This window comes from Shewanella sp. CG12_big_fil_rev_8_21_14_0_65_47_15 (genome assembly GCF_002783505.1).
GTDB lineage: Bacteria > Pseudomonadota > Gammaproteobacteria > Enterobacterales > Shewanellaceae > Shewanella.
In genome coordinates this window covers 1-57,671 of sequence record NZ_PFGL01000022.1, presented here as the reverse complement: position 1 = coordinate 57,671, position 57,671 = coordinate 1, and the positions used below count along the sequence as shown (strand labels likewise).

Here is a 57,671-nt window from a genome sequence, read left to right as displayed (position 1 = left end):
CAGTTTCGATTAAGGTTAGATCGAAGGGGCCGAACCTATCACCAATCTTTTTAAAGCCATCAAAATAACCTGAGTCCCCGCTGAAAAACACTTTTACCTCCGGCGATTGAATGACCCAAGATGCCCACAGAGTGTGGTTTTTATCCCTAAGACCTCGGCCAGAGAAGTGTTGCGCCGGGGTGGCGATAAAGCGTATACCACCCTGTTGCGTTTCCTGCCACCAATCGAGTGCAATTATCTTATTTGCCGGAATACTCCATTCGATCAAATGGTTATCAACACCTAGTGGGACGATAAATACTTGGGTGCGTTCGGCTAGGGCCAAAATACTGGATTTATCTAAGTGATCGTAATGATCGTGGGACAGAATAATACCCGCCAACGCGGGGATTTCATCGAGTTCAATCGGCAATTGATGGAATCGCTTTGGACCAAACGCTTGGCTCGGTGACGCGCGTTTTGAAAATACCGGATCGGTTAACCAATACTGGCCATTGAGTTGTAATAACAGGGTCGAGTGGCTGATTTTATATAACATAGGCGTGCCATCGGCCGTGGGATTAAGGCGCATTTTACGAATGGGTAAGGCGGTGCTCGGGCTTTTATCCGGAATGTGCTCGGTGAGGTAACGCCATAAAATAGTAGGTAAATTACCTTCACCACTGCGCGTATTTGGAGCTTCGTTTCGAAAGCGTTTGCCCTTAGTCTGGGCGTTTATATGAGTGTCGGTATAAATGGCCATCGCAAAGCTCCCGAGTAGCAGTAAGGTTAAGGGGTTTTCAGTCGCATTAAGTTTGCCAAAAGTAAACTACACAGTGTAGTTTACATATGATTATGTAAAAGTAAACTGGATAGTGTAAAATGTCGGCAAATAATGTTATGGCGTAAAGAATATGGCGGACAAACCCGTAAAATTGACGAATTCACAACAGAAGCGTGCGGCAATCCTCAGTGCTTCACGGGAGGAATTTATGGTCAATGGTTTTGTTGGCGCTAGCATGGATAGAATTGCACTACGTGCAAATGTCTCTAAGCGAACGGTTTATAATCATTTTCCGAGCAAGGAAGTGCTGTTCGATACCACAACGACAGAGTTATGGTCCCGCACTAAAGAGGCGGCAACCTTAGCCTTTAATCCCGATGTCAGCCTCGAAGATCAATTACAGCAAATCGCCCGCCGATGCTGGACCTTATATCAGCAGCCTGAGTTTCTCGATGTGGCGCGGGTGGTGATGGCTGAATTTATTCGCTCACCCATCCAAGCGACCGAAGCCATGGAAAAGCTCGCTAAGCAAGAGGGTGGGCTCGAGGCTTGGCTAGCCGGCGCTGTAGCACATAAGGCACTAAAAATAGAGGATATTGCTATTGCTTCAACTCAGTTCTGGGGCATGTTTAAGGCATTTGCCTTCTGGCCAAAACTCTTCCATATGAAAAATTATGACGATCATCAGCAAGCCATTATCGACGCGAATATTAAGCTGTTTTTAGCCATGTATCGGGCTTAATTCGTTTAAAGAGAAAGGCCGAATATTCGGCCTTTTATCTGCTAAGTCAATGCTAGAGTAAGGTTGTCGCCAACAGATAACCTAGGGTCGATGCCGTACCGACGCCGATAAATCCTGGCATGATAAAGCTGTGATTAATGATGAACTTACCTATCTTAGTCGTACCCGAACGGTCGAAGCCAATACAGGCTAAATCGCTGGGATAAGTCGGCAGCACAAAGTAGCCATAGCTCGCGGGAAGGAAGGCGATCAAGAGTTTGGGATCGACACCTAATGCAAGCCCCATAGGTGCTATGGCCGTGAGTGCCGCCGCTTGGCTATTGACCAATTTAGAGATTAAAAACAGCACTAGCGCATAGGTCCAAGGTTGATTTTGCACTACATGTGACAGGTTTTCCTTCAGTACTTCCATATGGCTGATGAAGAAAGTATCACTCATCCACGCCACACCAAAGACGGAAAAAATGGCTACCATGCCCGCTTTAAATACTGGGCCATTGGCTATCTCGGTCGGTTTGACTTTGCAGCTCATCAGAATAAATGCCCCGGCAATCAGCATCATCATCTGGATCACTAAGTTCATCGATAGGAGCGTGTTTTTACCTTTAACCTCAAAGGCGGGGCGTAACTCGCTAAAGGAACCTAATAACACCACTGCGGCAATGGCGGTAAAGAATATCCCCGTGGCCCAATAGGCCTCCTTAGGGAAACTCCGGTTGAGCAGGGTTTCGCTCTTGTCGTAGATAAAGGCTCTTTGTGTTGGATCTTTAATACGTTCCTGGAATTCCTCATCCTTATCTAAATCTTTACCGCGGCGCAGGCTCCAAAGTGCGGCTGCCATTACGCCGCCAAGTGAAGCTGGAACCGAAACCATTAAAATTTCCAGCATGGTATAGGCATGACCAACCCCTTGCTGCGCTGCGAGTATGGACACCATGGAAACCACAGCCACTGAAACCGGTGAAGCACAAATGGCCATTTGGGATGCCACAGAGGCAACTGCCATCGGGCGTTCTGGGCGAATATTTTTCTTCAGTGCGATATCGGAAATGATGGGGAACATGGTATAGACCACATGGCCCGTGCCGCAGAGAAAGGTCAATGTCCAAGTCGTTAAGGGCGCCAGAATCGTAATATATTGCGGGTGACGACGCAGTAAACGCTCGGCAAATTGCATCATCACATTGAGGCCACCTGCAGTTTGCAATACGGCGGCGCAGCCAATCACGGCGAGTATGGTCAGCATCACTTGCACCGGAGGTTGCCCCGGCGCTAAACCAAACACAAAGGTGAGTAAAAATAAGCCGATACCGCTGATAAGCCCAAGCCCCATACCGCCGTAGCGGGTACCTAGCAGTAAGCAGCCTAGGACCACCATAAATTCCATCAAAATCATTTGAGTTACCCCTGTATCGCTTGCCGTTATGGATATCTTGAAAACCGTTTGCGGGTATTTTGCTTGGGGATGGGGTTGGATAATTTGCGCTGGCTCAAGGTGTAAATAAAAAGTGGCATTAGAATTTTCACAAATTTGACCTAAGGCTAGAATCGCAGCGCAATAAGTAGCATTCTTGTTAACTCGGGCCTGATAAATACGCCTACGGTCGGCATACATCGCGCCCTTTAGAAAGTGCACCTACTAAAATAATGATAACAACAACCAAGGATGCCCAAGTGAAACCTGCAACCTTTAATACCCAAGCCTTCGATGAGTGGATCCGCACTCGTTTCGTCGAGCTAAACTCCGAGCTTGAACGGCTTTATTACCAACAAACGGATCGGGCCAATGTGCTCAATATCGGCGATGAAGCGAAACAGAGGCTGGAGTGTGAAGGGCGAGAACTGATAAAAACCTTGCTCGATGAAGGCAATACCGATGAGGGCTTCGACAGTGCCTTCGATTTACTCGGTAACGTAGGGTTGTATATGGCCGCCTGCCGACGCCATGAAATTACCGAACCCTCGCGGGAAACCACCTCGCCACTGGCAGAAGCATCGGCATTGGCGATGCACATCGGCGCCTCTATTGGGGTTACGCCGCGCTTTGCCACCGCGCATCTGACAACCCATAACCGCGCCCATAGGGGCATTTACAAGCGTTTTACCGATTTGCCCGATGAAAAGCTGTTTGTGGATTACAACACTAAGGGGATCTTGGCCTATAAACGTGCCGCAGATGCCTTGTTAAAAATTCAGCCCTTAGGTATTTCTCACCCTATTAGCCACGATTTACTGCGGGTTGCCAAGCAAGCATTACAGGATGTTATCGATTCAAATACGCAGTTATTCAATCGGTTAGATACTGATCGTTTCTTTTATTGTGTGCGTCCATACTATAAACCCTATCGGGTTGGCTCAGTGGTTTACCGTGGTGCCAATGCCGGCGACTTTGCGGGTATCAATGTTATCGATCTCACCTTAGGCTTATGTTTTGCCAACGAATCGGCTTATTCGCAGATGCTAGTGGATAAGTTTTTATACATGATGCCGGAGGATCAGCAGATCCTGCGGGAATGTATGCGTCGGCCTAACTTGATGGATGATTTTTTACAGTCAATGGAGCATTCCAGCCACGAATGGTATCAAACGAATCTACAACTCTTTATCGAAGTCTGTGAATTACATGGCGAGACTGCGATTCAGCACCATAATGAGTTAGTGACTAAATATATTGCCGAGCCTTCGACAAGCATGGAGCAGCAGCATTTAGCTAAAGTGACCGCGAGCGGCCCGCCGTTACATGTATTGCTAGCCTCCCTAGAAAAGTTGCGTGATAGACGGGCTGCGGCCCAGCGTGCGGATATTCGCACTCGATACGATGATCTTAAAAAACTCAAAGAGAGTTTAAGGTAATACGATGTTTAGCGATTTTAAAAAGGATTTTTGCCTCGCAGGCCCAGGGTATCTGTTAAATCACTCCGTTGGTCGGCCGCTTAAATCGACAGAACAAGTCTTTAAGGAGGCATTTTTTGCACCTTGGCAGGACTCAGGGCGTGAACCTTGGGGTCAATGGCTGGCTGTAATTGATGATTTTACCTTTGCCCTATCTAAACTGTTTAATGGTCAACAGAAGGATTTTTGCCCCCAGGTCAATCTCTCTAGTGCGCTGACCAAGATAGTGATGTCCCTCGACCGATTAAATCGCGAACACGCGGTTGTGCTGATGAGTGAGCAAGATTTTCCGAGCATGGGATTTGCCCTTAAAAAAGCGTTGCCAAGCAGTTGTGAGCTGCGCTTTATCCCTAAGGGGTTAGATATTACCGACCCTAATGTGTGGGACAGCCATATGAGTGCCGATGTGGATCTGGTGTTTGTCAGCCATGCCTATTCCAATACGGGGCAACAGGCGCCACTGGCAGAAATATTCACGCTGGCACGGGAGCGAGGTTGTTTAAGTTTGGTGGATGTGGCGCAATCGGCGGGGATCATTCCATTAAATTTGGCCAAATTACAGCCTGATTTCTTAATCGGCTCGAGTGTCAAATGGCTCTGTGCGGGTCCTGGCGCCGCCTATCTGTGGGTTAATCCCAACATATTACCGAGTTGTCAGCCTAAGGATGTAGGCTGGTTTAGCCATGAAAATCCCTTTGAGTTCGATATCCACGATTTTCGTTACCATCCAACGGCACTGCGCTTTTGGGGCGGGACGCCTTCTATCGCGCCCTATGCCATTGCCGCCCACAGCATTCATTATTTTGCCGATATCGGCTCAGAGCAATTGCGCAAGTGCAACCAGTTACTGCTTGATGTAATTATGGATGAGTTAGATCAAGAGATAGTGTCACCTCGGGAAGCGGATAAACGCAGTGGTACTTTGGTATTGCAGTTTGGCGAACAGCAGGCGCAAGTGCTGGCGGCCCTGGCTAAGGCGAACATCAGCGTCGATGCCCGCAGTCTGGGGATCCGGGTATCGCCCCATCTCTATAACGATAAGGCCGATATTCAACAGTTATTGGCGGTGATAAAAGCCAATCGATAATGTTGGATGATAAAATGCCCAAACCCTAGTCTGGGCATTTTTATCAGTAGACAAAGCATTAAAGCCGTTTGCGGTTTAGCCGTTCGACTATCTGGCAGGCGTTGAGATCGTGTACTACGTTGATCACGGTTGAAGGCGCATCGGTAATCGCCCCTATCACCACTAAAATGGGGATAGTCTCCATAGGTAAACCTAAGGTCGTGACGATAAAAATCTCCCCGAGGAAGGCACCGCCCGGTACTCCACCAATAATAAAGGCCGACAAAACCGAAATCAAAATGGTCACCATAAACACATCCACGGTGAAATCTAATCCCAATAGCGAGTAGATAAATACGATTTTTAAGGCCGTGATGATTGAGGCGCCGCCCTTATTTAAATTGACCAACAATGGCAGGCTGATATCGGCAATTTCGGGCTTAATACCCATCTTTAGCGCGGTTCTTAGGGTGACGGGTAAGGTGGCCAGTGAGGAGGTGGTGCCGAGTGCCGTCACTGCGGGTTCGAGGGCGAAGCGCCAAAATTGTTTGATGCCGTGCACACCGCCACCAAGCCAAGCGTAAAAGGTGGAACCCACAGTGAGATAGATAAAGCAGGCGATCATAAATAGGCCAATGGCGCGGGCAAAGGTGACCACAAGTTGAGGATCTTGGCTCGCCATCGTTGCGGCAAAATAGGCACCCAGTCCCACGGGGGCCGCCACCATAATGATCGACACTATCTTCATGATAACGGTATTAAAACTGTCGAGTAATGCCGAGACTTTTCTGCCATCCTCCCCCGATTGACCAATCGCGATCCCCGCAATCACTGACATAATGATCAGAGCTAAGATATTGGATTTTGACAATAAACCTGAAAAATCATTGGTGGTTAGCAGGCCAACGAAATCCATAGTCCCTGCGGTATCGCCTATGGTTTGCTTAAGATCTAGGGTGACACCTTGGGCGGGATCGAAAAACAAGGCGAGCCCAATAATCCCAACCGCGGGGATAATCGCCATCACTATCGATACCGCCATGATTGACACTAACAGGGCACCGAGCTTCTTGAGATCTGTCATACGGGCGATGGAGGAGGTCACACTAATCGCCACTAAGGGCACGATAATCATAAACAGTAAATTGAGGAATATTTGCCCTAACGGTTTGAGCTTGAGTGCCACTTCTGGCCAGCCGACACCGAGCACGCCGCCGAGTAATAATGCACTGAGCAGCACGATTGAATCTTTGTAGGGTTTGAGTTTTTGCCACATAGGTAAGCGCCTATTGTTATTTTTATCATGAATTTGTTTAGCAATAAGGTACGCCCAAATGATGAGAATTCACCGTGCTGCAGGGACATGCTCAAGCTAGCGAGTCGTTCGCCATAGCGCAAGAAATGATTGTCATTTTTGAGGATAGAGTTCCGAAAACGGCGAGTACGCTACTATCGAATGGCTATCATAGTATTTTTAACCGACGGGTAGCCAATATGGACACAAACTTCAAAATAAAAGCGCTAGAGCGGGGTCAATTTTCTGGATTGATGGGGTTAAGTGATCGAGCACTAGAACAGGCCAATGCGAGATGGGTGGTTGCCGATACTAAACCTGGTTACCCTTGCCGGGTCTCTCTGAAGGAGGCTGAGATCGGCGAGAGAGTGCTACTAGTACCTTTCAGATATCACGATGTCAATTCGCCTTATCGCGCTTCTGGCCCCATTTATATTCGAGAAAATGCTGAACAAGCCGAGTTGGATGTGAATGAGATCCCAGAGATATTGACGGCAAGATTACTATCCATCAGAGCTTATAATTGCAATCACGCTATGGTGCACGCCGAGACTTTACAGGGTACGGGATTAGCAAATGCGGTTCGTCAGCAGTTTTTAAATGCTGAAGTGAGCTATATCCAAATTCACAATGCCAATCCTGGTTGTTTTAGTTGTAGCGTGTACCGAGCTTAAAACTACCTCTAGTGATATCTGATAAGTAAAAAGCCCCAATAATTAGGGGCATTATGTTATTGATTTACTATGGATGGCCTGATTTAGCACTTGATTTAGCACAGCCTGATATAACAGTCTGGGTTGAGTATGAGCAAAGTGAAATTAAACTGGGTTATTCCAATTACAGCATCGTAATTCGTATTCTTTTAGTCGCGTACTTAGGTTATTTGGCGTATGAAAAGTGGCAATAATATAAAAATAAGGGTAGGTCGGCACTGCGTTAGCTGAAATTTCCTGAAAACGTAGCGAGGGAGTCGAACCCTCTCTACGTTTTCTAAGAAGCTGATTTACGGTAGTTTTTGGTCAAAAGAAACAAAGTCTTGTTACACCTTACTGTATTTCTTTAGTAAGAGGAAATCTCGGAGCGTTCCAACCTCAAGCGCTGTTTAGACACACAGGTATAATGTGAAATTTATAAACTGGCTTCAAATCGAAACTAAAGGTATCGTTTTTTGCTTGGTGCTTATGCAATTAACTGAAATTATTACTCTTTCACTTTGCCTAATACTATTTACCGAGCTAAAACGCTTCTCGGTAAATAAGGTCTCGATTTTTCTGGATGAAAAATGTTGATAGACCACTGATGCTGATGTTAACTTATTGGCATAATTACATTATTTACTCATTTATTCCCATGTCTAACTCTATTCTGGTTGGGTTTTATTAGAAGAGCGGGTAATACACTGTTAAAGGTTACGATGGATACGTCTGAACACTGCAAAGAAGTCTACGCATACTTTGGCCTCGCAATGTACCGAGCACAATGTGTTGAGCAATCAATAGTTCAGTTACTTATTGTCTTTGATTTTTTTAAGGAAAACGTGCCTAAGTTTGAAAGTCGTGAAAAATGGGAAGCAGATTTTGACCGATTTGATGACGCATTGTCGAAGAAAACTATGGGCCGCCTGCTGGGTGCAATAAAAGAAATTAGTGTACTCGATAGCGATATTGAAATTGCTCTCTCACTGGCATTGCAAAAAAGAAACTGGTTGGCTCATGCCTATTTTTTCGACCGTGCTTTAGATTTTATAAACGAAGCTGGCAGAAACAAGATGATAAGTGAACTTGAAGATGCTATTAAGTTATTTAATTCAGTTGAAGACATTTTAAATCCGATTTCTAGATCTGCTGCAATTAAGTACGGTTTAACTGACGAGGTCTTGGAAAAGCTTAACAATGAAATGTATGAGGCTGCTAAAGGTGACCTTTAACAAGGCCAGTCAGCATCGCTCCCTTTGGACGCTCCACTTGCAACACGTTGCTCAAGTTTGTGGCGAGCGTTAGGTTCACGGAGGCTCGAGTTTGAATCATCAAATACCAAATTCGGTTATCGGAGCAGTAGCTTTTGTAATCGCTGATCATTATCACAGTCACTCCAAGCTTGATACGCTCTTTATGGAAAGTGGAGCGCCGGGGGAAGTTCCTGAGGGTAATTGCGAAAAGAAGTGCAGTAACTGGCTAAAGCGCTGCAACGAAGATCCTAAAACTGATGCGCTAGAAGTTCTAGGCGCTGTGATTCAGGAGTACATGGATCAGGAGCCTTCCTCTTCACTTTTTGGTGGGCCAATATCAACCAAGGTGACCGAAGGCCAAGCGAGAATTAATGCCGCATTAGCGAAAAATCAGCTGGTCTATCGAACCAATGGGTACGTGACGAAAGCTGGCTCAACGCCAATTACTAAAACTCTGGAAGACTATCTGAGATCAGGTGATTTCTCATCCATTGAAAAGGAATTTGAAAGAGCAATTGAGCATATCCAAAGTGATCCTCACACATCAGTAACCGCATCCTGTTCAATTATCGAAGCCACGCTAAAGTTCTACATCGAAAGCTTCGATGAGCTAGCTATGCCAAGTAAACTTAATGTGATGCCACTGTGGGGCATCGTTCAGCCACACCTTGCACTGAATACCGATGTCACTCTGGCTGCTGATCAGCACAAAGTGCTCAAAGGTATTTCTTCAATCATTGATGGTGTAGGAGCCTTTCGGTCTCACATTGGCTCTGCTCATGGTCGCGGGTCTAACCCACCAAGTATTGTGGTTGCAGAGGCACGGCTTGTTGTAAACGCTGCACACACTTTGGTGGTCTTTATTATGGAGGTGCTACATGCCAAAAAAGTCTAACAATCACAGGGACGGCGACGACTTTTTCGTTGCGGTTACGCCTCTACTACAAAGCCGCGCGCACTGCGGGCGTTATAGCTGAAGAGTTATGGATTACTTATCATTATTCAGGATGCCAACCCCGATGAAAATCACGGGAAGATCGTCAAGCATCACCAATTCATTTATAAACTCAATTATTCCGATAATTGTTCCGACAAATGAGCAAGTGAAAAACGCCCTTGATATTCTTGGCATGGATCACGATAGTTTCCAATGTGCATACTGTGGGGCTACTGCTTCGGAGTGGGATCATTTGCGGCCTTTAGTGCTTAACAAAAAGCCAACGGGCTATATTTCCGAAATTCATAATTTGGTTCCTGCTTGCGGTAAGTGCAATCAATCAAAGGGCAATAAGCCTTGGCATGCTTGGATTACAAGCTCTGCAAAGTTGTCACCAAAATCTAGAGGCGTACCAGATCTTAAGCAGCGCATCGAAAAACTGCAAAAATATGAGACGTGGCTAGAACCAACAAAAGTTGATTTTGAATCGGTGGTTGGCAAAGAAAAATGGGAACAGCACTGGGCTAATTGGGAGTCGGTACAACGTACTATGCGTCAGGCTCAAACGTTGGCAACTGAAATCAATCAAACAATAGCAAGAGAATATGCAAAGCTATAACAAAGCAATTTACAACGCGCCCGCGGCGCCGGACGCTCGTTCCTTGCGGCGGTAGAACTATTGACTCACTTAGGCATTGGCTTCAATCAATGCCATTAAACCTTAATATAGACAGCTTATATATGAACACTTAACACGGTCACCATGTATGCTTCAATAAATACCGTGGATATAGCACTAGGAGTGCGGCTCATAGAGCCAAATAAATACACTTCAATTGTATTGGATGCGATACCAGATTCTAAATACACTTAACTTTAAACTTTAGGATCCTAGCCTACCTCTGAGACCCATTATGGACGCTTTTGAGGGCGGTATTCTGATAAACAAACGCATTAAAAGCTTTGTTTGACTAAGACACGCCATTCCCAGCTATTCACCGAATCTCCCCCGGTATAGGGGATGGAAAAGTCAATATGGGCGACGTTGCCGTAGCTGGAGCGTGAAGAGTAAATGCGGGCTCCTATCCCAACACTGCCGAGTGGGCCACTGACTTCGTTATTTTCGGCCAGTGGTCCACCCGAGGCTTGACCGAGATCGGTAAAAACGGCCCAACCAAGCTCTGCCAACTGATACAGATTAATATTGGGGTAATTGCGTATTTCGGCGGTCAGTAACCATTGGTTGTCACCCAGTTGGTAATCGTTGGGATAACCGCGCACGCCGGTTTCATCCCCCAGCCCCGTTGTGAGATCCAGATAAGTATTGTCAGAGATGCTGCCCCATGCCTTACCATAGGCTGTCCATTTGGGGTTGATTTGGTAGAAGTACTCGGCTTGGGCATTGAGTTGATAGGTGTCTGCTTGAGTCGTCCCTAACGTACTGGAACCGCCCATTTCGAATAACCACAGCTGATCGTCAAACTTGTAGCCCGCGCTACTTTGCCACTTAAGGTGGTAGCCGAGGGGGCTGTTATCCTCTATATCTTTGGTTTCTATGCCAAATTGCAGATAGTGATACCAGCCTAAATTAAAGTCCTCGTTATTCGTGATCAGATGGACATTGTTCAGTACATGAAAATCATCTTGGATAAACTCATAGGCCACCCAAGGGTACATAAAGTCCCTGTCCTGCGGAAGATCAGAGTTGGGGTAGGTGTCTAAGTTGGCAAATTCATGTTTATCTTGGGTAAAGCCTGTGATGACGCGGGAAAGATTGTCAGTATTTTTATCAATTAACCAACCGTACTGCAGGTTGAGGTAGTCGACATTGTGTGCAAACTCATTCAGATCTTGGCCGTTCTGCCGCAGGGTATCGATACGACTATCGTCCAAAAACTCCGCCGAGTACATGGTTTGTGTATCAAGGGCGTAGAAGGGTTTGCTCACATACACATGCTTGGCTTGACCATCACTGTTATCGTAAAACTCGGCGGCGACTATGCCATGTTCGATAATGCTGATCGGGGCTTCAAAGGCAAATTTGTAACCCGTGCGCGACTCATCGGACTGGTACTTTAAGCGTGTGCGTATTCCAGTGCCGAGCAGGTTATCTTCCTTTATCCCGAAGGAGTATCGAGTATCGCCTCCCGAACTGCTAAAACTCGCCGTGGGCAATAATGACCAGTTATCCCAAGTCTCGATGACGATGGATTCATCCTCTGGGGTGATGTCGGCTTGCGGATCTTTTTCGGCAATATAAATCTTAGCGTCACGTATATAGGGTTCGGCGCGTAGCAGGCGCTGGGATTCGTCGAGATCTTTTTGAGTGACTTGGTCATTTTCACCGAAGGTAAGCCTATCTCGAACGACATATTCTTTGGTGTTGATATGCAGGTAGTTTGCCCAGCGGTGAATAAAAAAGGCATCGGGAGCGGATTCATCAAAGATAGGATTACTCACGACCACTATCTTGCTGACGTTTTTAGCCTCTTGGTTTTTTGGGGGGGCAGTGTCAGCGGCATCATCTGCTCTAGCGGCATTCACTAGGCTGCCAATGCAACAAGATAGGATGGATGCATACTGGATGAATTTCTGCATAAAAGCTCACTCCCATGGAATTGACGACTGCAGCGGTATGGTACTCACTCTGCAATTCACAATTTAATAACACACAGGAAGTGGCAATTAGTCAAGGAAACATTTTAATAAGATGATGATTTTACTTAAGGTTAACTTAAGAATGAGGCTGGGCATGGGCTCCAGCCAGGATCATATTATTCTATAATGTTCGTCTGGGAGGGACGACTACGTTAGCGAAGATAAGCCCAGCGACCAGCGACATAAAGATTAAAAAAATCTGCGAGCCAATATGGGATTGGTTGAGCATAGTCTCGCCCGAAATAAGCGCATTGAGACCGATATAGGTTTTGCTGCCGGGCACTAAGATAACTATCCCCTGCAGCAGGGCGATAGAGGCGGGTGCCTTCATCCAACGGGCGAATAGATTAGAGTAAATCCCCACCGCGAGGGCGCCAAAGAAAATCCCCACAGAGTCACCAAAAAAATGCCCGCCCAGCATGGCGGAGAAAAAGGCGACAATCCCCGCGAGCACACCCCAAGGGGAATCCTGCATGCGAGCCTTGAAGATAAATACCAGTGCCATGGATAAAATGGGCACCGCCGACCAAATTGCCCAGCGGGGCAACCCCTCAGGCTCGATATGAATGGCTTCGCCAAAGAAGGCTTTACCAATTGCCATTCCCAATACAGCACCAAAGTACAGCTTAAACAACAGCATACTAGCATCCATAATCCGCGCCGTGCCCGAGATTAAATCCCGTGCGGCCAGTTCTGCTAGGCCTAAGGTTAAGGCTAAACCGGGAATAAAGATGATGATCGAGGAGAGGATCACCACGGGAATATTGATATTAGGGTCGATGCGGGCAATGGCGCAGGCGGCAATGGCACAGGTGATAGTGGCAAAGGGCTCAAGCACTTCGGTCATGCGGGCCGAACGTTCGGCACGGTAAACAAAGCCGTAAACGAGCAGGCCCAATAGGCCCGACCAAAACACATCGTTCCAACCTGTGCCCATCAACATGGCGAAGGCCGCTGCCGAGGTGCCAAAGGAAAAACAGGTTAATGCTGGGCCATAGGGGTTGGGCTTATTGGCGATTTCTTCGAGCCTGTCTAAGGCTTCGGCTAGGGTGCGTTTGCCCGAGGTGAGTTCATCGACTAACTCATCGGTGCGGGCGAGTGAGCCTAAATCGAGTTCGCCGGGTTTAACCCTAGCCACATGGTTATATTCTTGATCTGTATCGTGCTGTAATACAAAGGTCATCGACGTTGGCGAGATCAGAAAATACCCTTCGATACCTAAGGTGCGCGCTACGGTTTGTAGATGGGTCTCAAGGCGGTAAGCGGGTGTGCCAAATTTATGTAAAGCCTTACCTAGCTTTATGATAAATTTACGCTTTTCGATAAACTCTTCGTTATCCAATCGGGGTATTCACTGTTTCTAAAGTTGTTAGGGAGCACGGGCGCATATTAACCTATCTTGTCGCTAAAAGGTTAATGGCTTTTAACCTTAATACAAATAAATTGCTGAAATTTTGCGGTTCGGGCTATAGTCGATTTTTTTCGACGAGGAAATGGAACATGCCTTTGATGGTTACTGGTTTGTACGCCAGCTTGACGGGTTTATTGATAGTTGCTTTGGCCTATCGGGTGGTGAAATTAAGACGAAGCCAAAAAATTGGTTTGGGTGATGGCGGCAATAGCGTTCTAGTGTTGGCGGGGCGTGTCCATGCTAATTTGATTGAAAATGCACCTATCGCATTGATCCTAATGATGCTCGCGGAAATGGGGGGTTTAGCCGCATTCTATTTGCACTGTTTTGGTACTGTGTGGATTGTGGCGCGGTTACTCCATGCTATTGGCCTTACTCAAGGCAAGGGCGGTTATCATTTTGGTCGTTTCTGGGGAGTGTTACTGACCTGGGTCGTGATCATTGCGCTGGCTTTGGTGAACCTAGTGCATTTTGCACAGAGCCTATAGGCGCCATGGCATAGCTCCCTCGCCCCTAAGCCATATCCATAGCCGATTTAAGGGTATTGCTGCCTAGGCGGAAATACCCTGAAAAACACCTTGATTGGTGTTTTTTTAATCGCACTTAACCACTTTTGCCTGCTATACTCCGCGTCCCTAAATAGGCGCGGCGTTTTTTTCGCTGTGCCTTTGTTTGACATTACGCTTTCGGGTCAAAATCGATGCAAGTTGAATCCACACTGTTTAGTCATCCCAAATATTGGGCAGAGTGCTATGGCACTGCGCCTTTCTTACCTATGTCCCGCAGGGAGATGGATAAGCTCGGCTGGGATAGCTGCGACATTATTATTGTCACAGGTGACGCTTATGTGGATCACCCCAGCTTTGGTATGGCGGTCATCGGCCGTATGCTAGAGGCCCAGGGTTATCGCGTGGGAATTATTTCCCAGCCCGATTGGTCGAGCAAAGATGCCTTTATGCAACTAGGTCGCCCGAATCTGTTTTTTGGTGTCACCGCCGGCAATATGGATTCGATGATCAACCGCTACACCGCCGATCGCCGGATCCGCAGTGATGATGCTTATACTCCGGGTGATGTGGGCGGTAAGCGCCCCGACCGCGCGGTCACTGTGTATACCCAGCGTTGTAAAGAAGCCTTTAAAGATGTGCCCGTGGTTATCGGTGGCATAGAGGCGAGTCTGCGCCGTATTGCTCACTATGATTATTGGTCGGACAAAGTGCGTCGCAGCGTGATTTTCGATGCCAAGGCCGACATTTTGATGTACGGCAATGCCGAGCGCCCACTGGCCGAAGTGGCGCGCCGTTTAGCGGCGGGTGAGTCGATTAACGATCTGCACGATGTGCGAGGTACCGCGGTTATTCGCCGCGAACCTATGCCCGAATGGCGCGGCATGGATTCCCGCAAGATCGATCAGTTACATAAAATTGATCCTATCCCGAATCCCTATGGTGCCGACGATGTCGGTTGTGCCAATTTATCTGGCCCTTCGGATGTGAAGATCTTCGATAACGAGGCGCCAAAACCTATCAGCGTGCAGCCTGCACGACCTAAGCCATGGGATAAAACCTATGTGCTTTTGCCAGCCTTTGAAAAGGTCTCTGAGGACAAATACTTATACGCCCATGCCTCACGGATTTTGCATCAAGAGCAAAACCCCGGCTGCGCCCGCGCGCTATTCCAGCCCCATGGTGACCGTGGTGTATGGGTCAATCCACCCGCTTGGCCGCTCAATACCGATGAGATGGATGCGGTATTCGATTTACCCTATCAGCGTGTACCACATCCTATCTATGGCAAGGAAAAAATCCCTGCCTATGACATGATCAAAACCTCGATCAACATTATGCGCGGCTGTTTTGGCGGTTGTTCATTCTGCTCGATTACCGAACACGAAGGACGGATTATTCAGAGCCGTTCGCAAGAATCTATTATCAAAGAAATCAAAGATATTCAGGATAAAGTGCCTGGCTTTACTGGAGTGATTTCCGATTTAGGCGGCCCCACTGCCAACATGTATCGCCTCGGCTGTACTAGCGAGAAAGCGGAGAAAACCTGTCGCCGTTTATCCTGCGTGTTCCCCTCGATTTGCGGCCACTTAGGCACAGATCATAAACACACGATCGACTTGTACCGCGCCGCCCGCGCCGTGCCTGGCATTAAGAAAATTTTGATCGCCTCGGGTGTGCGTTACGACTTGGCGATCGAAGATCCCGCCTATGTCAAAGAGTTAGTGCAACATCATGTGGGCGGCTATTTAAAAATCGCCCCCGAGCATACCGAGGAAGGGCCGCTCAGCAAGATGATGAAACCCGGCATGGGCGCCTACGATAAGTTTAAAGAGCTATTCGATAAGTTTTCCAAGGAAGCGGGTAAAGAGCAGTTCCTGATCCCTTACTTTATTTCGGCGCACCCGGGCACGACCGACGAGGATATGTTGAACCTCGCCCTGTGGTTGAAGGAGCGTAAGTTCAAGCTCGACCAAGTGCAAAACTTCTATCCCTCACCGATGGCAAATGCGACGACCATTTATCATACCGAGTTAAACTCGCTGAAAAACGTCAAGCACACCAGCGAAGTCGTGCCTGTGCCGAAGAAGGGCCGCCAACGCCGCCTGCATAAGGCGCTGCTGCGTTACCATGACCCAGCCGGTTGGCCTATTATCCGTGAAGGCTTGATTGCCATGGGGCGTGAAGACTTGATCGGTAATAGCCCGAATCATCTGGTACCGCCGGAAGGACGTAATGAGCGCGGACCAAAATGGATGAAGGATGCTAACCAAGGGCAAAAAGCCCTGACACGCTTCTCGGGTAATCAGTTCGATGAACGTAAGGGCGATGGCAAGTCTAAAGGTGCGGCGAAAGGTGCAGCCCAAGGGCAGGGTAATACCGAGTCAAAGGTTGGCGCTAAAGGGGGCAAGCCCACATCCGCCAAACCAAATTCGCCTAAGTCGAGCCGTCCTGGGGCCAAGGCGCCATTCGGCCAGCCAAGTGCTAAGGCGGGAGCCGGTCAAGCTAAGGGCGGCGCACAATCTCGAGCTGATAAGGCTCGGGGTGGTAAGGCTTCATCGGGACGTCAGCCAGCCAAGTAACGGGCGAGATGGTTACTGCGAGCGTAAAAAAGCCACTCCAGTAAACCCATTTGGAGTGGCGTAGAGGTGATGGTAAACCAGCGGACCATCCAATGAGAGAGTGGTGAGCGTTTGTAGACGGAACGTGCACCGCGCCTCAGTCTCAAAAAGGCTCACGGATATGAGTAATGTGAGCCGTATTCCTCAATATCTAACTAGTCCCAGCCTTAGAAGAAGTAGTTAATCCCTACGGCAAAGCCGTTATCTTGCTGTGCTTCTTGGGCTGCATCGTCCATGTCGCTGAAATCTAGCTTCATTTCGGCGAACATCACAGTATCCTTGCTGTAACGATAGTGCAGGCCCAGCATGGCAAATTGGCGGGTCCAATTACCTTGGATAGGTGTAGTTGCATCCGTGTCTAAGTCCAGATAGCTGAGCACCAGCATAGGTACAAAGCCATTATCGAATTGATAGGCCGTCATCAGCTCTGCACCCTTGGCATCGTAGAGATCGCCGCCAACCAGTTCATTGTTCTTACTCTGATGGGCATTAAAGCCGACATAGAGACCACTCGCCTCGCGATTTTCCGCATAGTGATAATAGTCACCGTACATGGCACCGATGCCGACAATCTCATTGGTTTCATCAACTTGGGTATTAACTAGGTGGCCTTCAAAATCGCCACGGTTAAAACCGGCGAGCAACTTAAATTTTTCGGTGAGTGAGTAGGTCAGGCTGGCACCGTAACTGCTGTCGAAATTGAGTTCTGAATTAGCCATTTCGCTGCCGTCATCGTTTTTCAAGGTGACCTCGCCATTGGTTTTGGCGGCGTATTGCAGGGCAATTTGCACTGGGCCAAGACTATTACGGTAAATAAAGGCGGAATCGGCACGGCCTGTACCCGTTAAACCCCCATCGCTAAAGGCGTAGGCACCTACGCTATAACCGGCGAAGACGTTAGGCAGATCTGTGGTGCCAGCGACATCGTAGTAGGCGCCCCATTGTTTACCAAAGCTGAGGCTACCCCAGTCATCGTGGGACATACCGACATAGCCTAAGCGGTTATAGAGGAAATCATCGGTTTTTTCGGCGGCGAGTTTACCGCCTTGCATGACTAGGCTGTCGTCGCTGGAGACCATATTTATGCCCCATTCCGTAGTGGCAAAGGCGGTCCAGCCGTGTTTTTCGCTGCGCTCAAAACTAAAGCGTACTCTGGATGAATCGTCGATCACTGAGGTGTCGTGGCTGTCATTTAGTGCCGCGAATCCTAACCAACCGTTTAAATCTAATGTGTTTTTTGAATCTTTGTAGAGTTCAACTGCTTGGCCGCTGGTGGCTGCCAGTAGCATAGGTAGCATTAAAGCGAGACATGTTTTTTTCATCATTCCACCTAAATTAGGCAAGTTTTGTCTGGGGACCTTAGGCGCTGTGGCCTAAGATCCCTGAAGACGGATGGGTGTTAAGTTGCTTATGTATGAATGGGTGAGACTCCCTAGGGAGCTGTACTCACGCCGTGGTGATCTTGGCGGTTGGGGTTTTATTGGAGATCACCCCGTAAATTGTCCAGCCGAAGAAGGTGGATATTGCACCTAACATCACCGCCGTTTCACCTGAACTATAAAGGGCGTAGAAGCTATATAGGGCGCCAATCACGGCGATCACGTTTGCGACGCGGGCTTTATTTGCTGGAACTTTTAGTTGCTTTTGCATCACCCCAAGGGCGGCCATCGACAGAATATAGGGCACAATGTTAGTCACAACTGCGAGATTGACTAAGGCTTCAAACTGTTTGCTTAACGAGGGGCTAATGGTCATCAGTGACAGCACAGTCTGGATTGAGACGATAATAGTCATACCCCAAATTGGCGCATCGGCCTTGCTGACCTTAGAGAAGATTTTCGGGAAGAAACCTTCATCGGCCGAGGCTTTAAATACTTGGGCAATGGTGAACTGCCAGCCGAGCAGCGAACCGGTACAGGAGATAATGGCGCAGGCCATCACGATCTTACCGACTACAGGGTTAAACATTTGCGCAAAGGCTAAACCGAAGGGTGCGTTCGAGCTGGCAAGATCGGCATTGGGGACAATACCGGCAATTACGTTAGTCGAAACAATGTAGATAAGCGCCGCGCCTAAGGTGCCGCCCATGACGGCGATAGGGACATTTTTCTCTGGGTTATCAACTGTTTCTGAGTTAGCACAAGCCGATTCTAAGCCGAGGAATGCCCATAAGGTCATCGCGATTGAACCGCCTAAGGCTTTGAAAAAGGGCAGTTCATGCGGGTTCCATGCGCCTTTGTAGAGGTCGATATCAAACCAGAACCAACCAATCAAAGATACACCTATGACGGGCAGAATAATTCCCCACACAGTCACGCTACTGACACGACCCGTAATGCGGGCTCCGCCAAAGTTGGCGACAGTCGCCAACCAAAGTACACCAATGGTGGCAAGACAAATCGCCATCGGGCTTAAGTTGACTTCGAGCAATACGGCGGCGTAACCCACTGCCGAGATGGCAATGGCCACGTTGGCGATGAGCAGCGAAACCGCATAGGTATAGTTGGCCATAAAGTTGCCGCTGCGGCCAAAGGCATACTCGGCATAACCACCCATACCACCGGATTTTTTACTGAACATACCGCATTTAGCAAAGGCAAAGGCCAGCGCAGTAGAACCTGCGGCAGTGACCAGCCAAGATAAAATCGAAATAGTGCCCACTTGGGCTAACTGAGTGGGCAACATGATAATGCCCGAACCCATCATATTGACTATAGTGATAATCGTTAATTGGACGACACCAATTTTATTCTCTGATTTACTCATAATAACGACCTAATTTATGTGACTTATAATAAAGTGTGAAACTGGCCGCAGCGCGGGGTTATTTAACGCCGCAGCCAATATTCGTTATTTAGCTAATACATAACCTAAGGCTTGGATTTTTCCTTCTGGGGTATTTTCGAGATAAACCCCCTGTAATTCGGGTGAGAATCCGGGTAATAAGTTGATGCCTTCTTCGAGGGCTAAGAAATAACGCTGCACCGCGCCACCCCATATTTCCCCTGGTACCATACATAACACCCCAGGTGGATAGGGCAGTGCACCTTCGGCGGCAATTCTGCCCTCAATTTGTGATAATGGAACTAATTCCGCTTTGCCGCGGATAAACTCGAGATTCGCTTCCTGTGGGTCCATCACTTTTCTCGGGAAATGCGCCTGGCGGAACATTTCTTTTTGCAGCTGTTTTACGTCATGGCTGACATAAAGGTTATGCATTTCTTGGCAGAGTTGACGAATGGTGTAGTCTTTATAACGGGCTTTATTGGCGTTATAGACATTAGGTAAGACTTCCGCTAGTGGAGCATCCTCATCGACTAATTTCTCGAAGCGAGATATTTGCGACACTAAGTGTTGCATCTTTGCCATATCTTCCGCTGGCGTCATCAGGAATAAAATCGAATTTAAGTCGCACTTCTCGGGGATAATATTATTTTCACGTAAGAAGTTAGCCAAAATAGTTGCTGGAATACCAAACTCAGTATATTTGCCGGTTTGCGCATCGATACCCGGCGTAGTTAATAGGAACTTACAAGGGTCGACGAAATATTGGCCTTTTTCATAACCTTCGAAGGAGTGCCATTTTTGGCCGGGTTCAAATTCGAAGAAACGTAAGTCATCGGCCATTTGTTCAGTTTCATAATCTTGCCATAGGCGACCATCTATCATAGTTGGCACGAATGGTTTGATATATTTACATTTTTTGAGCAGTAACTTTCGAGCTTCAATACCCGCTTTTACCGCTTCACGCCACAGGTAACGACCGCTCGCGCCTTCGTGCATTTTCGCGTTCACATCTAAGGCGGCAAACAGCGGATAGAAGGGGCTGGTGGATGCATGCATCATAAAGGCGTTGTTGAAACGTTTATGGTTGCAATATCTGGCTTGGCCATTGATATGCTTATCTTTTTTATGGATTTGTGAGGTTTGTGAGAAGCCTGCCTGCTGTTTATGTACCGACTGAGTCACGATAATGCCGGGATCTTCGGCGGTTAGTTCGAGTAAGAGTGGCGAGCAGTCATTCATCATGGGAATAAACTGCTCATAGCCAACCCAAGCCGAATCAAACAGAATGTAATCACATAGATGACCAATACGATCAACTACTTGGCGAGCATTGTAGATAGTGCCGTCGTAGGTGCCCAGTTGGATAATCGCTAAACGGAACGGACGTTTTTCATCGGCACGTTCTGGCGCAACGGCACGGATCTGTTCCCGTAAATAGGATTCTTGGAAGCAGTGGGCGTCGATACCGCCAATAAAGCCGAAGGGGTTACGGGCGGTTTCTAAATAAATTGGTGTTGCACCCGCTTGAATTAACGCGCCGTGGTGGTTGGATTTGTGGTTATTGCGGTCGAATAGGACTAAATCGCCTTTCGCTAATAGCGCATTAGTGGCCACTTTATTTGATGATGAAGTGCCGTTGAGTACGAAGTAGGTTTTATCGGCATTAAAGACTTTGGCGGCGTATTTTTGCGCATCGAGTGGAGCGCCTTCATGGATCAGTAAATCTCCTAATTTCACGTCGGCATTACACATATCTGCACGGAAAATCGTTTCGCCGAAGAAGTCGAAAAATTGGCGACCTACGGGATGTTTACGGAAGAATTGACCGCCCTGATGACCAGGACAGGCAAAGGTGGAGTTACCCATTTCCACGTATTTTTTCAGTGTGCCAAAGAAAGGCGGCAATAACGCTTGCTCATATTTTTGAGCTGCGGTTTCTACCTGTTTACCATAGAAATCGGTATTATCACCGCAGAGTTCAAATACCCCTGTAATCGATGAACAAACATCATCTGGGAAGGTTTCTTCACAGCAAACTGAAACGAAAATCGGCAGTTTTAATCCGGTGTTTTTAATCTTTTCAACAATACCATTCTTAACATCATCAACTGAGACTACAGCCGCTCCCACATCGCAAAAATCTGTGGTTAATACATTGACCACTTCTCTGTCGATATCAAAACAAGATCTAACAGATAAGCTGGCGGCAACTTTTAATGATTTCATCGTTAATTTCCCTTTTACTTTAAAAAGCTTTGGATACAACAGTGCCTATACCTAATTAAAAAATATTAATGGCATTAATTTAGATATGGCTATTCCGTATGCAGAGATGATGAGGTAACCAGTCGCTTTAGAATAAAAGAGATAAATTTATTCCAAGTGAATGACTTAGCCGCAACTTTACTGCACTAACAAAAGAATGCTTTGATTGGGGGCGAGACAATAAACCTTAATAAGCAGTAAAATAAGTGTGTAAGTCTATAAGGGTAATACCACTTTTTACCTGTTAGTTGGTCTACTACCTACGCAGGATTAGCGGAGGAAGATAAAGGCGTGATCGAAATAGTCACGTTGGCTTGGCATCATTATATGCCGCGTGCGCCTAATATGCGCCATGATTTTAGATTTCCTCTTCATATACGACTCCATTATGACTTAGAGAAAATAGTTAGGTTTTTATTACGGAGTGGAGTTTATATGTGAGTTATAAATAAAATCATGACCTATGTCTTACTTTTTAATAATCAGGTCTTAAATTTAACTTATTTTATTAATATTAAATTGACTCAACAATACTTAAGTATCTTTGTCTAAATTATGAAAATAAATATTGTCAGCATTATTTTAATGATGTTATTTGCATAAAATATCTTATGCTGTCTTGCTAATCTTAATTAAAAGGCTATTACAATAGATATCTTGATTTATACCGCACGGCACCCTTGCGTTTTTATGCATATTTTCTCTTTACAAAATCACAGGCATGCTTAAGGATTGCAAAAATAACCGTTTTTTTCTCACATTTGGGCATTTAGGGCAGATGTGATCCCTGACTTGACGCCTTTAGTGGGCTTTACCTATGACTTGGGGGCCTTAGCTGCGGCGCTGACCATGGTCATGCTCTATATTGATGATGAGGTGAAATCCCAAGCGGCGGATAAGTTAGCGCTGTGGTTTGGCGATAAGCCTGCAGAGCCTAAGTCTTAGTAGCGCAAATAGCGCATCTCATAAGCTAAAAATATGATTTTATTAGCAGTCGCCGATTGGGTTTTACCTTAGCTTTTTTAAGGAAAAAATATTTTTTTGCAAACGTTTCACTATTGCTTGATTGCGCTATATGCTAGCGCTGTTTTGTGAACCCATTGTGTGTGTTTAGGCAAATAAATGAAAAATATTATGGTAGTGTTCCTATGGTTTTTAGGAGTCTCTGCCGCTACCCCTGCGTTCGCCGATAAGGCCTCTCCGGAACAACTCGCCCGTCTATACCTCGATTTTATGGCTCAAACCAGTCGCCGTAGTGAAACCCTATGGCCGGGTTTTCGCCTCGACGATAAAGTGCATCTCTTTAGTTATGCTGGCAATGTTTGGTTACGCCAACCCGGTGGTGAAATTCTCCAAGACAACAGTGTGTTAGAGTCGGTTAACTTGCACTCGGGCTTGTCGATTAATTTTGGTTTTCCCCAATATCAAGGGCAGGCAGGGGTGCTTATTCAGCTCGAGTCCCCCACGATTCAATTTGATAGCACGACAAAAACTGCCGATTTGCCTTTTGTGATTTGGGCTGGCAACAGTGTGCATGAGGCGTTTCATTTTTATGCCCAATCCGAATGGCGAGTGCTAGAGGAAGGGCGTCGCTACGAAGGTGAAGTATTTCCGCTTAACCTAGATGCACGCTTTTATCGCCTACAGCTATTCAATGCCTTGATGGCGGCATTAACTGAGCCCGAGCAGCAAACGGTGCAGTTGGGATATGCGGCATACTGGTTGCAAGTGTGGCGTCAAGCCGCGCCCAATGAGGACAGAGTCAGCTATTTAAATGACTTAGTCGAAGGCAGTGCCAAGTATGTGGAGTTAGTCGCAGGGGCACGTTTTGTAAGCCAAAACCAAAGCCACCTAGAATATCAACCGATACTGTTGCAGTATGTCCACAACTACTACCAGCAACAGCAGATGTTAGGCGGTTGGAGCGCCGAAGCCGAAAATATCGGGGCATTGGCGGGAGTATTGTTGGATTTAACCCAAGACCCCAATGTCTGGAAAGAGTCAGTCATGTCGGGCATGCTACCCGTGGATGTGTTGCTCAATCGCGTTAAACCTATCACTCCACCCGTCGGGCAAAATCGTTTGCAAAAGAAACGTTTGCAAGACATGTTGGCCTATTATCCCGCGACCGAGCAAAAATTGGCACAGTTGCTCAAGGATGTGCAGGATCCTAAGGTGCCCTTATTAGTGATGCCGAGTGTGAGTGATAGCAGTAGCTTTATCGATGTGGGTGATATCCGCTCTGGCTTTTATGTTGTGCCTTATCAAGGTGATATAACCCAAGCTTATCTAGGGATGAGTTCACAATTCAGTAACTTAAATGTGAGTGGTAGTGCGTTATTAGATGTGCCCTTACAAAATTATTGTGAGGGCATTGAGGCGGCAACTCTGTTACCTTTGGCATTTCCCTTCCAGCGTGAAGGGCAGTATCTGGTATTTAATGAGTCGGAAGTCCATGGAACGATAAGGGTTTCTGCGAGTGTTGTTGAGGGACGAACCCTCTACTGTGCGATGAATTAATATGAGAAAAAATCAGCTCGAATTTACCTACATGCGTGGCATCGCGATTATTTTTATCGTACTTGGTCACAGTATTTATAACTCTGGAGAAGGGTTCCCACTGCTGCTGGAGAACTTACTCAGGGGAGGCACGGCTTTGTTCGTGTTTATCTCGGGGTACTTCTTCCACCGAATTTTCTATCAAGACTTCGACTACGGTAAGTTTATGAAGAATAAAGTACAAAATGTGCTTTATCCCTTCTTGGTCGTCTCCGTAGTGGGATTATTTTTCCTGTGCCTGCGCTGGTTTTTTTTGGAACAGCAGCCGCCTAGCCAAGTATTACTCAGCATATTTTATACGGTGCGCAACGGTTATATCCTGTATCCGCATTGGTATATTCCCTTCATCATGGCGGTATTTTTATTTTCGCCGCTGTTTTTGTGGTTTATCCGTTGCTCACAGCAGATGCGTTGGACGCTATTTGTACTGAGTTGTGTGGTGGCTATTCTGCTCCACAGGCCCATAGGCAATGTCAATTTTATCCACTCGGTAGTGTATTTTATGCCTTTCTATTTGATCGGTATTTTATATTCCCAAGATGAACATATTGTGACGCGCTACGGTTCCATTCTCAGTGCATTGGCCATGATTTTCTTGGTGGTAAGCCTAGTTGAACAGAGTTACATAGTGCAACACATAGGTAATTACCATAAGGCTCCGTTTGAATATAATGGTATCGATTGGCAGTTTATTCAAAAACTCTGCTTGTGCATACTGACATTGAATTTTTGCGAGTGGTTGTCGGGGCGCAGCCGTTTACCTTGGTTGGTGGCAATCGCCGAGATGAGTTTTGCGATTTTCTTTATCCATCCGCTGTTCGATATGCTGATTGGTGTGGTCACTAAACTACTACGTTACCGCTTCCCTCCTGGCTCCGCTGTGACGAGTGTGTTGTTTTCTGCGGGGATTTTTACCTTCCTTATGGTGGGCAGTATTATTACGGCCCGCTTTATCAAGAAGCATTTAGGTAACCGTTCCCGTACCTATATTGGTTGGTAATAGGTTGGGTTATTGCTAATACAAGCATAGGGGGATAATTCAGTTTGAATTTATCCCCCTATGCTAGGTTGTTTTCTAGTGAATAAAATGGAGAACACAATGACGTCCATTCTTACCCGACAGCGTTTAGGGCTTACAGCTCTGTGCTTGCTCGCCATGCCTGTTATTGCCACCCAAGTTGCCCCTCAATCCATGTTAACGCAACAGCAGCAAAGCTTTTTTGCACAGATTGCCGGTCACTGCGGTCACGCTTTTGCTGGCAAAGTGGTTTCTGGTGATAGCGCTGATTCGGCTTTTAGCGGTAAATCCTTGATTATGCATGTGCGTGAGTGCAGTGATACCGAGCTTAAGATCCCATTTCATGTGGGTGATGACCATTCACGTACTTGGGTGATAACCAAGACTTCGCAGGGGCTCAGGCTGAAACATGATCATCGGCACCAAGACGGGAGTGAAGATGCTGTGACTATGTATGGCGGTGATACGGTGGATGAAGGCACAACACAAAAACAGTCTTTTCCTATCGATAAAGACTCTATAGATAACTTCATCAAGAATGGGCTAGCTCAGTCGGTCACAAATGTGTGGCATATGGCGATTACACCAACGACTTTTAGCTATCAGCTCAAACGCGAAAACCGCGATTTTAAAGTCGATTTCGATCTAACCCAGCCCGTTGCCTTACCGCCAAAACCCTGGGGACATGACTAAATTTGACGCTAAACCAAAGGCAAAATTGGGTGATCCATTCAGGTTTATGGCTACAGACTTACTTTGAGATCGACAGGTTTTAGATTGAAAAAAACGGCGAGCACTGAGGCTCGCCGTTAGTTTTAAGCATCCCACTTTTCACGTTAATTTGCTTTCGGCTCGAAGCTAAAGCTTTGACCCGCGAGGGCGGCTTCAAACATTAAGCCGCCCTTAGCCGCAGTAAATACCGCCATACCATTGATGTATGCGCCCTTGGCCGATTGATTGCCACCGGATTGTCCAGCACCCGCAGAATTCCCCGTCGTACCCACCTGCGCGTTTGCGCCCACATTAATGGCAACCGCAGAGGCCTGTGCGTCAAACTCAAACGTGCCGCTGGTGAAGGCATCATAGGATTTAGCATCTTTAAAGAAGATGATCTCGCTGTAGGCTTGACCACCGAGCTGGAACCCAATAGATACTTGGGTCAGGCTAGAATCCCCCATATAAACACCGCCCTTGTAGACTCGGCCTTTACCATAGGCTGCCCCTATTCCTATGCCACCTTTACCCACAGTGGGGAACAGGGCATAGCCATAGGCGGTGTCGAAAAACTTACTGGTTTCTTTCGCTTTTTGGAAATTGGCTACGGCTTGATCGTAGCTTTCCTCAGCTTGGGCTGCGGGAATGCTAAAAAGGCTTACGAACAGGCATATGGATGCGGCAATGACAGTTAAAAATGATTTCATAGGTTTCCTCCTCGGGTCTTTGTGCTATCAGACTACTCTTTGTGATAACAAATAACAGCGTTAGCTGAAGAAATATCAGCTTAGGTTCAGCTTGTGTGGATATGTTTATGAGTGCGATATAAATTTTGAGGCTGAATTGAGCTTTTAGTTCTTAGTGTCGGGGGGCGTCTCGGAAGATTTATGGTTAGCTTCATTTGATTCTTTCTGAAGCTGTTGAATAAACTCGAATTCCTCTGGCGTTAACACTTCTGTCGTTGGGGACTCAATCTTAGGTGCTGGCGCCGCGATATGACCTTTTAAGTAGGCTGTGCGGGTAATTTGTCTAAGGCCATATGCGGCTAGGAAATAAAAACTCAGCAGTAAGCTTAAACGCGGCAATGCATGGGATAAGGGGGTGAGGATGTCCCCAAGATAGAAGGGAAGTATCACCACAAATACGCGAATTAACCAGTTAAGCAGCATGGCTAAAGTCAGGCCAAATAACCAACGGAAATGAATTAATCTTAGGGTTTCCTGTGGCGCATTAATGGGTTGCTGCTGGCGCTGTTGGTATCGCCGAAACAGAAACCACAGCGCCACAAAGTAACTGCTGGTTTGAATAAAGAGTAATAAGGGGAGCGCTAAACCCCAATGGCTAAGATCTATGTGTTGGCGATACAGGAAGAACTCAGCTTGGAACCAGATAGCATCTTTATGCAGATTAAGCCTCAGTGCAATATCCAGTATGGCAAGACACAAGGTGAAGACCGAAGGCCAATAATGTCTAGAAAACCCAATGGGTTCAGTGCTTTGCTCTAGGCTGCGTTTGCAGTATAGATAGAGCAGGGGCATGAGTAGGAAATAAATGGGATTAATTAGATTAAATAAAATATGTATGGGGATGGGAGAGTTATCGCGATTGAGCATACCTGTGAGGAAGTAAAGGGCGATAAGACTTAAGAAACCTGCGAGCAGCTTTTGGTTACTATAGGCGTGGTAAAAATAGCGAATATAAATAGCTAACGCGAGACAATGTAAGCCTCCAAATAATGATAACCACCAGTAAGCTTGAGCGAAAAAAGTATTAAATTCGTTCATTTTTGACTCCTCGAGCCCTGTTATAACAGGGAAATTCGAGGCGCAAAAGTGTTACTAAGCTTTTTTCTGTGAAATAGCGATACGTTGATGTCGATTGGATGCCGCTTCGGGGACAGATTCTGGTACGGGCGTCCGCTCTGCCAGTAAGTGCTTGATTGCGCGAATGGGATGCGGTAACAGCATACGGGGGCCCGAGAAAATCATGATCTCTTTGACCATTTTCTTCTGCGCGGGTTTGTAGCAATGCACTGGGCATTTATTGCAGGTTGGTTTATTTTGGCCATAGGGGCAGCGATCGAGGCGTATTGCGGCATAATCTAATAGCGCTAGGCAGTCATCACACAGACCCGTTGCATCTTGGCCTTGATGTTTCGCCCGGCAGTAGATTTTCATCATGGCGGCAATCGTTTGGTGTTCGTAAAGCAGTTTACCCGTCAGTAGTTCAGCTGAACCCATGGAAATACCTTAGTGTGTTACTCGGATATCCCATAATAGGCAGTGAAGTTGGCGCTGACAAAACAGAAGCGCCAAATTATGAAGATGCGCACAAAATAATGCTTTAAATATGCATGACCTTATCGGCATCTAAGGTCCAGCGGGTAAGATCCTGCAATGTTCCTATTTGTGCGCCATCGATGATCATGTCCACAGTCACACCTCGCGCTTGGGCGCAGGTTTTACAGAGTAGGATCGGGACTTGCTGCGCCGAGAGGATTTCGAACATCTGCTGTAGGTTATAGCTTAAGTCGGGTGTGGTTTGCTGCTTGAGCACACCCAATACGGCGTCTGACATTAAAAATAGTTTTAGATCAACAGCTTGTTCACCATAATCCTTAAGGGCTAATGCTATGCGTAAACTATTAAACAGTTTTTCAGTCCCATAGGGACTCGCGTGGGCGACGATCAGTATTTTTTGCATAAGCTTTTTCTACTTTAAATGAGTCATTCTCTAAGTCATAGATAAAGGGAGGGGCAAGGCGTCAGTCTACAGCAGTTTACTATAACGATTTGAGCGTAAGATCGTATAAAAAGGCATAAATACTTGATTTACACTGACACTATGGACTTTAATAGCGGTTAATCTCTGCTCAATTTTTGGATAGAACCCGTTGCCAGCCACACATGCTATGTGGGCCTGGTAAGCCAATTGATACAGCTTCCGGCGGGAAGCTGCCATTAAAGGTGAAGAAGAATGAAGGTTATTGTCGTTTTAATACTGATTGCCGTTGGGGTGTTTTTATTTCTTCGCGCCCAGCGTTTGGCGAAAGAAGAACAAGAGGCGATGAAGCCTAAATCGACCACGGTAAAACCTGTTGTTCCTACCGAAGAGGCACCTATTTCCTCCGCGACTGCTGAACCCGAGCGGGTAGAGTCCGAGCCAGTTGAGCAGGCAGAGGACCCTCGCGTGGTGGAAGTTGAGCCTATCATCGAAGTTGAAGCCGAATTGATGCCCCGTGAGACTGACGACCCAGCGAATATTTCGGTGGAGATAGACACAGATATTATCGAAGTCGATATGCCTGCGGCTCATAATGAAGAGGCGGTGATCATTCTAGGCACTACGCCTACAGATGAGCAAACTGACAGCCAAGAGGACGTTAAAGTCGAAGCAGAGCCGGCATCGAGCACGCGTTCCGAGGTTGTTGCGCCAGGAGTTTGGGCGAATGTGACCTTAGTTCGGGCCTTTGAAGAATATCAAAGTGCGGTGTCAGCCAGTGCCCGCTATACCGCGCTGCAAAATATGGTCGCTGAGTGCTACAAGCAGCGTAAATCGGCGGATTACCTTAACTATGGCGCTCAGTTAACCGAAGAGTATATTGCACTGTTCCAAGTGGCCAGCGCCGAGCAAGATAAAAACACTGAGCTTAAATCTTCCGGTTTCCTTCAATTAGCAACCTTATTGAATGATACCCAAGCCTTCGATGCCGCCATTGTCATTTGTCGTAAAGCACTAGAGCTTGGGTTGAGCGATGGCACTGTCACTGGCTTTGAGGGCCGTATCAATCGGATTGAGAAAGCACAGGCAAAGGCAAATAGTGTATTGTAGGGATAAACCCTTAGACGAAAAGCGGTTATTTCCCCCGCCTAGGCGGTGTAGAATCCCAGTTAACTGAATGCGCAAAAGGCGAACTAAGGTTCGCTTTTTTTATGGGTTAATACGATGAAACTAAGTTTTGCCATGCCGAGGCTGTTCCTTATGCTGGGGTTATTATTTTTGAGTGCTTGCACTAAAACGCCCGAATGGACCCTGTTCTACTATAACGATGTGAGTGCCCTACCTGTGGTCCCACTGCAAACCGAGGATATTCATGGCTATTACGACACCTTAGAACAATGCCAGAGTAAAGCCCTGGGCATGCAGCGTTTAAAGCAGGGGGATAATATGGGCGCGGGTGTTTATCAATGTGGGCACCTCTGTGGGCTCGATGATAAGTCGGTGCTGGTGTGTAAGAGTTTGAGCCAATAGGCGGGTAGAGATGAAGTTCAAACAGGATTTTTTTACTCAGCTGCCTGAGTTCTATTCCCAAGTCTATCCCCAGGGTATCAGTCATCCCCATTGGCTTGCTTGGAGCGACGATGCTGCGCAATTAATCGGCTTAACTCAGCCTACCGATGAGTTATTGCTGGGACTCTCTGGCAATGCCGCCGTCGATGGCGCGACTTACTATGCCCAAGTGTATAGCGGCCACCAATTTGGTGGCTATACACCGCGTTTAGGGGATGGACGGTCGATCATTCTCGGCGAAGCGATGGGGCCTAATGGTGCATGGGATGTGGCGCTAAAGGGTGGCGGTCCTACGCCATACTCGCGCCATGGCGATGGCCGTGCCGTGATGCGCTCAGCGGTACGGGAGTTTTTAGTCTCAGAAGCCTTACACTATTTACATGTGCCGACGACCCGAGCCTTGGCTGTGATTGGTTCTGACTTACCCGTATGGCGTGAGAGTCAAGAAACCGCAGCCATCACAGTGCGCTTAGCCCGTAGTCATATTCGTTTCGGCCATTTTGAATTTTTCTGCCATAGCGAACGTGGCCGCGCCGATAAGCTGACCCAATTACTCAATTTCACTATCGCCCAGCATTATCCGCACTTGAGTTGCGATCCATCGGGTTACAAAGCGTGGTTTTTACAGGTGGTACAAGATACCGCCAGAATGATAGCCCATTGGCAGGCAATAGGTTTTGCCCATGGGGTGATGAACACGGACAATATGTCGATTCTGGGTGACAGTTTTGACTTCGGCCCCTTCGCCTTCCTCGATACTTTCCAAGAAGATTTTATCTGTAATCATTCGGATCCCGAAGGCCGCTATGCCTTTGGCCAGCAGCCCGGAATTGGCCTATGGAACCTGCAACGCTTAGCCCAAGCGCTCACACCTGTGATCCCATCTGATGATCTGATCGCCGCGCTCAATCAATATCAGGATGCGTTAGTACAACCTTATTTGCACTTGATGCGGGCAAAATTAGGTCTACCAGCGTTTGAGGTGCCAACGGTGGAGCAGGATAAGCAAGATCTGGAGCTTATTGGCCGTTTCACTGTGTTAATGGAGAAAAACCGACTCGATTACACCCAGACTTGGCGTCAATTAGGCAAGTTAGATCCGACCAGTAAACACAGTGCGTTGCGGGATGACTTTATCGATGTCAGTGAATTTGATGCTTGGTATCAGGCCTATCAACAGCGATTGGGTGCTGTAGCCGATATTAACGCGTGGCAAACTGAGCGTAATAGCGTAAACCCCAAGTATATTTTGCGTAATTATTTAGCCCAAGAGGCCATTATCGCGGTCGAAGAGGGGAATTTGGCACCCTTGCATAGATTGCAAAAGATCCTGAGCCAGCCCTTTGCCGAACACGCTGAACATGAAGACTTGGCCAAGCGTCCACCGGACTGGGGCCAAGGTTTAATCATGTCATGTAGTAGTTGATTGGATAACAAGCATGAAATTACCAAGCACACACCTAAAAGCCATTAGCTTAAATACCATTAACTTAGATAGAAGTGCCTTAAGTTTAGCGGTTAGTGCGGATATCGATTTCGATAGTTTCGCCGATTTTGCCGAACCTTTAGCCGCGGCGCTCGATTGCACTGTGCGTGAGCGTCAGTGGGGGGCCGACAGGCATCAATGGTTATTAGAATTTGAAGGCAGCCAGTTATGGCTCAATTATGAGTTTTACGGCAACATTTGCTGGCTCTCGACCGAACGGGAAGCCGATTTCGAGGTGTTGGAATACCTAGCCACTTTGCTGCAACCTCACCTAAGAGTGAACTGAATATGAGTCAAAATCTGGTTAACCAAAGTAACTCGTTATCCGTGAGTCAGAGCGACAAGGGGGCTGAGTTTCATTTTCAGGCCCTTACTCCGGATTTGATCTTAGATGCCATAGAGAGCCTTGGCATTTATCCCGAGACAGGGCTACTGGCACTCAACAGCTACGAGAACCGCGTCTATCAATTTCGCAGCGATGAAGGACTGCGCTTTGTGGTGAAGTTTTATCGCCCTAATCGCTGGAGCGATGCCCAAATTCAAGAAGAGCACGACTATGCGCTTGCCTTAGCCGCTGAAGATATTCCCATGGCGGTGCCCCTTGTGTTAGAAGGCAAAACTTTGCACTACTACCAAGGTTTTCGGTTTACTTTGTTTCCTTCCCTCGGGGGGCGAGCCTTTGAAGTCGATAATTTGGAGCAGTTGGAATTAGTGGGCCGGTTTATCGGTCGTATGCATCAGTACGCTGGGCAGGAAGCGTTCAGTGAACGTGAGCCGCTTAATCCGCAAATATTAGGCGCCGAGCCGCTCGCGTGGTTAAAGCAATCTGAGCTGGTCCCGACAAGCCTGCGAGTGGCATTTTTTACTGTGGTAGAACAAGTGTTAGCTAAGGCGAATGCCATCTGGGCACGCCAAGGTTTTAGTGCTATTCGACTCCATGGGGATCTACACCCTGGCAATATTTTATGGACGCCCGATGGCCCAGGTTTTGTGGATTTGGATGATGCGCGTATGGGCCCTGCGATCCAAGATCTGTGGATGATGCTAACGGGTGATCGAGCGCAACAACTTATGCAGCTTGAGATTTTACTCGAGGCCTACGAAGAGTTTTGTGAGTTTGATACTAGGCAACTGGCCTTGATTGAACCGCTGCGGGCGTTGCGTATGGTGCACTATAACGCTTGGATTGGCAGGCGTTGGCAGGATCCTGCTTTCCCGATGAACTTCCCTTGGTTTGGGGATGAAAAATATTGGGAGCAACAGATTTTGGCTTTTAAGGAGCAGCTTTTTGCCCTTGAGGAGCCCCCACTGAGCCTAGTGCCTTATTAAACAAAAATAATGTCACAGACGTATCTTGTGACATGAGATTGAACTCTTAGGCTTGAGTTACACTCGAAAAATAGAATATGTTAGGCTCCAGCTCATTTATACAATTGATTTAAGGAATTTTCATGAAAAAAGTATTACTTATGGCCGCTGCGCTATTATTGGCACCACTGGCTGCGTCGGCTGTAGAATACCAAGAAGGTGTACATTACACAGTGATTAACGATGGCCCAGCGACGGCCAAACCAGAGATCACTGAGTTTTTCTCTTTCTATTGCCCACACTGCTACAACTTTTCTAAAACGGTAGTACCAAAAATCTTAGCCGAGAAGCCGGATGACGTGGCTTTCAATCAGGCACACGTCGATTTTATTGGTAAGGAAATGGGTGTCGAAATGTCACGTGCCTTTGCCGTGGCACACCAATTAAATGTCGATGATAAAATGGATGCGGCACTGTTTGCTGCAATCCATGAGAAGAAGCAACACTTCACGAGTCTTGCCGATATTCGCGCACTTTTTGTGGCTAATGGTGTCGATGGTAAAGCTTTTGATGCCGCCGCCGAGTCTTTTATGGTGAAAGCACAAATGGCTAAAATGAAACGTGATACGGAAAATGCCAAGCTGACGGGGGTTCCTGCCTTAGTGGTTAATGGTAAGTATCGTGTTGAAACGGGGGCGATTAAGTCCTACGACGAGCTGTTGGATATCGCCTACTATTTAGCGAAAAAATAACCGCTTTCTGATTATCATCTTGCTGTTTATGCATAAGTGATAGTATCGAGTGTACCCGTTATCGAAGGAGCCTCTAGGCTCCTTTTTTGTTGCGGTAAAGGGAACATAAAATGGACTGCAACGTAGTTTAGTATTAAGTAATTGAACTTATTAGATAAATATAAGCAAAAAATAGGTAAAAAAAACCGTACCCCCGATAACGGAAAGTACGGACCTGAGCCATAGGGCTCATTTTTACCCTGAGTAACACAGCCAATGTAGCAGCGCGTCAAAAAAATGGCAAGTGTCAATATTATGGCGCTTTGAAGTGGGTAATATATAAGAAATATATAAACCAATTAAATCATATAATTAATGGTTTTTAGTGTGAAAGAACGAAAAAAAGAGCGTAGGAGATGAAACTCAATGGATAAACTTTCTGTCAAACAACTGTAATTAAAAACAACAAGAATGCATGTAGGGGGTCATATGAGAGTTTTCCCTGTCTACGCACCTAAGCTTATTGTTAAGCATGCGCGTATTTTCCTGACTGGCGTGATATGGGTTAAAGACTTAGGACGATTAGAATTTGAGAAGGGACGTTTCTTATTGCCAAAAAAAAGCCTGCCAAAAGTGAAGCAGGCTATTTTAGAATTGAACGAATTGATTGAAGCGCAGAACCATCAAACCAAAACAGCTTAGATTTCGCTGTTGAGCAGGCCAACCAGTCCAGTGACTTTTTCGTTCCAAGAAGTGAGTTCTTGTTGCAGTTGTTGGTTTTGCTCGTTCAGTTGTTGATTATGCTCACTCAAGGTTGAAGCTTTTTGCTTCTCTTCTTCAAGCTCCATTTTTAGAAGCTCGATGGTTTCGAGTGCAGCCTGGATTTTGGTTTCCAGTTTGGACAGTAATTCAAGGCTCATCTGGAGAGTCCTATGGTTTCTGGATGGGATTGTGATTCTAGCAGTGCCAAGAGCATAAGGAATAGTGATTATTACCGTTTGGCGAAAAAACGTCCGATAACTGAGTTCTAATTCAAGTTTTTTTGCATTTGTTATTAACTCGTTAGTATTCTTGGTTTTATTTATTATCGGAATGGCTTATGTCACCCAGCCTGCTCGCCATACTTCCCCTGTTGCTCACTCTCATTTTGGCTCTGTGGCTACGTCGAACCTTGATAGCGCTCGGGGTTGGCATTATCTCCGGCGCCTTGATTATTGCCCATTTCGATATTATGCAAACCGGCGGCTACTTAGCCGAAATTGGGCTAAAACAGTTTTATAGCCAAGGCGCTTGGCAGTGGTGGCATCTTAACGTTCTGCTCGCCATGCTATTGCTTGGCAGCATGACACAGTTATTGGCTCGGGGTGGTGCAGTCGGGCAGTTTGGCGATTGGTTATATCGCCGAATTCGCACCGAGCGCCAGGCGCGTCTTGGGATCGTTTTTCTCGGTTGGTTGGTGTTTATCGATGGCATTTTTAGCTGCTTGGCCGTGGGTCATGTTTGTCAGCCCTTGAGTCAGCGTTACGGCATTCGCAATGAGCAGCTCGCCTATCTGGTTGATTCGAACGCTTCACCCCTCTGTGCTTTGTTACCTTTTTCGAGTTGGGGCCCCTATGTGATGGCCTTGCTCGCGGGGATAAGCTTTCTCCCCATCTCACCGCTGCAGGCCTTTATTGAGGTCGCTGCACTCAACTTTTACGCCATATCCACCTTAGGATTATCCCTGCTGGTCGCTTGGTTTGGGTTGGGATTTCGCCCCTTGAATACAAGCCCTCAGATGCCGGGGCTTTCGGCGATGATCGTTGCCGAGGCGGATACAGGGGGCAATCCTTGGTTATTGGCCTTGCCAATGTTAACCCTGCTTGGGGCTTCGGTGGGGTTAACCCTGTGGTCAGGGGCACAGCAGGTAGTTTCGTGGGATCTGGCAGAGTGGTTAGCTCAGGCCGATATTGGCGCGTCTATGCGCAATGCTTGCCTGCTGGCGACACTGGTTACCTTAGTCATGCTAAGCGTTTCGGGGCGACGAATGGCTGAGCTATTCGGGGATCTTAGTCATGGCGTGCGTATGATCACCTTTGCGATTGCCATTTTGCTTTGTACTTGGATGATAGGTGCCGTGATCCAAGATTTAGGGGTAGCGACTTTACTGGCCTCGTGGGCCAAGCTGTATCTGTCGGCGCAATTGCTGGTGGCGGGAATGTTTTTGCTCTGTGCCCTTATGGCATTTGCTACCGGTTCGAGTTGGGGCACTTTTGCGATTATGATCCCGATTGGCGGCGAAATTGCCCACACTGTGGATGTTAGTTTGTTGCTTCCCGTATTGGGTGCCGTGATGGCGGGCTCGGTATTTGGTGACCATTGCTCACCCATTTCGGATACCAGTGTACTGAGTGCAACCAGTTCCGGTTGTTTGCCCCATGACCATGTAGTAACTCAGTTGCCATTTGCTTTGATCGCGGCATGTGCGGCCCTAGTTGGATATCAATTAGTCAATTTAGCCGTGGCAACGCCGTTAGTGTGGCTGGCCGTGGTGAGCAGTAGCCTAGGATTATTTGCCTTGATGGCACGTTTTTATCCACCTTGGCCTAGGTTAGTAGCGCAGACATAAAGTCTGTTTATCGCTAAAATGGCCGATTCGATTTGAGCCGAACCCTTTTTCAAGTGTACTGATTTAAGAGAGCATCAATATGAGCATTATCCGTTTAGACATTGGCACCCGCATGAGTAGCACAGTCATTCATCAAGGCACTGTGTATTTGTGTGGCCAAGTGGCGAAGGACAAATATCAAAATATCACCGAGCAAACTACGACTATGCTAGAGGAGGTCGATAGTTTGCTCATACAGGCGGGGAGTTCGCGGGAGCATTTATTGTCTGCGACTCTCTATCTGAAAGATATGAATGACTACGATGCGATGAATACGGTATGGGATGCTTGGGTGCCTAAGGGTCATGCGCCAGCCCGCGCTTGCGTACAAGCAGCCATTGCCGAGCCGGAATATTTGGTTGAAGTTTCTGTGATTGCGGCGGTTGCGGTTTAAGCGTTAAGCTATTTTTCGTCCAGTTTAGAAACCTGTTTCGATCCCTATTTCGAATCCTGTCACCGAGTGTCATGACTCGGTGGATTTTTATCCTCCTAACACACTCTATCTAAGCCTACATATTTTTAGCGCAATAAGTATTCCATTAAATGTGCCGGGACAAGCGGCGGATGCTCTCCATATTGTTTTGAGAGTGCGGTGGCGATAGTCTCAATATCTTGTTGGGCTAAGCCTTGTTCGATAATGGTAAACGCCCAAGAAGCCTCGGTTTTGAGTTTGAGGAAATAGGCTTATCTCATCGGGAGTTCGATCCTATTGTGGCAAAAATACTTGCCATTGGCATTAGCCCCTTGACTTTATTCCTATCGCTCCCTAGTCTGCTTGTTCAGTAATCAAGGTGGTATGCGATGGAAATAAAATATAATTTAAAACCTGCGTCCGAGCGCCGTACTGAGCAATTCAAGCCCGAGGGGAATGTGGGCTTCGGTAGCCTCAGAACCGATCATATGTTTTTAATGGATTACCGCGATGGCGAATGGCGTGATCCGCGAATTGTGCCCTATGGTCCATTTGAAATGGCGCCGGGAGCAATGGCATTACACTATGGTCAGTCAATCTTCGAAGGCGCGAAGGCCTTTATGCATGAAGATGGTGAGATCTATACTTTCCGTATCAATAAAAACGCCGAGCGGATGAATCGCTCCGCCGATATCGTCTGTATTCCGAATATTGATGAGCAGATGCAAATCGATGCGATCAATGCCTTGATCGATGTCGACCGCCTGTGGTTTCCGATGCAAGAAGGTGCGTGTTTATACATTCGTCCCTTTATTTTTGCGACCGAAGATCGACTCTCCGTTAGCCCCAGTTCTCGCTATACCTTCTGCGTAGTACTAAGCCCAAGTGGTGCCTATTACGCTGCGGGCGTGAATAAAGGCATACGCTTACTGATCAGTAAAACCTACCACCGCGCGGTATCGGGCGGGACCGGGGCATCTAAGGCGGCGGGTAACTATGCTGCCTCATTACGTGCGGGTAAAGCGGCGGCGCAGTTTGGAGCATCCCAAGTGCTGTATCTCGATTCTACCAATCAACAGATTGAAGAAGCGGGCGCGATGAACCACTTCCATATTCTGAAAGACGGCACTGTGATTATCCCGACCTTCACCGATACCATCTTAAAATCCATTACCTCGCAATCCATTATGGAATTGGGTGAGTTGCTCGGCTGCGAAATTCGCCAAGAAACCGTGATGCTAGATAAGTTTATTGCCGATATCGAGTCCGGCGAAATTATCGAGGCGGGGGGATTTGGTACTGCGGCCGTGGTCTCTGCTGTGGGTTCCTATATTTTTGAAGATGGTCGCGTTGTGACTGTCGGCAATGGCGAAGTGGGTGAGCATATTCAGCGCATTTACAAACTTTATACCGAGATCCAAAAGGGCCATATCAAAGGCCCCGAAGGCTGGGTCAAGCGTGTCGAGCGTATCGCGCCTTAAACGATAAAAAATGCAACAAGAAGGCTCCCTAGGGAGCCTTCTTTATGTCCACAGTTTGTCCTTTAGGACTGCTGCGACAATGGCTTAGATTGATTACCGAGCAGTACGAGACAATCTTTCGCGCTAAGGGGTTTACTGAGTAAGAACCCTTGAACCTGATCACAACCCTGTAGGGCTAAGAAATTGAGCTGCTCTTGGGTTTCTACCCCTTCTGCAACTACATTGAGTTCGAGACTGTGTGCCAGAGCGATAATGGCGCTGGTAATGGCGGCATCATCGGGATCGTTAGTGATATCACGGACAAACTCCCTATCAATTTTTAGGGTATCGATGGGGAAACGTTTAAGGTAACTCAGGCTTGAATAACCTGTGCCAAAATCGTCTACGGCAATGGTTAATCCTAGGGCTTTTAGTTTCGCCAAAATAGTCACAGATTCCTGTGGATTACCCATGATCATCGATTCGGTCAGTTCGAGTTCGAGTGATTGAGCTGGCAGTCCCGATACCGCGAGTGCCACTTCAATCGTCGAAATAATATCTGCTTTGAGTTGGCGGGCCGATAGGTTAATGGCCATGCTGAAGTCTTTAAAGCCCAATTCATTCCATTGGGCTAACTGTTGACAGGCGTGGTTAATCACCCAGAGACCAATTTGATTAATGATGCCCGTTTCCTCAGCCAAAGGAATGAATTCTACCGGAGAAATCGGGCCAAGCTCTGCATGATGCCAGCGTAGCAAGGCTTCTAAGCCCGTGAGTGAACCATCGCGCAGGGAGAACTTAGGTTGATAAACTAGGCTCAGCTCATTGCGTGAAATAGCTTGTTTTAACCCAGCTTCGAGCTGTACATGGCGGGTGGCCATCTCATTTAGCTCGTGGGTATAAAACTGAAAATTATTTCTACCTAAGGACTTAGCGTGGTACATGGCGGTATCGGCAAACTTAATTAATGAGTCTGCATTGTCAGCGTCGTTAGGATAGAGACTAATTCCTATCGAGGTTGAGATGGTCAAGGATTTATCATCTAGTAAGAAGGGAGCTTGGAAGGCCCGTAGTAATTTTTCCGATATCAGTGTTGCCGCCTTAGTTTTGGCGACGCCTTCTAAAATAATGGTAAATTCATCGCCCCCTAAGCGTGCAACCGTGTCACCTTCCCGCACGGCATTTTGCAGTCGTACTGCGACCGCTTTGAGCAGCAGATCGCCTATATGGTGACCCATAGAATCATTGATATGTTTGAATCGGTCGAGATCTAAGAACAGCAGGGCAACGATGTTATTCGACCTATGGGCCTGGGAAATGGCGTGATTGAGCCGATCTTGGAAAAGAGTGCGGTTAGGCAGGCCAGTTAAGGTATCGAAACTGGCTAAAAAACGAAGATCTTCTTCGGCTTTTTTACGCTCGGTAATATCGGTAAATACTGCGACAAAATGGCTGGTTTCGCCTTTAATGTCTATGACTTGGTTGATCTCAAGCCAGACTAACAGTGCCTTGCGTCCCTTATTGCGGATCCAAATCTCACCGACCCAATGTTTATGGCGTAATAGCTGTTGTTCTATATTGTTAAATAGGCCCCTTTGTTGCCTGCTATAGGCTAAGTGCACCAAATATTTGTCGCAGATTTGGCGCTCCGTATAACCCGTAATGGCACAAAACGCCGGATTCACCGAGCGGATACGATAATCTAAGCTCGCCACAACTACGGCCTCGTTCATGCTGTTGAGTACTTGAGAGGAGAGTATTAGCTCATTCTCAATCAGTTTACGGGAAGTGATATTGCGGCTTGTGCCCGTCATGCGTATGGCTTGATGATTACCGTCACTCTCTACCACTTTGCCGCGTTCTAAGATCCAAATCCAATTGCCGGGAGAGCGTTCAATGCGATACTCGACCTCAAAAAAAGGCGTGCGGCCTTGCAGGTGTTCGGCTAACTCATGTTTAAATTTTTCTCTATCCTCGGGATGGATGCTTTCATGTAACAGATGATGGCCGCTCCACTGGGGAATAGAGCTGTCCATATTCGTGCGGTAGACTCGGTTCTCTTTGATATTCCAGTCCCACATCCCATCACCAGATGCCCATAGGGCGAGTTTGAGGCGTTCCTCCGAGGCGCGGATACTGGTTTCAAACTCTTGTTGCTGTTGGCGTTTTCGTTTGCGCCAGAGGATAAACCAAATCAATAAGATAACAGCGATGAGACAGTAAAAGACATAGGCAAGCTGGGTGCGATAGAAAGGGGCCTGCACTCTTAGGTCGACGAGTAGCGCATAAGTGCCTTCACCGTTGTATTGCAGGGAATGGCGAACATGTAGCACGTATTTTCCAGGGTTAATATTGGTAAAGGTGATTTCATTGCCGGAGGGTAAGTCGTGCCACTGATTATCAAAACCTTCAAGGAAATAGCTAAAACGGTTTTTACCCGTATAGCTAAAGTCCAATGAGGTCACTTCAAAACTCACCAGTTGATCATCGTAGTGCATCACGATTTGAGGGGGGCGGCTTAGATCTAAAATTGTGTGGTTTTTGCCTGCGATCTTATAGGCGGTTAAAGCCACTTTGGCCTCATCCCGTTGATCGGGAATGGTCTTGGGATTAAAGCGGTTTATGCCATGGATACCACCAAACCAGAGGTCACCATCATGGTCCTTGAGTTTTACGCCACCATTAAACTCCAATGCCTGCAGGCCTTCTTGCTCATTGAAATTGATAATCTTGTTAGTCATGGGATTCAGCTTGCCAACCCCAGCGTTACTGCTAAACCAAATATCATGTTTTTCATCTTCGAGTAGAGCATAGATAGTATCACTGGGCAGCCCCTGCTCGCGGGTGTAGTGGCTAAAACCCGCATTGGGGGCATTAGATGAGAGCTTGCTGATCCCGCCATGGGTAGCAAACCAAGTATCCCCATTGGCGGTGATCAAAACATCCCGTACACGGTTATTGATAATGCTGTTTTTGTCATCGGGTTGATGGGTAAACGCTTGGCCCAATCCCGTTTGCATATCGAGCTTAACTAACCCATTGAGTGAACCTATCCACAGGATGTTTTTGTCTGCTCTAAGGGTAACTAATATATTTTGTGCAGGATAAAAGCCTTCAATATCGGTGAGCGGCACAGAGATAAACTCATCTTTATCAGTGATTTTGCGATAGAGGGCGTGGGAAGTGGCAATCCAAAGCCTGTCTTGGCCATCCATTTCTATACTGCGGATATAGTTTGCCTCCGAGGTCTGATCTTGACTGTTGCTGACGTTAAGTAGGGTGAACTTTCCATTGGGGGTTAATCGCCCTAAACCATAGTTGCTGGCAAACCAAATGCTCCCCTGCTTATCTTGGGTAATATCGCGCAGTATTAAATTTAAATTAGGTAGCTCGACCCCGAGTGCCTTAGCAAAGTGAGACGAATAATACTGGTACTGATGGCTATTGGGGGGAAGCCGTTTAAGGCCTGCACCTTCAGTACCTATCCAGAGTGCACCATCCTGGCTGCGAAATAGCGCTCGAATATTATTACTCTGTTGCGGTAACTCGGTAGTATATTCAAATAGATGCTGGAAATACTGGCGGCGAGTGTTGATCTTATTGAGCCCTGAGTAGCTGGCGCCGAGCCATAGATTACCAAAGGGATCCTGTAACAGACTTAATATATTGTTTTCACTGATACTGTCTGCGCGTTTGGTATCGTATTTATGATAGGTGGCCGCTAACTGTCCTCCCTTTCTATCCAGTTGGATGAGGCCCGCCTCTGGACCCACTGCCCAGAAGCGTCCGAGGGGCGTTTGGATAAAATCTTTAATATAAGCAGTGTTATTTTCGGTTTGCCATAGCACTTCACCCTGTTGGCTGATGAGATCGTAGTGCCATAGTTGATTACCGAGCGCTAAGGTGATGGAACGTGTCGAATTGGCTTTAATTTGATGGGCGGTCAAGTTTTGCGGCACATTGAGGCGGGTAATAGTGTTACTGCTCACTGCAAAGGTGCCGCTATTCTGTGTCCCCGTGAGCAAATAGGTATTTTCAACATTGGCGAGACTGGTGATATAGGGCTCGACACTGTTGCCTAAGTTGACTTGGCTGATCCGCTGCGTTCTGGTTGATAGGGAAAATAGCCCACCTTGAGTGCCAATCCAGAGGGTATTACCAACGATATTGAGTCTAGTCACCCTAAGATCTGTTAATCCTTGCTCTAGCCCAAAACGTTCAAAGGAGCCAGTCTTGAGATCGAGCCGATTTACCCCTTGGCTAAAGGTGCCCACCCAGATGTAGCCATCGGCATCTTGGATAATATCTGAAACATAACTTTCAGAAATGCTGGTAGGATCATTAGGGGAGTGGATGAATAGGTTGAAGTTATGGCCATTGTAGCCATGCAGACCATCTTGAGTGCCAATCCAAAGCATGCCAGCACTATCCATAAATAGACTGGTGATAGTGTTTTGATTGAGCCCGTTCTCGCTGCGAATATGTTCAAACTTCAGTTGAGTGTTAGCAGCACTTAAAGGTTGGGAAACCCCTTTGAGTGAAAAGCTAAATAAACTCAGGGCACAAAGAGTGATTAGCACTAGCCGATGGATTTGTAGACTCAAATTTACCCCTATCAAATAACCCTTTTATCCCCATAGCGTGGGTATTGTTCACCTTGGTTTTATTGGGGGCTAGCGTATAACCGAGCAAATAGACCCATTCAGTAAAAACAAAGGTAGATCAGCGCAACATAGGCGTTCTTACAGGGTATTAATATGTTTATTATTCTTATACGGCCTAGGAAGCTTAGCATTTTTTACAGTATGCCAACATACAATTAGCCGTTCTTTTGTGGAAGGTATATGTATACATAAAATAAAAAGACCTTGCCGGAAGGGGGAAAGCAAGGTCTTTGGTTAAACTATTTTAAGGCTATAGCGGGTGCATCTCAGTTATGGGTATAACCGAGATCAAGATCTAAATATGCTTGTGTGTTTATGATCCGTTCACGCTCTGCAAACGACACCATCTGCTCGGCAATGCTGCCACTGTCACCCTGCTCGAGAATGGTGCGTAAGGTGTGCTGACAAGCATGGATTGTCGCTCGCTGTAAGTCAGAGGGAATAATAATGAACTTGTATCCCAATGCTTGCAGTCTGTCCTTCGACACCAGCGGTGTTTTACCGCTGTGGAACATATTGATGAGCTTAGGCTGCTTGATATGCTTAGCGATTAGATCAATTTGCTCAACGGTTTCGGGCGCTTCGACAAAAATCACGTCGGCACCTGCCGCTAAATACGCTTGTGAGCGTTCTATCGCAGCGTCGAATCCTTCAACGGCGATCGCATCCGTGCGGGCAATTAAGATAAAATCTGGATCAGTTTGACTATCTTTGGCGACACGGATCTTGTGCACCATTTCTTGGGTACTCACCAAAGATTTATCATTCAGATGGCCGCAACGCTTTGGAAAGGTTTGATCTTCCAAGTGCAATGCTGCGACACCCGCTCGCTCAAAGGCTTTCACTGTACGACTGACATTGATGGCATTACCAAATCCAGTATCCGCATCCGCAATGATGGGCACTTGGGTCACTTCGACCATCTGTTCTAGTCGATGCAACACTTCGCTAAAGCTCAGCATGCCTATATCGGGGAAACCACAACTTCTCGCAATCGCGCCACCACTGGCGTAAATCAGCTTAAAACCCGTTTGTTCGGCTAAACGTGCGGTCATACCATCGTAAACACCGGGTGCGACGTGAATATCGCTACCACTCAGCATTTGTCGTAATGCCGTTGTTTTTTTCATTTGAGTTATCTTCCTTGTGCGCCTTTAGCGATTAAATCTAAAACCAGATAAACGATTAGAAACACTCGCTCGGTACGCGTACTGAACCTTCCATCAGCACCCGGGCGCTGCGGCTCATAATGGCTTTAACCACTGTCCATTCGCCATCAACCATTGACGCCTCTGCGCCAACCCGTAAGGTGCCTGAGGGATGGCCGAAACGCACCGCGCTTTTTTGACCGCCACCTGCGGCTAAGTTGACTAAGGTGCCGGGGATCGCCGCTGCAGTACCAATTGCTACCGCCGCCGTGCCCATCATGGCGTGGTGCAGTTTGCCCATGGACAGGGCTCGCACTAATAAATCGATATCCTCTGCTGCCACCGATTTTCCGCTCGATGACACATAGGCTTTTGGCTTAGCGACAAAGGCAACCTTAGGTGTATGTTGGCGTGTAATGGCTTCATCAATATGTGAAATTAAGCCCATACGCACAGCCCCATAGGCGCGAATGGTTTCAAACTTAGCCAGCGCGGCGTTATCCCCGTTGATATCATCCTGCAGCTCAGTGCCTGTGTAGCCTAAATCCTCTGCATTGATAAATATGGTGGGAATGCCTGCGTTGATCATAGTGGCCTTAAAACTGCCAATCCCCGGCACGTCTAGCACATCGACGACGTTGCCCGTAGGGAACATGCTGCCACTCCCTCCGTTAGAATTGGCATCTTCGTCGGCAGCCGGGTTCATAAACTCGATTTGCACTTCGGCGGCGGGAAAGGTCACACCATCGAGCTCAAAATCACCGGTTTCCTGCACTTCACCTTTAGTGATGGGCACATGGGCGATAATGGTTTTGCCTATGTTGGCCTGCCAAATTCGCACGGTACAAATGCCATTTTGTGGAATACGTGCCGCATCAATTAAACCATTGCTGATGGCGAAAGCGCCGACGGCAGCGGTTAAATTGCCACAGTTACCGCTCCAATCGACAAAGGGTTTGTCGATAGCCACTTGGCCGAACAGGTAATCCACATCGTGATCGGCCTGAGTGCTTTTGGATAAAATCACGGTTTTACTGGTGCTCGAGGTGGCGCCGCCCATGCCATCGATTTGTTTGCCGTAAGGATCTGGGCTGCCAATCACTCGCAGCAGTAGCGCATCACGAGCAGGGCCAGCAACTTGTGCGGCTTTAGGCAAATCCTGCAGTCGGAAAAATACGCCCTTGCTGGTGCCGCCACGCATATAGGTTGCGGCGACTTTGATTTGGGGCGGGAAAAGATTGTTACTCATGCTATTAACTCCAAGGGGAATAGCGATACAGGTTAGTGTCGATATCAAAGGCGGTGATGCTCAATTGGCATGACCGCCTTTTTAGCGCGAGTGTTACTTCAGGTTTGACTCTAAAAAGTCCTGAGCAAAGCGTTGCAATACGCCGCCCGCCTCGTAGATCGACACTTCTTCGGCGGTATCGAGGCGACAGGTTACTGGCACTTCGATGCGCTCACCGTTTTTACGGTTGATAACGACAGTCAAATCTGCCCTTGGCGCTGGCGTGCCGAGCACATCGAACACTTCGGTGCCATCTATGCCATAGGTTGCACGGTTTTCACCGGCTTTAAACTCCAGCGGCAGCACGCCCATACCCACTAAGTTAGTGCGATGAATACGCTCGAAACCTTCGGCGACAATGGCCTCTACACCCGCTAAACGTACGCCTTTGGCGGCCCAGTCGCGGGACGATCCTTGGCCGTAGTCGGCGCCCGCTATGATGATCAGCGGCTGCTTACGTTCCATATAGGTTTCAATCGCTTCCCACATGCGGATGACTTGGCCTTCGGGTTCGATACGCGTTAGTGAGCCTTGCTGTACCTTGCCATCAACCAGCGCCATTTCGTTTTTAAGCTTAGGGTTGGCAAAGGTTGCGCGCTGGGCGGTTAAGTGATCGCCCCTGTGGGTGGCGTAGGAGTTAAAGTCTTCCTCCGGCAAGCCCATTTTGTGCAGATATTCGCCTGCGGCGCTGTCCATCATAATGGCGTTCGATGGCGATAAATGGTCTGTGGTGATGTTGTCACCCAGCACCGCTAGCGGTCGCATGCCTTTTAATGTGCGCTCTCCAGCCAATGCGCCTTCCCAATAAGGGGGGCGGCGAATATAGGTAGACTGTGGGCGCCAGTCGTACAGTGGGCTGATTTGCTCGCCGTAATCGACGGCTAAATCAAACATGGGCTCGTACACTTTGCGGAACTGCTCGGGCTTGACGCTTGATGCAATCACGGCATCGATTTCTGCATCCGATGGCCAGATATCAATCAGTTTGACTGGGTTGCCGTCTTTATCTAATCCCAGCACATCCTTTTCGATATCGAAACGTATGGTGCCGGCAATCGCGTAGGCGACCACCAATGGTGGCGATGTCAAGAAGGCTTGTTTGGCATAGGGATGGATGCGGCCATCGAAGTTACGGTTGCCCGATAATACGGCGGTGGCGTATAAATCGCGGTCGATCACTTCTTTTTGGATCACAGGGTCCAGCGCGCCGCTCATACCGTTACAGGTGGTGCAGGCAAAGCCGACAATCCCAAAGCCAAGTTGCTCAAGCTCGGGTAATAAATTGGCTTCTTCTAAATAGAGTTGTACCGCTTTGGAACCGGGGGCCAGTGAGGTTTTGACCCAAGGTTTGCGGCTTAAGCCTTTGGCGTTGGCGTTGCGGGCAATTAGGCCGGCGGCAATCACGTTACGTGGATTGCTGGTGTTAGTGCAGCTGGTGATGGCGGCGATAATCACGGCGCCATCTGGCATTAGGCCAGGTTCGTTTTCGACCACACCGCTAATGCCGCGCTCGGCGAGTTCCGAGGTTGGCACCCGAGCATGTGGATTCGACGGGCCGGCAATGGTGCGTACCACTGACGAGAGGTCAAAGTGTAATACGCGTGGATATTCGGCCTGTTTTAAGTCATCGCTCCACAAACCTGCAGTTTTAGCATAGGTTTCAACCAGTTTGACTTGGTCGGCTTCGCGGCCGGTTAAGGTCAAATAATCCAGCGTTTGTTGATCGATATAGAACATGGCGGCGGTGGCGCCAAATTCAGGCGTCATGTTCGAAATGGTGGCGCGATCGCCCAGTGTCAGCGCCGCAGCGCCTTCGCCGAAGAACTCTAGATAAGAGGACACCACTTTTTGTGCGCGTAAAAATTCGGTAAGCGCCAGTACGATGTCGGTCGCCGTGATGCCAGCTTGCGGCTTGCCCGTTAGCTCGACACCGATAATGTCTGGCAGGCGCATATAGGATGCGCGGCCTAGCATCACGCTCTCGGCTTCTAAGCCACCGACACCAATGGCGATAACGCCGAGTGCATCAACGTGTGGTGTATGGCTGTCGGTGCCGACTAAGGTATCCGGGAAGGCGACACCGTCGCGAGCATGCACTACAGGTGACATACGCTCTAGGTTAATTTGATGCATGATGCCGTTCCCTTGCGGGATAACATCGATGTTTTTAAAGGCCTTTTGAGTCCAATTGATAAAGTGGAATCTGTCTTCGTTGCGTCTGTCTTCGATGGCGCGGTTTTTTGCAAAGGCATCTTTATCGTAACCGCCGTATTCCACTGCGAGGGAATGATCCACAATCAGTTGGGTTGGTACTACAGGGTTAACTTTGGCCGGATCGCCCCCCTTGGCGGCAATGGCATCACGCAGACCCGCAAGGTCGACGAGGGCGGTTTGGCCTAAAATATCGTGGCAGACCACGCGGGCGGGAAACCAAGGGAAATCCAGTTCTTGCTTAGATTCGATAATCTGTTTCAGCGAGTCGGTGAGTACCGCTGGATCGCAGCGGCGGACTAAGTTTTCCGCCAGCACGCGTGAGGTGTAGGGGAGCTTAGCATAGCTGCCGGGGGCAATGGCCTCAACGGCCTCACGGGTATCGAAATAGTCGAGTGCAGTGCCTGGTAAGGGCTTGCGGTACTGGGTATTTATGATAGTGCTCATAACATCGGTGCTCATCACATGATCTATTGGAGATCTTAAAGAGAAACTGACGCCTTAGCGCCAGTTCATGTTTTTAAACATTAACGGTTAGCAATCGGCACCACTTTACGGGGTGCTACGCCCACATAATCGGCACTTGGGCGAATGATGCGGTTGTTAGAGCGTTGCTCCATCACATGCGCCGCCCAACCCGTTACCCGTGAACACACGAAAATAGGGGTAAACAATTTAGTCGGAATGCCCATAAAGTGATAAGCGCTGGCGTGGAAGAAGTCAGCATTACAGAAGAGTTTTTTCTGTTCCCACATCAGGGCTTCACAGGCTACCGATACGCGGTAGAGGCGATCATCACCATAATCGGCGGCCAGCTTTTCAGACCATTCTTTGATAATGGCGTTACGTGGATCCGATTCGCGGTAAATCGCGTGACCAAAGCCCATGATCTTGTCTTTACGCTCTAACTTACCCATCAGAATATCGCGGGCATCGGCTTCATCTTTCATATCTTGGATAAGTTCCATGGCCGCTTCGTTCGCGCCGCCATGCAGCGGGCCGCGCAGTGAACCGATAGCACCTGTCACGCAGGAATGCATGTCAGACAGGGTGGAAGCACAGACGCGCGCGGTAAAGGTTGATGCGTTAAACTCATGTTCTGCATAAAGAATCAACGATACGTCCATCACTTTAGCATGCAATTCAGACGGCGCTTTACCGTGTAATAAATGCAGGAAGTGCGCGCCAATTTGCTCGTCTTGGGTTTCGGTATCGATACGTACACCATCGTGGCTAAAGCGATACCAGTAACAGATGATCGATGGGAAAGCGGCCAGTAAACGGTCGGCAATTTCACTCTGTTCGCTAAAGTTATGTTCGGCTTCTAAGTTACCCAACATAGAACAGCCAGTGCGCATCACATCCATTGGGTGAGTGTCGGCTGGAATGCGCTCTAACACTTCTTTTAATGCCTGTGGCAGACCGCGCAGACCTTTGAGTTTGCTCTTATAGGCGTCTAATTGGGCCTGGGTTGGCAGTTCACCGTAAAGAATAAGGTAGGCAACTTCTTCGAAGGTGGCGTTTTCGCCCAGATCCTTCACATCATAACCACGGTATGTGAGACCACTGCCTGAAACGCCCACTGTACTTAATGAGGTTTCCCCTGCGCTCTGGCCACGTAATCCCGCGCCACTTAACTTTTTAGCTTCTGACATAATTCTTCCCTTCCGTTAACTCTGAGTGATTATTGCGGGCCTATTGGATGGCCCACCTTTATTGGTTAAGGCTGCAGTGTGGATTAAGGCCATACACTTAGGTTAAGGCCTCTCTCCGGTAGGGTTGCAGCTTGTCGGTTATTTATCTTGGTTAAACAGTTGATCTAACTTGTCTTCAAAGGCGTGGTAGCCCAAATACTTATACAGATCCGTGCGGCTCTGCATAGTGTCTAATACATTGCGTTGATGACCGTCATTCATCAGCGCTTGCATCACCTTCAATGCCGCTTGGTTGGCCGCACGGAAAGTGCCTAGGGGATACAGCACCATATCGGCGCCCGCCTCGGCGAGTTCTTCTTTATTAAATAGTTGGGTTTGGCCGAACTCGGTCATATTCGCTAGGATCGGTGCGTTAACCTGGGCCTTGAAGTGGCGGTATTGGTCTAGCTCGGTTAAGGCTTCGGCGAAAATCATATCGGCACCGGCGGCAATATAGGCTTTGGCGCGCTCGATCCCAGCTTCTAAGCCCTCAACGGCGACCGCATCGGTACGCGCCATGATCACAAAGTTAGGATCGGTGCGGGCATCGACGGCGGCTTTAATGCGATCCACCATTTCTTCTGTGCTGACTACGGCTTTATTGGGTCTATGGCCACAGCGTTTTTGTGATACTTGGTCTTCCATGTGTACGGCGGCAACACCAATTTTTTCAAACTCTTTAATGGTACGGGCGATATTGAATGCGCCGCCCCAGCCAGTGTCGATATCGACCAATAGCGGCAATTGGGTTGCCGAGGTGATGCGGCCCGCATCGATCAGCACGTCGTTCATCGAGGTCATGCCTAAGTCGGGTAAACCGTAGGAGGCGTTAGCGACACCGGCTCCAGAGAGGTAAAGGGCTTGAAAGCCAGTTTGCTCTGCCATTAAGGCAAAGTAAGCATTGGTCGTACCAAGGATTTGCAACGGTTTAGCGTTGGCGAGGGCTTGGCGAAAACGTAATCCTGCGCTTTGTGTCATGGTCTTTGTCCTTATCTTTTCTATAGGCATATTGGGCCGCATGTACTTAGCGTTAGTTGGCTAAGGTGTCTTTAGCGGCGGCATTGGCTTGCAATTCAATCAAACGTAATTCGGTATTTTTGCGGCCTTGTTCTATATGGCGGCGCATGAGGAGTCCCGCTAGTTCACCATCGCGCTGGGCTATGGCTTCCACTATGCGTCTGTGCTCGGCAATGGCTTTAACGGGGCGATTCTGATTAGTGCATTGGTAACGGTACATCCGCAGTAGGTGATACAGGCCACCGATTAAGGTTTCCTGCAGATGCTTATTGCCACTGGCTTGAATGATTTGGTAGTGGAAATCGACATCACCTTCCTCTTGGAAATAGGTATCCCCCTTAATCAGCGCCGCTTCTTGAGCCGCGAGCAGATCTTCTAACTTGGTGAGTTGCTCTGGGGTGATACGGCTGGCGGCCAGTTCACAGGCCATGCCTTCGAGTACGCTACGCAGTTGATATAAATCGTTAAGTTCGCTAACCGTCAGTTGGGCAACGCGGGCGCCAATATGGGGGGCACGCACGACTAAGCGTTGTCTTTCTAAGGTTTGTAGGGCTTCGCGGGTCGGGCCGCGGCTGATGCCGTATTTTTCGGCCAGTGCTTGTTCGTTAATCTTGCTGCCCGCTGGCAACTCGCCCTTGATGATGCTGGTTTGGATCTGCACCAAAATCTGATCGGCTAATGTGGTCGAGGTCTTTTCGGTAGTCACAGATTTCACCTTATCGGCCATTTGGCTTGGGGTGTCATCAATAGGGAACCTCGCGTCTTGCTTTAACATATAGCGCATCACTATTCAGAGGATTGTCGACAATGGAGAAAAAATAGACCTCTATCGGCATATTGTCAACAATATGGCGAATTAGACATGAGTCTATATTATAGAGGCGTCGTGATTATTTATTTGATTTATATGTGCTTTATGTTTAAATGTAATTTAATTAATTTTTTTTTTAAAATTTTAAATGATAAATTGTCAACAATTTATAGTTTTTGTTCGCTAAAACGAGACGCGTTTTTCTCTGGGGCAGGGTTGAGTCCAACAAAGTCATAATGGGGGTAATACTGTTAGCGGCATGGGAGTGATATCTGCCTCAAGATACTAAAACTCGTATCTTGAGGTAGCTTGGATATATTTTGATAAGGCAACTAAGTGGAAATATCTTCGGGGAAGTCGCTTAATGAGCGGTATGATTGGTGCTGGTGGCGCTATCGCTTTGTATTTGCTGGCTATGGAGCAGGCAATGGATCTGCTGATCTTTTTCAGTCCAAAGCTGATTTAACCAGCGCTGAAATTCGACGCGGTATTCGGACTCGGAAAAATAACGGTTAGCATCGACCTGGGGAACGGGTAGAGCCCGCACTCGTACTATGATTTTATTCACTTTACCATTCATCACCCCGAACAAAATATCGTCCGGGGCATCTGGATACACTAAGGTGACATCCAACAGATTGGTAAATTGCTCGCCCATGGCCGACAGGGTAAAGGCGATGCCTCCGGCCTTGGGACGTAATAAATATTGATAGGGCGAATCCTGACGCTGGCGCTTATCCTCGGTAAAACGGCTGCCCTCAACATAGTTGATAATTGAGGTAGGCATATTCTTAAATTTTTCACAGGCACGGCGAGTCGTGGCTAAGTCCTTCCCCTTAAGCTTAGGGTTCTTTTTGAGTTTTGCCGGGCTGGTTCTGTCCATAAATGGCATATCCAGCGCCCAACAACCTAGGCCCATAATGGGCACATAGATGAGTTCTTTCTTGAGGAAAAACTTCAGCATAGGGATATGGTTACGCAACAAGTAAGTTTGCGCCGCGATATCAAAACCACTCAGATGGTTGCTGATCAGCAAGTACCAACCATTTTTATCAAGTCCGTCAAGCCCTTGAACATCCCATTCGATTTTGGCGATCAAAAATAAGATGCCGCCATTACAGCTCGCCCACGCCCACATAAAACGGTTCATTAGTGCTGTCACCGCATTACGTGCCCCTTGCACTGGCATTAGTATTTTCACTAATCCACCGAGGCAGACGAGCGAGCCCCAAAAGGCGGTATTAATGATAAGTAAGCTCAAGCTGAGAATAAACAGCACGGGACCGGGGAGAAAATTCAACATATTGGCGCTACCCTTATTCTTTATTCACTTGGCCAGCGAGTTGGCTTATCACGCTATCCTTAGTGAGCCAGAGCTGATTTAACTGTTCTTGAAAGCCAATTTTGAAATTGCGGTCATTCATATAATCCCCGCGCATGGCGGGATCGATATCGGATATTTTAATGTGCACTTTAACGCTTGGCAGCTTGCCTGTCAGGTAATCCCAATAGCTAGGAACGTGATCGGGGTAGTAGATAGCCACATCCACTAGCCTATGGATCTGGTCTCCCATGGCCGATAGCGCGAAGGCCATGCCACCCGCTTTGGGTTTTAACAAATGTTGGAACTGAGAGTTTTGCTTCTTATGCTTAGTTTTGTGGAAACGTGTCCCTTCGACAAAGTTCATCACACTCACCGGCTTAGCCTTAAATTTAGCGCAAGCTTTACGTGTGATTTCAATATCTTTACCCCTTAACTTGGGATTTTTTTTAAGCTGCGCTGTGCTATAACGGCGCATAAAAGGAAAGTCCAGTGCCCACCAAGCTAGCCCGAGTATGGGCACAAAAATCAGTTCCTGCTTTAAGAAGAATTTGAGGAAGGGGATCTTGTGGTTAAATATGCGCTGCAGGATCAAAATATCCACCCAAGATTGGTGGTTAGCGATCACCATGTACCACTCTTTGGTTGAAAATTGAGTATCGCCCGTCAGCTCGATTTTCACCGGATGCAGCAAACGCTCAATGACACCATTAACGCTAATCCAGGCACTGGCGCAAAAATCGAGCACATAGCTGGTGGCCGTTCTTAGTGGAGCAAAGGGGATAAGTTTGATCACACTGCCCAAGATAATGGGGATCGCCCAAAAAATCGTATTAACGACATAGCCTAAGAAGGCTATACAGCCTTTGATCTGTGAAAGCAGCGTCACCATTAGCGCCCCCTGACAAAAATTGGAGGCCTATGTTACTCGGTGTCGGCCTTTGGCTCAATCATCGGTCAGCTGGTCGGGGCATTTGTTAACATTTATTGTGTCAATACTGCTGGGATAATCGCGCTAACAGCCTATCCATGGCGCGATAACCTAAGGCTTGGGCTAAGTGACGCCTTTCGGTATTTGGCGTTTGTTCGAGGTCGGCAATAGTGCGGGCAACCCTTTGTATACGATGAAAGCTGCGCACTGAGAGCCCAAGTTTAACCACACTTTGTTCTAGAAAAATCAGATCGGCCTCGCTTAGGCCACTGAACAGTTTGAGTTGCTTACCCGAGAGTTCGCTATTGAGTACCCCAGCCCTCGCGAGCTGAATATCCCGGGCGCGCTTGACTCGTTTGGCGACCTCTTGGCTGGTTTCACTCGGCACAGCGGCTTGGGTGAGTGTGCCTGCGGGAAGTTTGGGCACCTCAATGGTGAGGTCGAATCTATCTAAAAAAGGGCCGGACAATCTAGCAAGGTAACGCTGCACTTGATCTGGGGTAGCGCGGTTATGGGTATCTATATCGCCGCTGGGGCTAGGGTTCATGGCGGCGATCAATTGGAAACGACTTAAAAAGGTGAGTTTAGCGGCGGCGCGGGAAATCACCACTTCGCCCGTCTCCATAGGTTCACGTAGGCAGTCGAGGACTTTACGTGGAAATTCAGCCACTTCATCTAGAAATAATACGCCGCGATGGGCGAGGGATATTTCTCCTGGTTTAGGTATGCTGCCGCCGCCAACGAGGGAGATGGATGAACTTGTGTGGTGAGGTGCCCTAAAGGGACGTTTTAAAAAATGTTGCGGCTTGATATCGAGCCCAGCAACTGAGTGAATTGCGGCGACTTCTAAGGCTTCTTCATAACTTAAGCTGGGGAGCAGCGCCATCATGCGGCTCGCCAGCATAGTTTTGCCGGTTCCCGGTGGGCCTAACATCAGCAAATTATGGTTGCCCGCGGCGGCAATCTCCAGCGCTTGCTTTGCCTGATATTGGCCTATCACATCGCTTAGACAATGCTCTGACTCTGGCGCGGCTTCGCTCACCCATTCGAGGTGGCTATCGAGTGCTGGCAGTGGTGCTTGGCCGAGCAAAAAGGCTGCGAGGCTTTGTAAATGCGAGCCAAAAAATACCCTGTGATAGCCGACCAGCTCGGCATCGTGGCGATTCTCTAGCGGTAAAATCAAGGTGTTGTCCTGACGTTTGGCCGCAATAATCGCAGGCAGTAGTCCTTGGCAGTACCGAATTTGCCCCGATAGGGCTAACTCACCGACAAACTCGGTATTTTTGAGACTGTTAGCGGGTATTTGCTCCGAGGCCGCGAGTATACCAATGGCTATGGGTAAGTCGTAGCGCCCCCCTTGCTTAGGCAAGTCCGCTGGCGCAAGGTTGACGGTTATTCTGCGCATTGGGAACTCAAACCCCGCATTGATCAGCGCGCTACGCACTCGCTCGCGCGCTTCTTTGACTGAGGCTTCGGGCAATCCTACTAGGTTGAATGCGGGGAGGCCATTGCTGAGGTGGACTTCAACCGTGACTTCGGGGGCTTCGACCCCACAACTGGCTCGGGTATTGACGCAGGCAATCGCCATAAACAAATCCTTTTGTAGAGATATTGCGCAGAATTTGAGTGTAGCAGCAATTGGGGGGATGGCTTTGCTATCAGTACGTTATTCTTACTTCAGCAATAGGTTATCCGTTTCACGTTAGGGTAGGCAGGCCCTACTTTTAAGACCTCTTTTTATGTACATGTTTCATCGCATACATGCGTTGATCGGCCAGTTCCAGCAGTTTGTCGGGTTCCATACCGTCCTGTGGCAATACGACGGCACCAATGCTGACTTGTAACTGGTAGTTGCTGTCTTCAAATGTCAGAGGTGGCACCATGGCCGCTTCGATACGCAGGAGCGCCGCTGTAACTGCCTCTGGATTTTCTAGCGGCGTTAGAATGATCCCAAATTCATCCCCGCCTAGTCGGGCGGCGAGATCTGTGTCGCGGGTTGTCTGTTGCAGGCGCTTGGCAAACTCTAACAGCACGGCATCTCCGGCGCGGTGACCATGCTTATCATTGATCTGTTTCAGTCCGTCCATATCCATCATCAACAGACCAGTGGAGAGTTGTTCGCGCTTCGCCCGTGCGACCGCATTGTGCAGTCGGTCCATAAACAATGCTCGGTTGGCAAGGCCAGTCATACTGTCGTGGGTGGCTTTGAAAAACAAATTGTCGCTATCGTATTTGACCGAAAAATACATGGCGGCCGCCACGACTTCCGATAGCATATTCAGCAGTGTGATATCCGGTTGTTGAAACTTGCCGACATGCCGCGATACGGCTTTAAGCACACCAACGGTGGCGCCTTGGTATGTTAGGGGCATGACCAGCATAGAGCGCAAGCCGACTTTATTGCAGGCGGCTCGATCGACTCGGGTGTCTGTTGCCGCATCGGTGCAGGCGAGTACTTCTCCCGTTTTAATGCACAAACCAGACAAACTAGCGTCAACCTTTAGTCGTAGACCAAGCTGAGGTGTGGCTATGCCCGAAGCCGCCCGGTACACCATGTCGCCATCTTCGACCAGTTCAATCGCGGCGCCATCGGCATCAATCAAAGGCAGCGTTTGCTCTACGACATATTGCATTACCCCGCCTAAATCTAACCCTAACTTGGCTATTTCAGCCTGAATATTAATTACTTCTAGCAATTGCTCGCGTGATGGCATGCTTTAATTCCGAATAATTGATTTTTATCGCTTATGATAGAACAAGCAGATAGAAATCCCCATTGCCACTCTAAAGTGTAGTACTTAAGTTGTAGTAGTTGGTAATCTGTGTTGCACAGGATGATATGCTTGTCACATTGGCCTTTTCTAATGTTCACTTGCAGGTTTGCCATGGCGTTCACTCATCGACACAGTGAATAGAAACCTAGAGCTTCAAGTTTATGAACGAGAGTCATGGTCGTTCTCATGTCTCCCGTGCATTGCACGACATTCAGGCCTCCAGCCTATCAGATGGCGAACTGGCAGTTAAATAGGGATGTTGTGCAAGTCCGTCTGGATGCTGGGCCGCCCCATCTGATGTGAAAGGATCCACAAATACCGCGATGGCATGGATGTCAAGAAGCGGCCATGGGGCGGACAGTCGTCTCGCTAATCACCAGACTGCTCAGGCTGCTGGTCTGTCCGCTCCCTCTCTTTAACTCACAAGGAGCGCCCACATATGTCCTGTTTTTTTAGTTCTTAGTAAATTTGAAATGGTTAACCATCATATCAATAGGCTTATCTATATCTACCCCTACTTGTTCCAAGACCTCAAAGAACCAAGAAAGATGCTCCCCTAGTTCTTCTGCATCTTCTTTTGTTACCGATAGCAAGCAAATCGCTATACGAGCCAACAATGCATCCTCATCGGTCAAGTTACGTATTGCACCACTACCGTCCAAATAGGCCCACCAAACATTTGCACACTCTCTATAATCCTGTTCAGACACAGTTCCTGCAATATAAGCTTTTGAAATTGAAATAGGATCAGGGCCATCACTGGAAAAACGGAATCCAAAGTACTCTACAATTTTTATTAAAAATCCAAGATATAAATTGACCGCTTCACGCTTGTCTAGCGGCCAAAGAATTGAACCTATATTCACTTATTTACTCCGAAGAAATTCAAAATATCGTTACAAGACGTGCAAATTTCTTTTACTGTATTATGACCATTGCCAGAAATTCCTATGTTCACTGCGCGCATAGTTCCACCACTTGGATCGACTCCTGCATTCATAGCTTTATCTAAACAAACTATTTCTGCACAGCCTCCATGCCACGGCTTTCTGGCTGAAGCAGAGGTCCCCATAAGTGCTCCAGTAACATTTAGGCGAAAAATCAGGCACAAAAATCAGGCCATCCATTTTAAGGCACAAAAATCAGGCCATCCATTTTAAAACAACATAATGCACTTTCAAATTACCTTCAAGTAACGAAAAGTCACTTAGCAGTGAAAAAGCTGACAAGGTATGGAGTAAATGGATAATGAGTGATTAATTCAGGCTATTTGATTGAAAAATAGTGATTTTTAGCA

General features: G+C 47.7%; 49 protein-coding genes (1 of these 49 running past the window's edge). 23 read left to right on the top strand and 26 right to left on the bottom strand.

All coding sequences use genetic code 11. The annotated features are described in order from the left end of the window. Window positions 1–742 carry the 5' portion of an MBL fold metallo-hydrolase gene (locus COW15_RS06815; protein WP_293631150.1) on the bottom strand. 329 nt of this gene lie to the left of the window's left edge, so the window shows 742 of its 1,071 coding nt (coding positions 1–742); it begins with the start codon at window positions 740–742; its stop codon lies beyond the left edge, outside the window. 151 nt (window positions 743–893) lie between these two features. On the opposite strand from COW15_RS06815, the gene COW15_RS06810 reads away from it, so the two are divergent. Beyond that, window positions 894–1,505 (top strand): TetR/AcrR family transcriptional regulator, encoded by a 612-nt coding sequence (locus tag COW15_RS06810; RefSeq protein WP_293631149.1) that lies wholly within the window; start codon window positions 894–896, stop codon window positions 1,503–1,505. Between the two features lie 52 nt (window positions 1,506–1,557). Here the strand turns inward: COW15_RS06810 and COW15_RS06805 are convergent, their stop codons facing one another. Next, on the bottom strand, window positions 1,558–2,901 hold the full coding sequence (locus tag COW15_RS06805) for an anaerobic C4-dicarboxylate transporter (RefSeq protein ID WP_363699979.1): 1,344 nt from the start codon (window positions 2,899–2,901) through the stop codon (window positions 1,558–1,560). A 278-nt stretch (window positions 2,902–3,179) separates the two neighbouring features. Here COW15_RS06805 and COW15_RS06800 point away from each other — a divergent pair, with 278 nt between their 5' ends. Beyond that, entirely contained in the window at window positions 3,180–4,358 is a 1,179-nt protein-coding gene (locus tag COW15_RS06800; RefSeq protein WP_293631147.1) for a monodechloroaminopyrrolnitrin synthase PrnB family protein, read from the top strand. A gap of 4 nt (window positions 4,359–4,362) precedes the next feature. Further along, window positions 4,363–5,484 (top strand): aminotransferase class V-fold PLP-dependent enzyme, encoded by a 1,122-nt coding sequence (locus tag COW15_RS06795; RefSeq protein WP_293631146.1) that lies wholly within the window; start codon window positions 4,363–4,365, stop codon window positions 5,482–5,484. A gap of 58 nt (window positions 5,485–5,542) precedes the next feature. On the opposite strand, the gene COW15_RS06790 is transcribed toward COW15_RS06795, so the two are convergent. Beyond that, complete coding sequence (locus COW15_RS06790; protein ID WP_293631145.1) at window positions 5,543–6,739, bottom strand: dicarboxylate/amino acid:cation symporter; 1,197 nt, start codon at window positions 6,737–6,739, stop codon at window positions 5,543–5,545. 218 nt (window positions 6,740–6,957) lie between these two features. Between COW15_RS06790 and COW15_RS06785 the strand changes: the two genes are divergently transcribed. The 4 genes from COW15_RS06785 to COW15_RS06770 all read left to right on the top strand — a co-directional run bounded on the left by COW15_RS06785 (window position 6,958) and on the right by COW15_RS06770 (window position 10,261). Then, complete coding sequence (locus tag COW15_RS06785; protein WP_293631144.1) at window positions 6,958–7,431, top strand: DUF1203 domain-containing protein; 474 nt, start codon at window positions 6,958–6,960, stop codon at window positions 7,429–7,431. Window positions 7,432–8,171: 740 nt separating this feature from the next. Next, window positions 8,172–8,684, top strand: coding sequence for a hypothetical protein (locus tag COW15_RS06780; protein ID WP_293631143.1), 513 nt, complete (start codon window positions 8,172–8,174; stop codon window positions 8,682–8,684). Window positions 8,685–8,775: 91 nt separating this feature from the next. Further along, the gene (locus COW15_RS06775) at window positions 8,776–9,600 is read left to right on the top strand and encodes an abortive infection family protein (RefSeq protein WP_293631142.1); all 825 of its coding nucleotides are present in this window, start codon (window positions 8,776–8,778) and stop codon (window positions 9,598–9,600) included. 124 nt (window positions 9,601–9,724) lie between these two features. Then, window positions 9,725–10,261 carry an HNH endonuclease gene (locus tag COW15_RS06770; protein WP_293631141.1) on the top strand — a complete coding sequence of 179 codons (537 nt, stop codon included), beginning with the start codon at window positions 9,725–9,727 and terminating at the stop codon, window positions 10,259–10,261. 335 nt (window positions 10,262–10,596) lie between these two features. Here COW15_RS06770 and COW15_RS06765 read toward each other — a convergent pair whose 3' ends face one another. Continuing rightward, on the bottom strand, window positions 10,597–12,240 hold the full coding sequence (locus COW15_RS06765) for a hypothetical protein (protein WP_293631140.1): 1,644 nt from the start codon (window positions 12,238–12,240) through the stop codon (window positions 10,597–10,599). 181 nt (window positions 12,241–12,421) lie between these two features. After that, a complete protein-coding gene (locus tag COW15_RS06760) occupies window positions 12,422–13,642 on the bottom strand; it encodes a threonine/serine exporter family protein (RefSeq protein ID WP_293631139.1) in 1,221 nt (406 codons plus the stop codon). Between the two features lie 158 nt (window positions 13,643–13,800). Here COW15_RS06760 and COW15_RS06755 point away from each other — a divergent pair, with 158 nt between their 5' ends. Further along, window positions 13,801–14,199 carry an MAPEG family protein gene (locus COW15_RS06755; RefSeq protein WP_293631138.1) on the top strand — a complete coding sequence of 133 codons (399 nt, stop codon included), beginning with the start codon at window positions 13,801–13,803 and terminating at the stop codon, window positions 14,197–14,199. Between the two features lie 212 nt (window positions 14,200–14,411). Next, window positions 14,412–16,799, top strand: coding sequence for a YgiQ family radical SAM protein (locus tag COW15_RS06750; protein WP_293631137.1), 2,388 nt, complete (start codon window positions 14,412–14,414; stop codon window positions 16,797–16,799). Window positions 16,800–17,005: 206 nt separating this feature from the next. Here the strand turns inward: COW15_RS06750 and COW15_RS06745 are convergent, their stop codons facing one another. The 4 genes from COW15_RS06745 to speFL all read right to left on the bottom strand — a co-directional run bounded on the left by COW15_RS06745 (window position 17,006) and on the right by speFL (window position 22,244). Next, on the bottom strand, window positions 17,006–18,160 hold the full coding sequence (locus tag COW15_RS06745; RefSeq protein ID WP_293631136.1) for a porin: 1,155 nt from the start codon (window positions 18,158–18,160) through the stop codon (window positions 17,006–17,008). 124 nt (window positions 18,161–18,284) lie between these two features. After that, window positions 18,285–19,604: a putrescine-ornithine antiporter gene (gene potE / locus COW15_RS06740; RefSeq protein ID WP_293631135.1), complete on the bottom strand. Its 1,320-nt coding sequence runs from the start codon at window positions 19,602–19,604 to the stop codon at window positions 18,285–18,287. An 84-nt stretch (window positions 19,605–19,688) separates the two neighbouring features. Next, window positions 19,689–21,851 carry an ornithine decarboxylase SpeF gene (gene speF / locus COW15_RS06735; protein ID WP_293631134.1) on the bottom strand — a complete coding sequence of 721 codons (2,163 nt, stop codon included), beginning with the start codon at window positions 21,849–21,851 and terminating at the stop codon, window positions 19,689–19,691. 309 nt (window positions 21,852–22,160) lie between these two features. Next, window positions 22,161–22,244 carry a leader peptide SpeFL gene (speFL, locus tag COW15_RS20745; protein ID WP_363699977.1) on the bottom strand — a complete coding sequence of 28 codons (84 nt, stop codon included), beginning with the start codon at window positions 22,242–22,244 and terminating at the stop codon, window positions 22,161–22,163. Between the two features lie 426 nt (window positions 22,245–22,670). Here speFL and COW15_RS06730 point away from each other — a divergent pair, with 426 nt between their 5' ends. The 4 genes from COW15_RS06730 to COW15_RS06715 all read left to right on the top strand — a co-directional run bounded on the left by COW15_RS06730 (window position 22,671) and on the right by COW15_RS06715 (window position 26,160). Continuing rightward, a complete protein-coding gene (locus COW15_RS06730; RefSeq protein ID WP_293631272.1) occupies window positions 22,671–22,835 on the top strand; it encodes a hypothetical protein in 165 nt (54 codons plus the stop codon). A 177-nt stretch (window positions 22,836–23,012) separates the two neighbouring features. Then, window positions 23,013–24,410, top strand: a complete 1,398-nt coding sequence (locus COW15_RS06725; protein WP_293631133.1) for a hypothetical protein — start codon at window positions 23,013–23,015, stop codon at window positions 24,408–24,410. Between the two features lies 1 nt (window position 24,411). Continuing rightward, window positions 24,412–25,449, top strand: coding sequence for an acyltransferase (locus COW15_RS06720; protein ID WP_293631132.1), 1,038 nt, complete (start codon window positions 24,412–24,414; stop codon window positions 25,447–25,449). A 99-nt stretch (window positions 25,450–25,548) separates the two neighbouring features. Beyond that, window positions 25,549–26,160: a hypothetical protein gene (locus COW15_RS06715; RefSeq protein WP_293631131.1), complete on the top strand. Its 612-nt coding sequence runs from the start codon at window positions 25,549–25,551 to the stop codon at window positions 26,158–26,160. 143 nt (window positions 26,161–26,303) lie between these two features. Here the strand turns inward: COW15_RS06715 and COW15_RS06710 are convergent, their stop codons facing one another. The 4 genes from COW15_RS06710 to COW15_RS06695 form a co-directional block, all read right to left on the bottom strand. Further along, window positions 26,304–26,888, bottom strand: a complete 585-nt coding sequence (locus COW15_RS06710; protein WP_293631130.1) for a YSC84-related protein — start codon at window positions 26,886–26,888, stop codon at window positions 26,304–26,306. 144 nt (window positions 26,889–27,032) lie between these two features. Next, window positions 27,033–27,965 (bottom strand): hypothetical protein, encoded by a 933-nt coding sequence (locus tag COW15_RS06705; RefSeq protein WP_293631129.1) that lies wholly within the window; start codon window positions 27,963–27,965, stop codon window positions 27,033–27,035. 54 nt (window positions 27,966–28,019) lie between these two features. Beyond that, window positions 28,020–28,421 carry a nitrous oxide-stimulated promoter family protein gene (locus COW15_RS06700; RefSeq protein ID WP_293631128.1) on the bottom strand — a complete coding sequence of 134 codons (402 nt, stop codon included), beginning with the start codon at window positions 28,419–28,421 and terminating at the stop codon, window positions 28,020–28,022. 103 nt (window positions 28,422–28,524) lie between these two features. Beyond that, window positions 28,525–28,884, bottom strand: coding sequence for a DsrE family protein (locus COW15_RS06695; RefSeq protein WP_293631127.1), 360 nt, complete (start codon window positions 28,882–28,884; stop codon window positions 28,525–28,527). A gap of 273 nt (window positions 28,885–29,157) precedes the next feature. Here COW15_RS06695 and COW15_RS06690 point away from each other — a divergent pair, with 273 nt between their 5' ends. The 7 genes from COW15_RS06690 (at window position 29,158) to COW15_RS06660 (ending at window position 34,698) form a co-directional block, all read left to right on the top strand. Then, window positions 29,158–30,012, top strand: coding sequence for a hypothetical protein (locus COW15_RS06690; protein WP_293631126.1), 855 nt, complete (start codon window positions 29,158–29,160; stop codon window positions 30,010–30,012). A 114-nt stretch (window positions 30,013–30,126) separates the two neighbouring features. After that, window positions 30,127–30,432 carry a hypothetical protein gene (locus tag COW15_RS06685; RefSeq protein WP_293631125.1) on the top strand — a complete coding sequence of 102 codons (306 nt, stop codon included), beginning with the start codon at window positions 30,127–30,129 and terminating at the stop codon, window positions 30,430–30,432. 10 nt (window positions 30,433–30,442) lie between these two features. Then, window positions 30,443–31,897, top strand: a complete 1,455-nt coding sequence (locus COW15_RS06680) for a protein adenylyltransferase SelO (protein WP_293631124.1) — start codon at window positions 30,443–30,445, stop codon at window positions 31,895–31,897. 13 nt (window positions 31,898–31,910) lie between these two features. Continuing rightward, window positions 31,911–32,243: a DUF3630 family protein gene (locus COW15_RS06675; protein WP_293631123.1), complete on the top strand. Its 333-nt coding sequence runs from the start codon at window positions 31,911–31,913 to the stop codon at window positions 32,241–32,243. Window positions 32,244–32,245: 2 nt separating this feature from the next. Beyond that, window positions 32,246–33,286: a serine/threonine protein kinase gene (locus COW15_RS06670; protein ID WP_293631122.1), complete on the top strand. Its 1,041-nt coding sequence runs from the start codon at window positions 32,246–32,248 to the stop codon at window positions 33,284–33,286. 122 nt (window positions 33,287–33,408) lie between these two features. After that, entirely contained in the window at window positions 33,409–34,017 is a 609-nt protein-coding gene (locus COW15_RS06665) for a thiol:disulfide interchange protein DsbA/DsbL (RefSeq protein WP_293631121.1), read from the top strand. A 468-nt stretch (window positions 34,018–34,485) separates the two neighbouring features. After that, entirely contained in the window at window positions 34,486–34,698 is a 213-nt protein-coding gene (locus COW15_RS06660) for a DUF1107 domain-containing protein (protein WP_293631120.1), read from the top strand. On the opposite strand, the gene COW15_RS06655 is transcribed toward COW15_RS06660, so the two are convergent. Beyond that, the gene (locus tag COW15_RS06655) at window positions 34,695–34,916 is read right to left on the bottom strand and encodes a cell division protein ZapB (protein WP_007651456.1); all 222 of its coding nucleotides are present in this window, start codon (window positions 34,914–34,916) and stop codon (window positions 34,695–34,697) included. The two genes, COW15_RS06660 and COW15_RS06655, sit on opposite strands and share 4 nt — an antisense overlap. A gap of 179 nt (window positions 34,917–35,095) precedes the next feature. Between COW15_RS06655 and COW15_RS06650 the strand changes: the two genes are divergently transcribed. The 3 genes from COW15_RS06650 to COW15_RS06640 all read left to right on the top strand — a co-directional run bounded on the left by COW15_RS06650 (window position 35,096) and on the right by COW15_RS06640 (window position 38,536). Beyond that, window positions 35,096–36,604, top strand: a complete 1,509-nt coding sequence (locus COW15_RS06650; protein WP_293631119.1) for a Na+/H+ antiporter NhaC family protein — start codon at window positions 35,096–35,098, stop codon at window positions 36,602–36,604. 79 nt (window positions 36,605–36,683) lie between these two features. Beyond that, window positions 36,684–37,037 (top strand): RidA family protein, encoded by a 354-nt coding sequence (locus COW15_RS06645; protein WP_293631118.1) that lies wholly within the window; start codon window positions 36,684–36,686, stop codon window positions 37,035–37,037. 407 nt (window positions 37,038–37,444) lie between these two features. After that, a complete protein-coding gene (locus COW15_RS06640) occupies window positions 37,445–38,536 on the top strand; it encodes a branched-chain amino acid aminotransferase (protein WP_198781997.1) in 1,092 nt (363 codons plus the stop codon). Window positions 38,537–38,598: 62 nt separating this feature from the next. On the opposite strand, the gene COW15_RS06635 is transcribed toward COW15_RS06640, so the two are convergent. The 12 genes from COW15_RS06635 to COW15_RS06580 all read right to left on the bottom strand — a co-directional run bounded on the left by COW15_RS06635 (window position 38,599) and on the right by COW15_RS06580 (window position 57,240). Next, on the bottom strand, window positions 38,599–43,134 hold the full coding sequence (locus COW15_RS06635; RefSeq protein ID WP_293631116.1) for an EAL domain-containing protein: 4,536 nt from the start codon (window positions 43,132–43,134) through the stop codon (window positions 38,599–38,601). 311 nt (window positions 43,135–43,445) lie between these two features. After that, on the bottom strand, window positions 43,446–44,309 hold the full coding sequence (locus COW15_RS06630; RefSeq protein WP_293631115.1) for an oxaloacetate decarboxylase: 864 nt from the start codon (window positions 44,307–44,309) through the stop codon (window positions 43,446–43,448). A gap of 55 nt (window positions 44,310–44,364) precedes the next feature. Then, on the bottom strand, window positions 44,365–45,576 hold the full coding sequence (gene prpF, locus COW15_RS06625; protein ID WP_293631114.1) for a 2-methylaconitate cis-trans isomerase PrpF: 1,212 nt from the start codon (window positions 45,574–45,576) through the stop codon (window positions 44,365–44,367). A 93-nt stretch (window positions 45,577–45,669) separates the two neighbouring features. Beyond that, window positions 45,670–48,273 carry a Fe/S-dependent 2-methylisocitrate dehydratase AcnD gene (gene acnD / locus COW15_RS06620; RefSeq protein WP_293631113.1) on the bottom strand — a complete coding sequence of 868 codons (2,604 nt, stop codon included), beginning with the start codon at window positions 48,271–48,273 and terminating at the stop codon, window positions 45,670–45,672. An 80-nt stretch (window positions 48,274–48,353) separates the two neighbouring features. After that, window positions 48,354–49,481, bottom strand: a complete 1,128-nt coding sequence (gene prpC, locus COW15_RS06615; RefSeq protein WP_293631112.1) for a 2-methylcitrate synthase — start codon at window positions 49,479–49,481, stop codon at window positions 48,354–48,356. Between the two features lie 138 nt (window positions 49,482–49,619). Continuing rightward, window positions 49,620–50,498 carry a methylisocitrate lyase gene (gene prpB / locus COW15_RS06610; protein ID WP_198782002.1) on the bottom strand — a complete coding sequence of 293 codons (879 nt, stop codon included), beginning with the start codon at window positions 50,496–50,498 and terminating at the stop codon, window positions 49,620–49,622. Between the two features lie 52 nt (window positions 50,499–50,550). Then, entirely contained in the window at window positions 50,551–51,312 is a 762-nt protein-coding gene (locus COW15_RS06605; RefSeq protein ID WP_293631111.1) for a GntR family transcriptional regulator, read from the bottom strand. 397 nt (window positions 51,313–51,709) lie between these two features. Continuing rightward, a complete protein-coding gene (locus tag COW15_RS06600) occupies window positions 51,710–52,651 on the bottom strand; it encodes an acyltransferase (RefSeq protein WP_293631110.1) in 942 nt (313 codons plus the stop codon). Between the two features lie 13 nt (window positions 52,652–52,664). Beyond that, complete coding sequence (locus COW15_RS06595) at window positions 52,665–53,561, bottom strand: acyltransferase (RefSeq protein ID WP_293631109.1); 897 nt, start codon at window positions 53,559–53,561, stop codon at window positions 52,665–52,667. Between the two features lie 100 nt (window positions 53,562–53,661). Beyond that, window positions 53,662–55,188: a YifB family Mg chelatase-like AAA ATPase gene (locus COW15_RS06590; RefSeq protein WP_293631108.1), complete on the bottom strand. Its 1,527-nt coding sequence runs from the start codon at window positions 55,186–55,188 to the stop codon at window positions 53,662–53,664. A 136-nt stretch (window positions 55,189–55,324) separates the two neighbouring features. Continuing rightward, window positions 55,325–56,314 carry a sensor domain-containing diguanylate cyclase gene (locus COW15_RS06585; RefSeq protein ID WP_293631107.1) on the bottom strand — a complete coding sequence of 330 codons (990 nt, stop codon included), beginning with the start codon at window positions 56,312–56,314 and terminating at the stop codon, window positions 55,325–55,327. 512 nt (window positions 56,315–56,826) lie between these two features. Continuing rightward, on the bottom strand, window positions 56,827–57,240 hold the full coding sequence (locus tag COW15_RS06580) for a hypothetical protein (protein ID WP_293631106.1): 414 nt from the start codon (window positions 57,238–57,240) through the stop codon (window positions 56,827–56,829). Window positions 57,241–57,671 lie beyond the last annotated feature (431 nt).

What these genes read in the sequence shown, in the direction of transcription:
- COW15_RS06810 (WP_293631149.1), top strand. Translation starts at nt 894, where the DNA reads ATGGCGGACAAACCCGTAAAATTGACGAATTCACAACAGAAGCGTGCG.
- COW15_RS06805 (WP_363699979.1), bottom strand. Translation starts at nt 2,901, where the DNA reads ATGATTTTGATGGAATTTATGGTGGTCCTAGGCTGCTTACTGCTAGGT.
- COW15_RS06795 (WP_293631146.1), top strand. Translation starts at nt 4,363, where the DNA reads ATGTTTAGCGATTTTAAAAAGGATTTTTGCCTCGCAGGCCCAGGGTAT.
- COW15_RS06790 (WP_293631145.1), bottom strand. Translation starts at nt 6,739, where the DNA reads ATGTGGCAAAAACTCAAACCCTACAAAGATTCAATCGTGCTGCTCAGT.
- COW15_RS06785 (WP_293631144.1), top strand. Translation starts at nt 6,958, where the DNA reads ATGGACACAAACTTCAAAATAAAAGCGCTAGAGCGGGGTCAATTTTCT.
- COW15_RS06780 (WP_293631143.1), top strand. Translation starts at nt 8,172, where the DNA reads ATGGATACGTCTGAACACTGCAAAGAAGTCTACGCATACTTTGGCCTC.
- COW15_RS06770 (WP_293631141.1), top strand. Translation starts at nt 9,725, where the DNA reads ATGAAAATCACGGGAAGATCGTCAAGCATCACCAATTCATTTATAAAC.
- COW15_RS06765 (WP_293631140.1), bottom strand. Translation starts at nt 12,240, where the DNA reads ATGCAGAAATTCATCCAGTATGCATCCATCCTATCTTGTTGCATTGGC.
- COW15_RS06755 (WP_293631138.1), top strand. Translation starts at nt 13,801, where the DNA reads ATGCCTTTGATGGTTACTGGTTTGTACGCCAGCTTGACGGGTTTATTG.
- COW15_RS06750 (WP_293631137.1), top strand. Translation starts at nt 14,412, where the DNA reads ATGCAAGTTGAATCCACACTGTTTAGTCATCCCAAATATTGGGCAGAG.
- COW15_RS06745 (WP_293631136.1), bottom strand. Translation starts at nt 18,160, where the DNA reads ATGAAAAAAACATGTCTCGCTTTAATGCTACCTATGCTACTGGCAGCC.
- potE (WP_293631135.1), bottom strand. Translation starts at nt 19,604, where the DNA reads ATGAGTAAATCAGAGAATAAAATTGGTGTCGTCCAATTAACGATTATC.
- speF (WP_293631134.1), bottom strand. Translation starts at nt 21,851, where the DNA reads ATGAAATCATTAAAAGTTGCCGCCAGCTTATCTGTTAGATCTTGTTTT.
- speFL (WP_363699977.1), bottom strand. Translation starts at nt 22,244, where the DNA reads ATGGCGCATATTAGGCGCACGCGGCATATAATGATGCCAAGCCAACGT.
- COW15_RS06725 (WP_293631133.1), top strand. Translation starts at nt 23,013, where the DNA reads ATGAAAAATATTATGGTAGTGTTCCTATGGTTTTTAGGAGTCTCTGCC.
- COW15_RS06720 (WP_293631132.1), top strand. Translation starts at nt 24,412, where the DNA reads ATGAGAAAAAATCAGCTCGAATTTACCTACATGCGTGGCATCGCGATT.
- COW15_RS06715 (WP_293631131.1), top strand. Translation starts at nt 25,549, where the DNA reads ATGACGTCCATTCTTACCCGACAGCGTTTAGGGCTTACAGCTCTGTGC.
- COW15_RS06710 (WP_293631130.1), bottom strand. Translation starts at nt 26,888, where the DNA reads ATGAAATCATTTTTAACTGTCATTGCCGCATCCATATGCCTGTTCGTA.
- COW15_RS06705 (WP_293631129.1), bottom strand. Translation starts at nt 27,965, where the DNA reads ATGAACGAATTTAATACTTTTTTCGCTCAAGCTTACTGGTGGTTATCA.
- COW15_RS06700 (WP_293631128.1), bottom strand. Translation starts at nt 28,421, where the DNA reads ATGGGTTCAGCTGAACTACTGACGGGTAAACTGCTTTACGAACACCAA.
- COW15_RS06695 (WP_293631127.1), bottom strand. Translation starts at nt 28,884, where the DNA reads ATGCAAAAAATACTGATCGTCGCCCACGCGAGTCCCTATGGGACTGAA.
- COW15_RS06690 (WP_293631126.1), top strand. Translation starts at nt 29,158, where the DNA reads ATGAAGGTTATTGTCGTTTTAATACTGATTGCCGTTGGGGTGTTTTTA.
- COW15_RS06685 (WP_293631125.1), top strand. Translation starts at nt 30,127, where the DNA reads ATGAAACTAAGTTTTGCCATGCCGAGGCTGTTCCTTATGCTGGGGTTA.
- COW15_RS06680 (WP_293631124.1), top strand. Translation starts at nt 30,443, where the DNA reads ATGAAGTTCAAACAGGATTTTTTTACTCAGCTGCCTGAGTTCTATTCC.
- COW15_RS06675 (WP_293631123.1), top strand. Translation starts at nt 31,911, where the DNA reads ATGAAATTACCAAGCACACACCTAAAAGCCATTAGCTTAAATACCATT.
- COW15_RS06670 (WP_293631122.1), top strand. Translation starts at nt 32,246, where the DNA reads ATGAGTCAAAATCTGGTTAACCAAAGTAACTCGTTATCCGTGAGTCAG.
- COW15_RS06665 (WP_293631121.1), top strand. Translation starts at nt 33,409, where the DNA reads ATGAAAAAAGTATTACTTATGGCCGCTGCGCTATTATTGGCACCACTG.
- COW15_RS06660 (WP_293631120.1), top strand. Translation starts at nt 34,486, where the DNA reads ATGAGAGTTTTCCCTGTCTACGCACCTAAGCTTATTGTTAAGCATGCG.
- COW15_RS06655 (WP_007651456.1), bottom strand. Translation starts at nt 34,916, where the DNA reads ATGAGCCTTGAATTACTGTCCAAACTGGAAACCAAAATCCAGGCTGCA.
- COW15_RS06650 (WP_293631119.1), top strand. Translation starts at nt 35,096, where the DNA reads ATGTCACCCAGCCTGCTCGCCATACTTCCCCTGTTGCTCACTCTCATT.
- COW15_RS06645 (WP_293631118.1), top strand. Translation starts at nt 36,684, where the DNA reads ATGAGCATTATCCGTTTAGACATTGGCACCCGCATGAGTAGCACAGTC.
- COW15_RS06640 (WP_198781997.1), top strand. Translation starts at nt 37,445, where the DNA reads ATGGAAATAAAATATAATTTAAAACCTGCGTCCGAGCGCCGTACTGAG.
- COW15_RS06630 (WP_293631115.1), bottom strand. Translation starts at nt 44,309, where the DNA reads ATGAAAAAAACAACGGCATTACGACAAATGCTGAGTGGTAGCGATATT.
- prpF (WP_293631114.1), bottom strand. Translation starts at nt 45,576, where the DNA reads ATGAGTAACAATCTTTTCCCGCCCCAAATCAAAGTCGCCGCAACCTAT.
- acnD (WP_293631113.1), bottom strand. Translation starts at nt 48,273, where the DNA reads ATGAGCACTATCATAAATACCCAGTACCGCAAGCCCTTACCAGGCACT.
- prpC (WP_293631112.1), bottom strand. Translation starts at nt 49,481, where the DNA reads ATGTCAGAAGCTAAAAAGTTAAGTGGCGCGGGATTACGTGGCCAGAGC.
- prpB (WP_198782002.1), bottom strand. Translation starts at nt 50,498, where the DNA reads ATGACACAAAGCGCAGGATTACGTTTTCGCCAAGCCCTCGCCAACGCT.
- COW15_RS06605 (WP_293631111.1), bottom strand. Translation starts at nt 51,312, where the DNA reads ATGTTAAAGCAAGACGCGAGGTTCCCTATTGATGACACCCCAAGCCAA.
- COW15_RS06600 (WP_293631110.1), bottom strand. Translation starts at nt 52,651, where the DNA reads ATGTTGAATTTTCTCCCCGGTCCCGTGCTGTTTATTCTCAGCTTGAGC.
- COW15_RS06595 (WP_293631109.1), bottom strand. Translation starts at nt 53,561, where the DNA reads ATGGTGACGCTGCTTTCACAGATCAAAGGCTGTATAGCCTTCTTAGGC.
- COW15_RS06590 (WP_293631108.1), bottom strand. Translation starts at nt 55,188, where the DNA reads ATGGCGATTGCCTGCGTCAATACCCGAGCCAGTTGTGGGGTCGAAGCC.
- COW15_RS06585 (WP_293631107.1), bottom strand. Translation starts at nt 56,314, where the DNA reads ATGCCATCACGCGAGCAATTGCTAGAAGTAATTAATATTCAGGCTGAA.